The 56,869-nt window shown below is 38.1% G+C and carries 64 protein-coding genes and 2 pseudogenes; 51 read left to right on the plus strand and 15 right to left on the minus strand.

The features are described 5' to 3' along the window. From TZ94_RS07365 to TZ94_RS07470, 23 genes are all read left to right on the plus strand, one after another. Positions 1-642, plus strand: a 642-nt coding sequence (locus TZ94_RS07365; protein WP_045615593.1) for an LPXTG cell wall anchor domain-containing protein, incomplete at its 5' end; no start/stop codon positions are given. A gap of 152 nt (positions 643-794) precedes the next feature. Then, on the plus strand, positions 795-971 hold the full coding sequence (gene rpsU / locus TZ94_RS07370) for a 30S ribosomal protein S21 (RefSeq protein ID WP_000048054.1): 177 nt from the start codon (positions 795-797) through the stop codon (positions 969-971). 207 nt (positions 972-1,178) lie between these two features. Continuing rightward, complete coding sequence (locus TZ94_RS10040; RefSeq protein WP_241767285.1) at positions 1,179-1,598, plus strand: hypothetical protein; 420 nt, start codon at positions 1,179-1,181, stop codon at positions 1,596-1,598. 204 nt (positions 1,599-1,802) lie between these two features. Continuing rightward, positions 1,803-1,997, plus strand: a complete 195-nt coding sequence (locus TZ94_RS10045) for a hypothetical protein (RefSeq protein WP_241767286.1) — start codon at positions 1,803-1,805, stop codon at positions 1,995-1,997. A 135-nt stretch (positions 1,998-2,132) separates the two neighbouring features. Further along, on the plus strand, positions 2,133-3,068 hold the full coding sequence (gene hprK / locus TZ94_RS07380; RefSeq protein ID WP_045615594.1) for an HPr(Ser) kinase/phosphatase: 936 nt from the start codon (positions 2,133-2,135) through the stop codon (positions 3,066-3,068). Beyond that, positions 3,061-3,849 carry a prolipoprotein diacylglyceryl transferase gene (gene lgt, locus TZ94_RS07385; protein ID WP_045615597.1) on the plus strand — a complete coding sequence of 263 codons (789 nt, stop codon included), beginning with the start codon at positions 3,061-3,063 and terminating at the stop codon, positions 3,847-3,849. The genes hprK and lgt overlap by 8 nt, the downstream gene beginning before the upstream one ends. A 1-nt stretch (position 3,850) precedes the next feature. Beyond that, positions 3,851-4,234 (plus strand): DUF948 domain-containing protein, encoded by a 384-nt coding sequence (locus tag TZ94_RS07390; RefSeq protein ID WP_045615599.1) that lies wholly within the window; start codon positions 3,851-3,853, stop codon positions 4,232-4,234. A gap of 14 nt (positions 4,235-4,248) precedes the next feature. After that, the gene (locus TZ94_RS07395; RefSeq protein WP_045615601.1) at positions 4,249-4,644 is read left to right on the plus strand and encodes a YtxH domain-containing protein; all 396 of its coding nucleotides are present in this window, start codon (positions 4,249-4,251) and stop codon (positions 4,642-4,644) included. Between the two features lie 85 nt (positions 4,645-4,729). Continuing rightward, positions 4,730-5,860: a radical SAM family heme chaperone HemW gene (gene hemW / locus TZ94_RS07400; RefSeq protein WP_045615604.1), complete on the plus strand. Its 1,131-nt coding sequence runs from the start codon at positions 4,730-4,732 to the stop codon at positions 5,858-5,860. 4 nt (positions 5,861-5,864) lie between these two features. Next, complete coding sequence (locus TZ94_RS07405) at positions 5,865-6,602, plus strand: acyl-[acyl-carrier-protein] thioesterase (RefSeq protein WP_045615606.1); 738 nt, start codon at positions 5,865-5,867, stop codon at positions 6,600-6,602. A gap of 10 nt (positions 6,603-6,612) precedes the next feature. Continuing rightward, entirely contained in the window at positions 6,613-7,386 is a 774-nt protein-coding gene (locus TZ94_RS07410; protein WP_045615608.1) for a TIGR01457 family HAD-type hydrolase, read from the plus strand. Continuing rightward, on the plus strand, positions 7,376-7,999 hold the full coding sequence (locus TZ94_RS07415; RefSeq protein WP_045615610.1) for a TIGR01906 family membrane protein: 624 nt from the start codon (positions 7,376-7,378) through the stop codon (positions 7,997-7,999). The genes TZ94_RS07410 and TZ94_RS07415 overlap by 11 nt, the downstream gene beginning before the upstream one ends. Positions 8,000-8,145: 146 nt before the next feature. Beyond that, positions 8,146-8,547: a Spx/MgsR family RNA polymerase-binding regulatory protein gene (locus TZ94_RS07420; RefSeq protein ID WP_016466013.1), complete on the plus strand. Its 402-nt coding sequence runs from the start codon at positions 8,146-8,148 to the stop codon at positions 8,545-8,547. Then, a complete protein-coding gene (locus TZ94_RS07425) occupies positions 8,548-8,826 on the plus strand; it encodes a UPF0223 family protein (RefSeq protein WP_045615617.1) in 279 nt (92 codons plus the stop codon). It abuts the gene before it with no gap. Further along, positions 8,816-9,583, plus strand: a complete 768-nt coding sequence (locus TZ94_RS07430) for an inositol monophosphatase family protein (protein WP_045615619.1) — start codon at positions 8,816-8,818, stop codon at positions 9,581-9,583. The genes TZ94_RS07425 and TZ94_RS07430 overlap by 11 nt, the downstream gene beginning before the upstream one ends. Before the next feature lie 6 nt (positions 9,584-9,589). After that, complete coding sequence (locus TZ94_RS07435) at positions 9,590-10,903, plus strand: RsmF rRNA methyltransferase first C-terminal domain-containing protein (protein ID WP_045615621.1); 1,314 nt, start codon at positions 9,590-9,592, stop codon at positions 10,901-10,903. Between the two features lie 110 nt (positions 10,904-11,013). Continuing rightward, the gene (locus TZ94_RS07440) at positions 11,014-11,889 is read left to right on the plus strand and encodes a phosphate ABC transporter substrate-binding protein PstS (RefSeq protein WP_045615623.1); all 876 of its coding nucleotides are present in this window, start codon (positions 11,014-11,016) and stop codon (positions 11,887-11,889) included. A gap of 2 nt (positions 11,890-11,891) precedes the next feature. Then, positions 11,892-12,809 carry a phosphate ABC transporter permease subunit PstC gene (gene pstC, locus TZ94_RS07445; RefSeq protein ID WP_045615626.1) on the plus strand — a complete coding sequence of 306 codons (918 nt, stop codon included), beginning with the start codon at positions 11,892-11,894 and terminating at the stop codon, positions 12,807-12,809. Then, complete coding sequence (gene pstA, locus TZ94_RS07450; RefSeq protein ID WP_006150807.1) at positions 12,799-13,683, plus strand: phosphate ABC transporter permease PstA; 885 nt, start codon at positions 12,799-12,801, stop codon at positions 13,681-13,683. The genes pstC and pstA overlap by 11 nt, the downstream gene beginning before the upstream one ends. A gap of 10 nt (positions 13,684-13,693) precedes the next feature. Continuing rightward, positions 13,694-14,497, plus strand: coding sequence for a phosphate ABC transporter ATP-binding protein PstB (gene pstB, locus TZ94_RS07455; RefSeq protein WP_000049858.1), 804 nt, complete (start codon positions 13,694-13,696; stop codon positions 14,495-14,497). Positions 14,498-14,509: 12 nt separating this feature from the next. Beyond that, positions 14,510-15,268: a phosphate ABC transporter ATP-binding protein PstB gene (gene pstB / locus TZ94_RS07460; protein WP_016466007.1), complete on the plus strand. Its 759-nt coding sequence runs from the start codon at positions 14,510-14,512 to the stop codon at positions 15,266-15,268. A 10-nt stretch (positions 15,269-15,278) separates the two neighbouring features. Continuing rightward, a complete protein-coding gene (gene phoU / locus TZ94_RS07465; protein WP_006150750.1) occupies positions 15,279-15,932 on the plus strand; it encodes a phosphate signaling complex protein PhoU in 654 nt (217 codons plus the stop codon). Between the two features lie 156 nt (positions 15,933-16,088). Next, a complete protein-coding gene (locus TZ94_RS07470) occupies positions 16,089-16,904 on the plus strand; it encodes an ABC transporter substrate-binding protein (protein WP_045615629.1) in 816 nt (271 codons plus the stop codon). 19 nt (positions 16,905-16,923) lie between these two features. Here TZ94_RS07470 and TZ94_RS07475 read toward each other — a convergent pair whose 3' ends face one another. Next, positions 16,924-18,198: a PLP-dependent aminotransferase family protein gene (locus TZ94_RS07475; protein WP_045615631.1), complete on the minus strand. Its 1,275-nt coding sequence runs from the start codon at positions 18,196-18,198 to the stop codon at positions 16,924-16,926. 285 nt (positions 18,199-18,483) lie between these two features. Here TZ94_RS07475 and budA point away from each other — a divergent pair, with 285 nt between their 5' ends. The 16 genes and pseudogenes from budA (at position 18,484) to TZ94_RS07555 (ending at position 33,863) form a co-directional block, all read left to right on the plus strand. Next, complete coding sequence (gene budA / locus TZ94_RS07480) at positions 18,484-19,212, plus strand: acetolactate decarboxylase (RefSeq protein ID WP_045615633.1); 729 nt, start codon at positions 18,484-18,486, stop codon at positions 19,210-19,212. 12 nt (positions 19,213-19,224) lie between these two features. Then, positions 19,225-19,977 (plus strand): YhfC family intramembrane metalloprotease, encoded by a 753-nt coding sequence (locus TZ94_RS07485; protein ID WP_045615635.1) that lies wholly within the window; start codon positions 19,225-19,227, stop codon positions 19,975-19,977. A 115-nt stretch (positions 19,978-20,092) separates the two neighbouring features. Continuing rightward, a complete protein-coding gene (murB, locus tag TZ94_RS07490) occupies positions 20,093-20,998 on the plus strand; it encodes a UDP-N-acetylmuramate dehydrogenase (protein ID WP_045615637.1) in 906 nt (301 codons plus the stop codon). Between the two features lie 138 nt (positions 20,999-21,136). Continuing rightward, the gene (locus tag TZ94_RS07495) at positions 21,137-22,294 is read left to right on the plus strand and encodes an ABC transporter ATP-binding protein (protein ID WP_045615639.1); all 1,158 of its coding nucleotides are present in this window, start codon (positions 21,137-21,139) and stop codon (positions 22,292-22,294) included. Beyond that, positions 22,275-23,081 carry an ABC transporter permease gene (locus tag TZ94_RS07500; protein WP_045615641.1) on the plus strand — a complete coding sequence of 269 codons (807 nt, stop codon included), beginning with the start codon at positions 22,275-22,277 and terminating at the stop codon, positions 23,079-23,081. The genes TZ94_RS07495 and TZ94_RS07500 overlap by 20 nt, the downstream gene beginning before the upstream one ends. Continuing rightward, entirely contained in the window at positions 23,078-23,851 is a 774-nt protein-coding gene (locus TZ94_RS07505) for an ABC transporter permease (RefSeq protein WP_045615642.1), read from the plus strand. The genes TZ94_RS07500 and TZ94_RS07505 overlap by 4 nt, the downstream gene beginning before the upstream one ends. Beyond that, positions 23,848-24,918: an ABC transporter substrate-binding protein gene (locus TZ94_RS07510; RefSeq protein WP_045615644.1), complete on the plus strand. Its 1,071-nt coding sequence runs from the start codon at positions 23,848-23,850 to the stop codon at positions 24,916-24,918. Before TZ94_RS07505 ends, TZ94_RS07510 begins: the two co-directional genes overlap by 4 nt. 148 nt (positions 24,919-25,066) lie before the next feature. Then, a pseudogene (locus tag TZ94_RS10050) lies at positions 25,067-25,317 on the plus strand (hypothetical protein). Positions 25,318-25,475: 158 nt separating this feature from the next. Next, entirely contained in the window at positions 25,476-26,381 is a 906-nt protein-coding gene (locus TZ94_RS07520; RefSeq protein ID WP_045615646.1) for a GIY-YIG nuclease family protein, read from the plus strand. A gap of 749 nt (positions 26,382-27,130) precedes the next feature. After that, a pseudogene (locus TZ94_RS10055) lies at positions 27,131-27,586 on the plus strand (PASTA domain-containing protein); the annotation flags it as partial. Between the two features lie 272 nt (positions 27,587-27,858). Then, positions 27,859-28,344: an LURP-one-related/scramblase family protein gene (locus tag TZ94_RS07530; RefSeq protein ID WP_045615650.1), complete on the plus strand. Its 486-nt coding sequence runs from the start codon at positions 27,859-27,861 to the stop codon at positions 28,342-28,344. Between the two features lie 15 nt (positions 28,345-28,359). Further along, on the plus strand, positions 28,360-30,978 hold the full coding sequence (gene alaS / locus TZ94_RS07535; RefSeq protein WP_045615652.1) for an alanine--tRNA ligase: 2,619 nt from the start codon (positions 28,360-28,362) through the stop codon (positions 30,976-30,978). A gap of 194 nt (positions 30,979-31,172) precedes the next feature. Continuing rightward, the gene (locus TZ94_RS07540; RefSeq protein ID WP_045615654.1) at positions 31,173-32,216 is read left to right on the plus strand and encodes an SPFH domain-containing protein; all 1,044 of its coding nucleotides are present in this window, start codon (positions 31,173-31,175) and stop codon (positions 32,214-32,216) included. A 265-nt stretch (positions 32,217-32,481) separates the two neighbouring features. Beyond that, positions 32,482-32,769 carry a hypothetical protein gene (locus TZ94_RS07545; protein WP_045615656.1) on the plus strand — a complete coding sequence of 96 codons (288 nt, stop codon included), beginning with the start codon at positions 32,482-32,484 and terminating at the stop codon, positions 32,767-32,769. Then, positions 32,766-33,407: a hypothetical protein gene (locus TZ94_RS07550; protein WP_045615657.1), complete on the plus strand. Its 642-nt coding sequence runs from the start codon at positions 32,766-32,768 to the stop codon at positions 33,405-33,407. The genes TZ94_RS07545 and TZ94_RS07550 overlap by 4 nt, the downstream gene beginning before the upstream one ends. Further along, positions 33,408-33,863 (plus strand): hypothetical protein, encoded by a 456-nt coding sequence (locus tag TZ94_RS07555; RefSeq protein ID WP_025170560.1) that lies wholly within the window; start codon positions 33,408-33,410, stop codon positions 33,861-33,863. It begins immediately after the preceding gene. A gap of 93 nt (positions 33,864-33,956) precedes the next feature. Here TZ94_RS07555 and gdhA read toward each other — a convergent pair whose 3' ends face one another. Next, the gene (gdhA, locus tag TZ94_RS07560) at positions 33,957-35,303 is read right to left on the minus strand and encodes an NADP-specific glutamate dehydrogenase (protein WP_045615660.1); all 1,347 of its coding nucleotides are present in this window, start codon (positions 35,301-35,303) and stop codon (positions 33,957-33,959) included. 228 nt (positions 35,304-35,531) lie between these two features. Between gdhA and TZ94_RS07565 the strand changes: the two genes are divergently transcribed. From TZ94_RS07565 to TZ94_RS07590, 6 genes are all read left to right on the plus strand, one after another. Then, positions 35,532-36,467 carry a dihydroorotate oxidase gene (locus TZ94_RS07565; protein WP_045615661.1) on the plus strand — a complete coding sequence of 312 codons (936 nt, stop codon included), beginning with the start codon at positions 35,532-35,534 and terminating at the stop codon, positions 36,465-36,467. Between the two features lie 32 nt (positions 36,468-36,499). Further along, positions 36,500-37,537 carry a DNA polymerase III subunit delta gene (gene holA, locus TZ94_RS07570; protein ID WP_045615664.1) on the plus strand — a complete coding sequence of 346 codons (1,038 nt, stop codon included), beginning with the start codon at positions 36,500-36,502 and terminating at the stop codon, positions 37,535-37,537. 69 nt (positions 37,538-37,606) lie between these two features. Beyond that, on the plus strand, positions 37,607-38,212 hold the full coding sequence (gene sodA / locus TZ94_RS07575) for a superoxide dismutase SodA (RefSeq protein ID WP_000974733.1): 606 nt from the start codon (positions 37,607-37,609) through the stop codon (positions 38,210-38,212). A gap of 151 nt (positions 38,213-38,363) precedes the next feature. Then, positions 38,364-39,272 carry a LysR family transcriptional regulator gene (locus tag TZ94_RS07580; protein WP_045615669.1) on the plus strand — a complete coding sequence of 303 codons (909 nt, stop codon included), beginning with the start codon at positions 38,364-38,366 and terminating at the stop codon, positions 39,270-39,272. After that, complete coding sequence (gene lspA / locus TZ94_RS07585; RefSeq protein WP_045615671.1) at positions 39,269-39,730, plus strand: signal peptidase II; 462 nt, start codon at positions 39,269-39,271, stop codon at positions 39,728-39,730. The genes TZ94_RS07580 and lspA overlap by 4 nt, the downstream gene beginning before the upstream one ends. Next, the gene (locus tag TZ94_RS07590; protein ID WP_045615674.1) at positions 39,720-40,610 is read left to right on the plus strand and encodes an RluA family pseudouridine synthase; all 891 of its coding nucleotides are present in this window, start codon (positions 39,720-39,722) and stop codon (positions 40,608-40,610) included. The genes lspA and TZ94_RS07590 overlap by 11 nt, the downstream gene beginning before the upstream one ends. Positions 40,611-40,639: 29 nt before the next feature. Here the strand turns inward: TZ94_RS07590 and ffh are convergent, their stop codons facing one another. From ffh to TZ94_RS07605, 3 genes are read right to left on the minus strand one after another with little or no spacing between them, the layout of a single operon-like run. Then, complete coding sequence (gene ffh / locus TZ94_RS07595) at positions 40,640-42,205, minus strand: signal recognition particle protein (protein WP_045615676.1); 1,566 nt, start codon at positions 42,203-42,205, stop codon at positions 40,640-40,642. A 17-nt stretch (positions 42,206-42,222) separates the two neighbouring features. Then, positions 42,223-42,438, minus strand: a complete 216-nt coding sequence (locus TZ94_RS10060) for a hypothetical protein (RefSeq protein ID WP_045615677.1) — start codon at positions 42,436-42,438, stop codon at positions 42,223-42,225. Positions 42,439-42,440: 2 nt separating this feature from the next. Further along, positions 42,441-42,773 (minus strand): putative DNA-binding protein, encoded by a 333-nt coding sequence (locus TZ94_RS07605; protein ID WP_045615678.1) that lies wholly within the window; start codon positions 42,771-42,773, stop codon positions 42,441-42,443. A gap of 153 nt (positions 42,774-42,926) precedes the next feature. Here TZ94_RS07605 and rnc point away from each other — a divergent pair, with 153 nt between their 5' ends. The 6 genes from rnc to ftsY all read left to right on the plus strand — a co-directional run bounded on the left by rnc (position 42,927) and on the right by ftsY (position 51,029). Next, complete coding sequence (gene rnc, locus TZ94_RS07610) at positions 42,927-43,625, plus strand: ribonuclease III (protein ID WP_016465984.1); 699 nt, start codon at positions 42,927-42,929, stop codon at positions 43,623-43,625. Beyond that, positions 43,616-47,155, plus strand: coding sequence for a chromosome segregation protein SMC (gene smc, locus TZ94_RS07615; protein ID WP_045615679.1), 3,540 nt, complete (start codon positions 43,616-43,618; stop codon positions 47,153-47,155). The genes rnc and smc overlap by 10 nt, the downstream gene beginning before the upstream one ends. A gap of 89 nt (positions 47,156-47,244) precedes the next feature. Next, a complete protein-coding gene (locus TZ94_RS07620) occupies positions 47,245-47,904 on the plus strand; it encodes a trimeric intracellular cation channel family protein (RefSeq protein ID WP_045615680.1) in 660 nt (219 codons plus the stop codon). A gap of 114 nt (positions 47,905-48,018) precedes the next feature. After that, on the plus strand, positions 48,019-48,810 hold the full coding sequence (locus TZ94_RS07625; RefSeq protein WP_045615681.1) for a Cof-type HAD-IIB family hydrolase: 792 nt from the start codon (positions 48,019-48,021) through the stop codon (positions 48,808-48,810). After that, positions 48,810-49,628, plus strand: a complete 819-nt coding sequence (locus tag TZ94_RS07630) for a Cof-type HAD-IIB family hydrolase (protein WP_045615682.1) — start codon at positions 48,810-48,812, stop codon at positions 49,626-49,628. Before TZ94_RS07625 ends, TZ94_RS07630 begins: the two co-directional genes overlap by 1 nt. A gap of 3 nt (positions 49,629-49,631) precedes the next feature. Then, entirely contained in the window at positions 49,632-51,029 is a 1,398-nt protein-coding gene (ftsY, locus tag TZ94_RS07635) for a signal recognition particle-docking protein FtsY (RefSeq protein WP_045615683.1), read from the plus strand. A gap of 397 nt (positions 51,030-51,426) precedes the next feature. Here the strand turns inward: ftsY and TZ94_RS07640 are convergent, their stop codons facing one another. The 10 genes from TZ94_RS07640 to TZ94_RS07685 all read right to left on the minus strand — a co-directional run bounded on the left by TZ94_RS07640 (position 51,427) and on the right by TZ94_RS07685 (position 56,775). After that, positions 51,427-51,927 carry an SMI1/KNR4 family protein gene (locus TZ94_RS07640; RefSeq protein ID WP_045615685.1) on the minus strand — a complete coding sequence of 167 codons (501 nt, stop codon included), beginning with the start codon at positions 51,925-51,927 and terminating at the stop codon, positions 51,427-51,429. 407 nt (positions 51,928-52,334) lie between these two features. Then, entirely contained in the window at positions 52,335-52,598 is a 264-nt protein-coding gene (locus tag TZ94_RS09550) for an RHS repeat-associated core domain-containing protein (RefSeq protein WP_071788262.1), read from the minus strand. 101 nt (positions 52,599-52,699) lie between these two features. Then, positions 52,700-53,149: a hypothetical protein gene (locus TZ94_RS07650; protein WP_045615690.1), complete on the minus strand. Its 450-nt coding sequence runs from the start codon at positions 53,147-53,149 to the stop codon at positions 52,700-52,702. 208 nt (positions 53,150-53,357) lie between these two features. Beyond that, positions 53,358-53,681 (minus strand): hypothetical protein, encoded by a 324-nt coding sequence (locus tag TZ94_RS07655; RefSeq protein ID WP_045615692.1) that lies wholly within the window; start codon positions 53,679-53,681, stop codon positions 53,358-53,360. Between the two features lie 244 nt (positions 53,682-53,925). Continuing rightward, entirely contained in the window at positions 53,926-54,234 is a 309-nt protein-coding gene (locus TZ94_RS07660) for a barstar family protein (RefSeq protein WP_045615694.1), read from the minus strand. A 24-nt stretch (positions 54,235-54,258) separates the two neighbouring features. After that, the gene (locus tag TZ94_RS07665) at positions 54,259-54,708 is read right to left on the minus strand and encodes a hypothetical protein (RefSeq protein WP_045615696.1); all 450 of its coding nucleotides are present in this window, start codon (positions 54,706-54,708) and stop codon (positions 54,259-54,261) included. A gap of 277 nt (positions 54,709-54,985) precedes the next feature. Continuing rightward, positions 54,986-55,411 carry a hypothetical protein gene (locus tag TZ94_RS07670; protein WP_045615698.1) on the minus strand — a complete coding sequence of 142 codons (426 nt, stop codon included), beginning with the start codon at positions 55,409-55,411 and terminating at the stop codon, positions 54,986-54,988. Positions 55,412-55,511: 100 nt separating this feature from the next. Beyond that, positions 55,512-56,012, minus strand: coding sequence for an SMI1/KNR4 family protein (locus tag TZ94_RS07675; RefSeq protein WP_045615700.1), 501 nt, complete (start codon positions 56,010-56,012; stop codon positions 55,512-55,514). Between the two features lie 59 nt (positions 56,013-56,071). Beyond that, complete coding sequence (locus TZ94_RS07680) at positions 56,072-56,431, minus strand: hypothetical protein (RefSeq protein ID WP_198921334.1); 360 nt, start codon at positions 56,429-56,431, stop codon at positions 56,072-56,074. Then, entirely contained in the window at positions 56,425-56,775 is a 351-nt protein-coding gene (locus tag TZ94_RS07685; RefSeq protein ID WP_045615701.1) for an Imm10 family immunity protein, read from the minus strand. Before TZ94_RS07685 ends, TZ94_RS07680 begins: the two co-directional genes overlap by 7 nt. Positions 56,776-56,869: the final 94 nt, after the last annotated feature.

Below are 56,869 nucleotides of genomic sequence, written 5' to 3' on the forward strand. Positions count from 1 at the left end.
ACAGAAGCTCCTACAACAACAGAAGCTCCTACAACGACAGAAGCTCCTACAACAACAGAAGCTCCTACAACAACAGAAGCTCCTACAACAACAGAAGCTCCTACAACGACAGAAGCTCCTACAACAACAGAAGCTCCTACAACAACAGAAGCTCCTACAACAACAGAAGCTCCTACAACGACAGAAGCTCCTACAACAACAGAAGCTCCTACAACAACAGAAGCTCCTACAACAACAGAAGCTCCTACGACAACAGAAGCTCCTACAACAACAGAAGCTCCTACAACAACAGAAGCTCCTACAACAACTGTAGCTCCTTCAGAAGATACAACAACTACTACAGAGGAACCAACTACACCACCATACCCATATGTTCCAAATAACGGAAACGGTGGTGGTAACGGTAGCACTACAACAACTACAACAACTACAACAACTACTACTACTGAAGAACCAGGTCGTCCAGGAAACGGAGATGGAGATGGTAGAACAACTACAACTCCAGAACCAGGTCGTTCAACTACAACAGAAGAAGGACCAACTCTTCCATTTACTGGTGAAGCTACAAGCCTAGTACTTGTATTGGCAGGTGTGGTAATCTTGTCAGGTACTGTAGTAATGAAACGTAAATTTTCTAAATAATCATGCTTAGAAAATCTATAATTTCTTGAAGAGGACTATATGGTCCTCTTTCTTTATGAATCAAAATTAATAGGTTACACTATTTTTTCTTGACAATTTTCACCAATTCATGTAGAATAGAATGGATCTTGAACTTGAAGGGAGTGAAAAAAATGTCTAAAACAGTAGTACGTAAGAATGAATCTCTTGACGATGCTCTTCGTCGTTTCAAACGTGCGGTTACTAAAGCTGGTACTCTTCAAGAAACACGCAAACGTGAATTCTATGAAAAACCTTCTGTAAAACGTAAACGTAAATCAGAAGCAGCTCGTAAACGTAAAAAATTTTAATTAATAAGAAAGGCTAGACTTGTCTAGTCTTTTTTAGTACAGTAGATAGAGGAAAGTGGTTCTTATGAGAGAGTATGTAAAAGAATATCAAAAGATGCGTGAAAATCATTTTAGAAATTGGGGCTATTATTCTGATCCGATAAATTTGCGAGAATTCGAAAAGTCGAACAAAAAATATTTGAGAAGTATTTGAAAAATTCGAAAGTAATGTCCGATGATATTTTAAGAATAAAGTTGTACAGTAGTCTATTATTAGATGATATCAAGTGTTTTGCATATTATACAGCATTCTCATATAGAGACTATAATCAGTTAAATAATGCTCTGTGGCAAACAGGAAGAGAAGAACTAATAAGAGGTGGTTTGCTTGCAAGTGGAGCAATCTATACTGCTGGAATTTTGAGGGGCTTATTTACCTCTTTTGCATGTAACGATTTTTCAGTCATTCCATCATTTGTCCCCAAAGATTTACCCTTGTTGAAAGGGACTTATTATCCAGAAAATGTGATTAATATTTTATACGCTCTTTATTATCAAGATGAAGAAAGATTATTCGACTCTCTCTTGCTAGCACAACAGTTTTTAGTGAAGAAAAAACGATCTGGTATGAATGAATTTTCTGTTTGATATTTTATAAGTTTGGCAAGAAAAGATGCAGTTGCATTAAGTGAGTCCTTACAAAATTTATGCCTAGTTTATCAGAGACGATGGTACCTTTATGAAAAGATTGATAAGTGATTTGCGGATGAGGTTCATGGTCTTTACCGATTGTTAAGATTTTTTGATTATGGATTGTTTGAAGCAATCAGAATATCATCTCATAAGAGTTTTTTGAAAGACTTTGAAGAATGGCAAATTCAAAATCAGTTTCCACAAGGCCGACAGTTCTATGTATATCCTGAAGATTTGGCTGACGCCAATAGAATACTAACAAATGAACTCCCAAAAATCTGTATAGAAAAATCAGGGACGGACTTGGTGATAGATTTTGATAGATTTGCGGAAGATTTGGCTCAACTAATTTAACAAAGTACTAGAAGACATACTTATTTAAGCTTTTTATAATTAATTTAAAAGTAATACCTCAAAAACTGTTAAAAACATAAACTTCCACCTACAATCTGATATAATAGTAAGAGAACTCTATTGAAGGAGAAATATATGTCGGTTATAGTTAAAGAAATGATTGATAAGCTCAGATTAGATATTGTCTATGGTGAGCCAGAATTACTTGAAAAAGAAATCAATACGGGCGATATTTGTCGACCAGGTCTCGAAATGACAGGCTATTTTGATTACTATACCCCAGAGCGGATTCAACTATTGGGGATGAAAGAGTGGTCTTATCTGATTAGCATGTCCTCTCACAACCGCTACCAGGTATTGAAGAAATTGTTCCAACCAGAAACACCTGCTGTTATTGTTGCGCGTGGCTTAGTAGTTCCAGAAGAAATGCTAAAGGCTGCTAGAGAATGTAAAATCGCGATTTTAACAAGCCGTACAGCAACCAGTCGTCTATCTGGTGAATTATCAAGTTACCTGGATTCTCGCTTGGCTGAACGTGCAAGTGTGCACGGTGTCTTGATGGATATCTATGGTATGGGTGTTCTGATTCAAGGTGATAGTGGTATCGGTAAAAGTGAAACCGGACTTGAGTTGGTCAAACGTGGTCACCGTTTAGTTGCAGATGATCGCGTGGATATCTATGCTAAAGATGAGATGACACTTTGGGGTGAGCCTGCAGAAATCTTGAAGCATTTGTTAGAAATTCGTGGCGTTGGTATTATTGATATCATGAGCCTTTATGGGGCTAGTGCAGTTAAGGATTCTTCACAAGTTCAGTTAGCGGTTTATCTAGAAAATTACGATACGGATAAGGTCTTTGACCGTTTAGGAAATAACGCTGAAGAATTAGAAATCTCAGGTGTCTCTATTCCGCGTATTCGAATTCCGGTAAAGACAGGACGCAATATTTCTGTCGTTATTGAGGCAGCTGCCATGAATTATCGTTCAAAGGAAATGGGCTTTGATGCGACACGTCTTTTTGAAGAACGATTGACAAAACTAATTGAAAGGAACGAGATGAAAAATGATTGATCCTGTTGCTTTTCAAATTGGTCCATTAGGGATTCGATGGTACGCACTCTGCATCGTTTCAGGTCTTATTTTAGCAGTCTATCTTGCATGTAAAGAAGCACCAAAAAAGAACATCTTATCCGATGATATTTTGGACTTTATTTTAATTGCTTTTCCTTTGGCTATTATTGGTGCTCGACTTTATTATGTCATTTTTAAATTTGACTACTATAGTCAGCACATGGGAGAGATTTTTGCCATCTGGAATGGTGGTCTTGCCATATACGGCGGTTTAATCACCGGAGCAATTGTACTCTATTTCTTTGCTGATCGTAGATTAATCAATACCTGGGACTTTTTGGATATTGCTGCTCCAAGCGTTATGATTGCTCAGAGCCTTGGACGTTGGGGTAATTTCTTTAACCAGGAAGCCTACGGAGCAGCTGTTGAAAATCTTGATTACCTACCTGGTTTTATTAAGAATCAGATGTATATCGATGGCTCATATCGACAACCAACCTTTCTTTATGAATCTATCTGGAATCTCATTGGATTTGCGTTGATTATTATTTTTAGACGTCGATTAAAGAGTATTCGTCGTGGTTATATCACTGCTTTCTATCTAATTTGGTACGGTTTTGGACGCATGATAATCGAAGGTATGCGTACAGATAGTCTCATGTTCTTTGGACTTCGAGTATCTCAGTGGTTGTCTGTTCTATTAATTGGAATTGGTATTTATATTATTTATTACCAAAATCGGAAAAAAACACCATTTTATAATGTAAAAAAGGAGAATTAAAATGTTAGAAGTTGCTTATATCATTGTGGCAATTGCCTTGGTTGTATTCTTAGTTTATTTGATTATTACCCTTCAAAAAGTTGGTCGTGTAATCGATGAAACTGAAACTACTGTTAAAACCTTAACTTCAGATGTAAATGTTACTCTACATCACACAAACGAACTACTTGCAAAGGTCAATGTTCTTGCTGATGACATCAATGTCAAAGTTGCAACCATTGATCCTCTTTTTACAGCAGTTGCAGACCTTTCTGTTTCTGTTTCAGACCTAAATGAGCAAGCTCGTGTCTTGAGTAAAAAAGCTTCATCTGCAGGTTCAAAAACTTTAAAGACTAGTGCTGGCTTGTCTGCCATTCGTGTTGCAAGTAAATTTTTTAAAAAATAAAAAGGAGATAACTCATGGGTAAATTATCATCAATCCTTTTAGGAACTGTTTCAGGTGTTGCAGTTGCTTTATTCCTAACAAGTGAAAAAGGGAAACGTGTGACTAGTCAGGCACAAGACTTTATTGAAGATTTGAAAGAAGATCCTGAATACGCTAAAGAACAAGTCTGCGAAAAGCTGACTGATGTCAAAGATCAAACCAAAGAATTTGTTCTTAAAACAAAGGAACAAATCGAATCTGGGGAAATTACTCTCGATACCGTCCTCGATAAAGCAAAATATCACGCTCAACAAGCTACTGAAGCTTCGAAAGAAACCTTGAACAGTCTCAAAGAACAACTGGAAGAAAAAGTAGTTGTTGAAGACCAAGAAGATGGTCAAGAAATTGTCATCGATATTCAAGAAGACTAAAATAGAAACACCATTCCTGATTTTCAAATAAATCAGGAATGGTGATTTTTTTCTTGAGTGCACTCTTTGTGGTATAATAAATACTATGCAGAAGAAACCGACATCCGCTTATGTACACATTCCATTTTGTACACAAATCTGTTATTATTGTGACTTTTCAAAAGTTTTTATCAAGAATCAACCGGTGGATAGCTATCTAGAGCATCTACTGCAAGAATTTCATTCTTATGATATTCAAAAATTATGTACACTCTATATTGGAGGAGGAACACCGACAGCCTTGTCTGCGCCACAGTTAGAGCGGCTTCTGGATGGATTAACTAAAAACTTAGATTTGTCAGTCTTAGAAGAATTGACCATTGAGGCCAATCCTGGTGATTTGGATGCTGATAAGATTGCTGTGTTGAAAAATTCAGCAGTCAATCGTGTTTCACTAGGTGTACAGACCTTTGATGACAAAATGTTGAAAAAAATAGGGCGTAGTCATTTGGAGAAGGATATTTATGAAAATATCGACCGCCTCAAATTGGCTGGTTTTGATAATATCTCTATTGACTTGATCTACGCCCTTCCTGGGCAAACCATGGACCAGGTTAAGGACAATGTTGCTAAGGCAATTGCCCTTGATATTCCTCATATGAGCCTCTACAGCTTAATTTTAGAAAATCATACGGTCTTTATGAATCGTATGAGACGAGGGAAATTACCTCTTCCTAAGGAAGAATTAGAAGCTGAGATGTTTGAGTATATCATTTCAGAGCTAGAAAAAGCTGGCTTCGAGCATTATGAGATTTCTAATTTTTCTCAACCAGGATTTGAAAGTCGTCACAATCTTATGTACTGGGACAATGCCGAGTATTATGGTATTGGTGCAGGTGCATCTGGCTATGTAGATGGTGTTCGCTATAAAAATCATGGGCCTATTCGCCATTATTTAAAGGCGGTAGAAGAGGGGAATGCTCGTTTTAACGAAGAACACCTGAGTCAAAGGGAGCAAATGGAAGAAGAGATGTTTCTTGGTCTTCGCAAGAAGTCCGGAGTTTCCATTGCACGCTTTGAAGAAAAATTCGAACGGTCTTTCCAAGAACTTTATGGGGATATCGTCAAAGACTTGATTCAACAAGGTCTCATGCAGATTGATGGCGATCGTGTTCGGATGACTAAGAGAGGTCTCTTCTTAGGTGATACAGTAGCAGAACGATTTATATTGGAGTAAAATTATGGGCTTAACTTATCAAATGAAGATGAAAATTCCTTTTGATATGGCTGACATGAATGGTCATATCAAACTACCAGACGTTATCTTGTTGTCATTACAGGTATCAGGGATGCAGTCAATTGATCTGGGAGTGAGCGACAAGGATGTTTTAGAACAGTATAATCTAGTCTGGATTATCACAGATTATGATATCGATGTGGTACGCTTACCTCAATTTGCTGAGGAAATCACAATTGAAACGGAAGCCTTGACTTACAATCGTCTATTTTGTTACCGCCGCTTTACCATTTACGATGAAGCTGGTCAAGAAATTATTCACATGGTAGCTACCTTTGTCCTTATGGATCGTGAGAGTCGTAAGGTTCACCCTGTAGAACCAGAAATTGTCGCACCTTATCAATCTGAGTTTTCTAAGAAATTGGTCCGTGGACCAAAATACACAGAGTTACAAGACGCGATTAGCAAGGACTACCACGTTCGTTTTTATGACTTGGATATGAATGGTCACGTCAATAACAGTAAATATCTGGACTGGGTTTTTGAAGTTATGGGAGCAGATTTTCTGACCAATCATATTCCTAAAAAAATTAACCTCAAATATGTCAAGGAAGTTCGACCAGGTGGCATGATCACTTCTAGTTATGAATTGAATGGTCTGGAAAGCAATCACCAAGTCTCAAGTGATGGTGATATCAATGCTCAAGCAAAGATAACTTGGCAAGAAATTAATAAAGATTAGAAAGAAAGATATGACTTATAAAGGCTATTTAATTGATTTAGACGGAACAATCTATAAGGGGAAAGATAGGATCCCAGCTGGTGAAGCATTTGTTCACGAGTTACAAAAGAGAGAGATTCCCTATCTTTTTGTAACAAACAACACTACTCGTACACCTGAAAGTGTCCAAGAGATGTTGGCAAATCAGTTTAATATTGATACGCCTGTATCGACAATCTATACTGCAACCTTAGCGACCATTGATTACATGAATGACCTGGGGCTTGAAAAGACCGTTTATGTGATTGGAGAAGCAGGGCTCAAGGAAGCTATTCAAGCAGCTGGTTATGTTGAAGATAAAGAAAATCCAGCCTATGTGGTTGTAGGTTTGGACTGGCAAGTTGACTATGAAAAATTTGCTACTGCAACCCTAGCTATCCATAAAGGTGCTCATTTTATCGGCACCAATCCAGATTTAAATATTCCAACAGAACGTGGACTTTTACCTGGTGCTGGTTCACTGATTACTCTTCTTGAAGCAGCAACCCGCGTAAAACCAGTTTATATTGGAAAACCTAATGCGATTATTATGGACAAAGCTGTTGAACACCTAGGGCTTGAGCGCCAAGAAATTGTCATGGTGGGGGATAATTACCTGACAGATATTCGAGCTGGTATTGACAATGGAATTCCTAGTCTTTTGGTAACGACAGGATTTACAAAACCTGAAGAAGTAGCAGACCTACCAATCGCTCCAACCCATGTTCTCTCAAGTCTAGCGGAGTGGAATTTCGATGAAAACTAAGTTAACTTTTGGAGGAAGTCTCCTTTTCCTCCTTTCGCTTTCTATTTTATTGACCATTTATCTAGCTTGGTTGGTTTACCCTCTGGAAATTTCTTGGTTACACCTAACCAGTCGTGTTCCTTTCCAACCTCAGACAATCCAGCATAACTTTAATGTTTTGATGGATTATTTGACCAATCCATTGAATCAAGCATTGAAAATGCCAGATTTTCCTTCTTCTGCTTCAGGCATCCATCATTTTGCAGTTGTCAAGGGGCTCTTTCACCTAGCCCAAGGAGTAGCGATAGTTACCCTACCGATTTTCTATCTTTTTTGGAAGGAAGTCATTCAGAAAGGTTTTCTGTCTCTATATCGCAGAGGCCTCTTGATTATGCTGTCTCTACCTCTGGTTCTTGCTTTAGTTGGTATTTTCATTGGATTTGAACAATTCTTTACTTTATTTCATCAAATCCTTTTTGTGGGAGATGATACTTGGCTTTTTGATCCAGCAAAAGATCCAGTCATTCTCATCCTACCAGAGGACTTTTTTCTTCATGCCTTTCTTTTATTTTTCTGCTTGTATGAATTGATTTTTGGATTTATGTACCTTAAAAGTCGAAAAATAGGCAATTAAAAGAATAAATGCATAAAAATGTTTTAAAAGAATGTGCGAAAAACCTATTTTTCTTGAAAAAATAGGTTTTTTTACGGAAATAACTAGTCAAGCGCTTTAATTTTTTGTATAATAGAGTGAGAAAAGTATGCAAAGAAGAGAATAGCATGATTACACTATTTTTATCACCGAGTTGTACATCATGTCGTAAGGCAAAGGCTTGGCTAGATAATCATAAGGTGCCTTTCCAAGAGCACAATATTATGACCAGTCCTTTATCAAGAAAAGAGTTGCAACACATTCTTTCCTTGACCGAAAACGGTACCGATGACATCATTTCAACTCGTTCAAAAATTTTCCAAAAATTAAATATCGATGTGGAAAGTATCTCGGTGACGGAGTTGCTTAGTTTAATTGAGCAGTACCCTAGTCTTTTGCGTCGTCCTATTATCATTGATGATAAACGTATGCAGATTGGCTTTAATGAAGATGAAATTCGTGCGTTTCTTCCTCGTAGTTATCGTAAGCAAGAATTGAAAGAAGCTACATTGAGAGCTGGTATTAATTAGATGAATAAACAGTATAGTTACCCACTAGATTTGTCGTGGAGCACTGAAGAACTTGCTTCAGTGCTTTCTTTTTTTAATGATGTTGAAGCTGCCTATGAAACTAAGGTAGAAGCAAAAAGACTTTTAGATTCCTACAAGGTATTCAAGTCAGTCGTTCCAAGTAAGAGTGAAGAAAAACGTTTGGGACGTGAATTTGAATCAGTGAGTGGATACTCTTTCTACCGTGCGGTCCAATTGGCAAAAGAAAAAGGAGAAGGGAAGATTTCACTTGGAAAATAAATTTACATTTGCTAAAGAAATTGTTAGGGAAGCTGGGGAATATATTCTCGAGCATATGAAAGAGGATCTCCATGTTGAGAGAAAGTCTTCACCTACAGATTTGGTAACTAAATTAGATAAAGAAGTTCAAGCCTTACTCATTGAGAAAATTCGTTCTCGCTATCCAGATGATCTATTTTGTGCAGAAGAAGGTTGCATGCGTGCAGCAGTAGGACAAGGTTCTGTATGGATTATTGATCCTATTGATGGAACCAACAACTTCGTAGCACAAGGTGAAGATTTTGCTGTTATGCTGGCCTATTTTGAGGATGGTGCTGGGAAATTTGGGATTATCTATGATGTTATGAAAGGTGACTGCTACCATGGTGGAGGAGACTTTTCGCCTTGTCGCAATGATGAACCTTTACCAGCATTTAAAAAGAAACCTTTGAGAGAATTTTTGGTGGCTGGTAATTCTGGTATGCTAGAAACCAACGAATGGGGCTTAGCAGAGTTGGGAAATGCTGCACTTGGTACACGAGTGTATGGCAGTGCTGCTATTAGTTTTGCAAAGGTGCTATCAGGTCGACTACTAACGTATATCACTTATCTTCAACCCTGGGATTATGCAGCAGCAAGTATCCTAGGTGAAAGTTTAGGTTATAAGGTTCTTACGATTGCTGGTGAGGAAGTCGATTTTCATACACGGCAGGCTGTTATGATGGTACCAGTCGAGATGCAAGATGAGATTCAATCCTATATCTACGAAAGGAAATAAACTTACATGCAATTTCCAGAAGGATTTGTAAAAAAATACGAAACTATATTGGGAGATGAGGCAAGAGCTTTTCTTGCCTCTTTTGATGATGAGGCTGTTTCTGCCTTTCGTATCAATCCCTTAAAAGAAAGTCAAGTTTCTTTTTCAGACGCTATTCCAAATACACCTTGGGGCTACTATGGTAAGGTTTCTGGAAAGTCTCCAGAGCATGTAACTGGTCTGGTCTATTCACAAGAACCTGCCGCACAAATGGTGGCGCAAGTAGCTCAGCCAAGTCCTGGCATGAAGGTCTTGGATTTGGCAGCAGCACCCGGTGGTAAATCGACACAATTGGCAGCTTATCTCGCAGGTGAGGGGCTCCTCGTTTCCAATGAAATTTCAAGTAAGCGAGCAAAAATACTGGTTGAAAATATGGAACGTTTTGGTGCGACAAATGTAGTTGTAACCAATGAATCTGCCGATCGTTTGGCTAAAGTATTTAAGGGATATTTTGACCTAATTGTTCTAGATGTACCATGTTCAGGTGAGGGGATGTTCCGAAAACAGCCAGATGCCATGGATTACTGGAGTGTCGATTATCCTAGTCAGTGCGCTAGTCTGCAACGTGAGATTTTAGAAGATGCGGTTACCATGTTAGCTGAAGGTGGTCGTTTGGTTTATTCTACCTGTACATGGGCTCCAGAAGAAAATGAAGAAATCATCAACTGGTTACTGGAAAACTATGATTTTGAATTGATTCCAGTTGAACAGATCAATGGGATGGTACCTGGGATTGACTTGCCTGAGACAGCTAGAATGTACCCACATCACTTTAAGGGAGAAGGACAATTTGTTGCCCATCTTCAGTTTAAGGGACAAAACAAGTCAGGGAAGTTCAAGCCTACTAAGACTAATCTCAGTCGCGAACAGTTGAGTTTATGGCAAGATTTTGAAAAAAAACACCTAAAGATTAATTTGCCAGGTATTTTACAGACTTTTGGAGACCAACTGTATCTCTTACCAGAAGTCTTACCAGATTTGGGTAAGCTTAAGATTGCTCGAAACGGACTCCATCTTGGAACCTTTAAGAAAAAGCGCTTTGAACCAAGCTTTGCACTTGGATTAGCTTTAAAACCAAGCCAAGTCAAACAATCAATTGAAATTCATCAAGAAGACTTCGTTAAATACGTGGCCGGTGAGACAGTTCAATTGTCTGAAACTCTGCCAAATGGTTGGTACCAAGTTTTGGTTGGTGGGAATGGTCTGGGCTTTGCTAAAGTGACAGGAAATACTCTAAAAAATTATTTCCCCAAGGGCTTGAGGTTTAAGGTAAAAAACTAGTCAAAATCAGTATTCTATGTTATAGTGGAAGTATGGATTTTTCGTTAAAAACATTAGAAAATAAGGGCGAAAATCCGGGTTATTCATCATTATTTTCAAGGAGACAAATAGTGAAAAAATTTAAAAAACTCACCATCTCTCTTGCAACTCTTTTACTTGCTGGTTCGCTAGCAGGGTGTGCAAGTTGGATTGACCGTGGGGAGTCTATGACGGCTGTCGGTTCAACTGCACTTCAACCTTTAGTCGAAGCGGCAGCAGATGAGTTTGCGTCAGCTCACATCGGTAAAACAGTCAATGTTCAAGGTGGTGGATCTGGTACAGGTCTATCTCAAGTCCAGTCTGGAGCGGTAGACGTCGGGAACTCGGATGTATTTGCCGAGGAAAAAGACGGAATCGATGCATCTGCCTTAGTTGACCACAAGGTAGCTGTTGCGGGGATAGCTGTTATCATCAACAAAGAAGTAGATGTTGATAATCTAACGACAGACCAGCTACGACAAATCTTTACAGGAGAAATTACCAACTGGAAAGAAGTTGGTGGGAAAGATCTAGCTATTTCAATTATCAACCGTGCGGCGAGTTCAGGTTCTCGTGCGACCTTTGACAGTGTAATTATGAATGGTCAGTCAGCGGTGCAAAGTCAGGAACAAGATTCAAACGGTATGGTCAAATCAATCGTTTCTCAAACACCTGGGGCTATTTCCTACCTAGCATTTGCATATGTTGATGATTCAGTTGGGACTCTCAAACTTAACGGCTATGAACCAACTTCAGAGAATGTAACTACTAATAATTGGCCTTTGTGGTCTTATGAACACATGTATACACTTGGTGAACCAAATGAATTGGTTGCCGAATTCTTAAACTTTGTCCTTTCAGACGAAGTTCAGAACGGAATCGTTAAGGGAATGGGCTATATTTCTGTCAAGGAAATGAAGGTTGAAAAAGATGCTGCAGGTACTGTGACAGCGATAGAAGGGAGTTAATAATGAATCAAGAAGAATTATCTAAAAAATTGCTCTCTCCTTCAAAGAACTCTCGTCTTGAGAAATTAGGGAAAGGTCTAACTTTTTCCTGCCTCTCTTTGATTGTTATCATTGTGGCTATGATTTTAATCTTTGTAGCCCAAAAAGGTTTGTCAACCTTCTTTGTTAATGGTGTGAATATCTTTGATTTTCTATTTGGTGCAACTTGGAATCCATCAGGTAAACAATTTGGTGCACTTCCAATGATCCTAGGTTCCTTTATTGTCACCATCCTATCAGCTTTGATTGCAACACCATTTGCCATTGGAGCAGCAGTCTTTATGACAGAAGTATCACCAAAAGGAGCAAAGATTTTGCAACCGGCTATCGAACTTCTAGTTGGGATTCCTTCAGTAGTTTATGGATTTATCGGTTTGCAGGTCGTCGTACCTTTTGTACGTACTGTCTTTGGTGGAACAGGTTTTGGTATTTTATCAGGGATTTTCGTTCTCTTTGTCATGATTTTACCGACTGTTACCTTTATGACAACGGATAGTCTACGTGCTGTTCCTCGACACTACCGTGAGGCTAGTTTAGCGATGGGTGCAACTCGTTGGCAAACCATTTGGCGTGTGACCTTGAAGGCTGCTCGTTCAGGTATTTTCACAGCAGTAGTCTTCGGAATGGCGCGTGCTTTCGGTGAAGCCCTTGCGATTCAAATGGTTGTTGGTAACTCAGCAGTTGTTCCAACTTCATTGACAACGCCAGCAGCGACTTTAACATCTGTATTGACTATGGGAATTGGAAATACAGTTATGGGAACTGTTGATAATAATGTTCTTTGGTCACTAGCCTTAGTATTGCTCTTGATGAGCTTGGCCTTCAACAGTGTGATTAAATTGATTACGAAAGAAAGAGGAAAGAAAAACTATGCACGCTAAGAAATTAGATAAACTTGCAACAGCTGTCCTCTATACCATCGCAGGAATCATCGTGACAATTCTAGCTTCTTTGATTCTTTATATTCTAGTTCGAGGCTTGCCTCATGTTTCATGGTCATTTTTGACAGGAAAATCATCTTCTTATCAAGCAGGTGGTGGTATTGGAATTCAGCTTTATAATTCCTTCTTCCTTTTGGTCATCACCTTATTCATTTCTGTACCATTATCCATGGGGGCTGGAATTTATTTGGCTGAGTATGCTAAAAAAGGCCGTGTTACCAATTTCGTTCGTACCTGTATTGAGATCTTGTCTTCTCTACCATCTGTTGTTGTAGGTCTCTTTGGTTACCTTATCTTTGTAGTCCAGTTTGAGTATGGTTTTTCAATTATTTCTGGTGCCCTGGCTTTAACTGTTTTTAACCTTCCACAGATGACACGTAATGTTGAAGACAGTTTGAAGCACGTTCACCATACACAACGTGAAGCTGGTTTAGCACTTGGACTTTCTCGTTGGGAAACAGTCCTTCATGTCGTCATTCCTGAAGCTCTACCTGGAATCGTTACAGGTGTAGTACTTGCATCAGGTCGTATTTTTGGTGAAGCTGCAGCTCTTATCTACACAGCAGGACAATCAGCACCAGCACTTGACTGGTCTAACTGGAATGTCCTAAGTGTATCTAGTCCTATCTCTATCTTCCGTCAAGCAGAAACCTTGGCTGTTCATATCTGGAAAGTCAACAGTGAAGGAACTATTCCTGATGGAACTCTTGTTTCAGCAGGTTCAGCTGCGGTGCTCCTCATCTTTATCTTAATCTTTAACTTTGGAGCTCGTAAACTCGGAAGCTATCTACACAAGAAATTAACCGCTGCCTAAAGGAGAAGCCATGTCGAAATATAATTGGGATGAAAGGCATATCATTACTTTTCCAGAAGAAAAAGTGGCCCTCTCTACGAAGGATTTACATGTTTACTACGGTAAAAACGAATCCATCAAGGGCGTGGATATGCAATTCGAAAAAAATAAAATTACGGCCTTGATTGGTCCATCAGGGTCTGGGAAATCAACTTACCTACGCAGTCTCAATCGTATGAATGATACCATTGATATTGCTAAGGTGACAGGACAGATTCTCTATCAAGGAATTGACGTTAACCGTCCTGAAATTAATGTTTATGAAATGCGTAAACACATCGGAATGGTGTTCCAACGTCCAAATCCATTTGCTAAATCAATCTATCGCAACATCACCTTTGCACATGAACGTGCAGGTGTTAAGGACAAGAAAGTCCTAGATGAAATTGTTGAAACCTCACTTCGCCAGGCTGCCCTCTGGGATCAGGTTAAAGACGACCTTCATAAGTCAGCCTTGACGCTTTCAGGTGGTCAGCAGCAACGTCTCTGTATCGCGCGTGCTATTTCTGTAAAACCAGACATTCTCTTGATGGATGAGCCGGCGTCAGCCTTGGATCCGATTGCGACAGCTCAGCTTGAGGAAACTATGCTGGAGTTGAAGAAGGACTTTACCATCATTATCGTGACCCACAGTATGCAACAGGCTGCTCGTGCAAGTGACTACACTGGATTTTTCTACTTGGGTGATTTAATCGAGTATGATAAAACTGCTAATATTTTCCAAAATGCTAAGCTACAGTCAACTAACGACTATGTAACTGGACACTTTGGTTAGAAAGGAAACAGTATGACAGAACCGATTTTGCAGGTTTCAGACCTGTCTGTTTATTACAATAAAAAGAAGGCTTTGAATAGTGTTTCCTTATCATTCCAACCTAAGGAAATTACCGCCCTTATCGGTCCGTCTGGATCTGGGAAGTCAACACTTCTAAAGGCTATTAACCGAATGGGTGACCTTAATCCTGAAGTGACGACAACGGGATCAGTGGTCTATAATGGTCATAATATCTATAGCCCTCGTACCGATACAGTTGAATTGCGTAAGGAAATTGGAATGGTATTCCAACAACCTAATCCTTTCCCCATGTCTATCTACGAAAATGTTGTTTATGGACTAAGAATTAATGGAGAGAAAGACAAGCAAGTCTTGGACGAAGCTGTGGAGAAAGCTTTACAGCGTGCTTCAATCTGGGATGAGGTCAAGGATCGCTTGCATGATTCAGCTATTGGTCTATCAGGTGGACAACAACAACGTGTCTGTGTAGCTCGTGTATTGGCGACTAGTCCAAAGATTATCCTCTTGGATGAGCCGACCTCAGCCTTAGACCCTATCTCGGCTGGAAAAATCGAAGAAACCCTTTATAGTCTCAAGGACAAGTACACCATGCTTTTGGTTACTCGTTCCATGCAGCAAGCATCTCGAATCTCTGATAAAACAGGCTTTTTCCTTAATGGAGATTTGATTGAATTTAACGATACCAAGGAAATGTTCCTCTACCCACAACATAAGGAAACAGAAGATTACATTTCAGGTAAATTTGGATAAGGAGAAAAAGATGTTACGATCTCAATTTGAAGAAGATTTAGAGAAATTGCACAACCAATTTTACGCGATGGGACAAGAAGTTCTTTCCCAAATCAATCGTACTGTACGTGCTTTTGTCACCCATGACCGTGACTTGGCAAAAGAAGTCATCGAAGAAGACGCAGAAGTCAATGAATACGAAGTGAAACTTGAAAAGAAATCATTTGAAATCATTGCCCTTCAACAGCCTGTTTCACAAGACTTGCGTACAGTTTTGACAGTCCTAAAAGCTGTATCAGACTTAGAACGTATGGGTGACCATGCAGTATCCATTGCTGAAGCAACCATTCGTATGAAGGGGGAACAACGTATTCCAGCAGTTGAGGAAGAAATTAAAAACATGGGACGTGATGTGAAAGCCTTCGTGGAAACAACTCTCGAACTTTACCTCAACGGATCAGTTGATAAGGCATACGAAGTTGCAACCATGGATGAAAAAATTAACCATTATTTCGAAAATATTCGTGATTTGGCAACTGAAGAAATTAGAAAGAATCCAGATGCTATTGTCACAGGTCGTGATTACTTCCAAGTGATTTCATACTTGGAGCGCATCGGTGACTATGCAAAAAATATCTGTGAATGGGTTGTTTACTTTGAAACAGGTAAGATTGTCGAATTGTAAAATTGATTAATTATACACAAAAGGAGCTAAATAATGAATAAAAGCTCCTTTTTTGATAAAGAAAATGAAAAAAATAAATAAATATTAAATTTATACTTGACAAAAAATTTTTATAGAGTTATAATTATACAAAATTAACAGAGAGGTTGTTTATTTATGAAATTTAAAAAATGGATATTTGTTTTATGTAGTTTTCTTGCAAGTTTCTTTTTAGTAGCTTGCCAATCGTCTAGCTCAAGCTCACAGTCTGCAGTAGACGCTATCAAACAAAAAGGGAAATTGGTGGTCGCAACTAGTCCAGACTATGCTCCATTTGAGTTCCAAGCACTTGTAGATGGTAAGAACCAAGTTGTTGGTGCAGATATTGATATGGCACAAGCAATCGCTGATGAACTTGGTGTGAAACTAGAAGTTTCAAGCATGAGTTTTGACAACGTTTTGACTAGTCTTCAGACAGGAAAAGCAGATTTGGCCATTGCGGGTATCAGTGCCACTGAAGAAAGAAAAGAAGTTTTTGATTTTTCAATTCCTTACTATGAGAACAAAATTAGCTTCCTTATTAGAAAATCAGACCTTGAAAAATACAAGGATTTAGATTCTCTAGCAAGTGCTAATATTGCAGCTCAAAAAGGAACTGTTCCTGAATCAATGGTCAAAGAACAACTTCCTAAAGCGCAGTTGACTTCATTGACAAATATGGGGGAGGCAGTCAATGAACTTCAATCAGGTAAGGTCGATGCTGTTCACATGGATGAGCCAGTAGCTCTAAGCTATTCTGGTAAAAATTCTGATTTGGCAGTGGCTACAGTAAGCTTGACTATGAAAGAAGGCGAAGCAAATGCTGTTGCTATCAAGAAAGGCAACTCAGATTTGAAAGAAGTAGTTGATAAGGTCATTCAAAAATTGAAAGATGACGGAACTTATCAAACATATCTTGAAAAAGCTGCTAAGCTAACAGAAGTAGAACAATAAAAAATAACAGAGTTGGATTTTAGTCCAGCTCTGTTTTTAAGTAGTTTAATGTTGTTTCAAGAATTTCTAGAGGAACCTTAGCAAATTGATAAGGACAAGTCCCTATGTAGGATGATTCGAAAAAGTCGAGATTTAAAGGACTGTGTTTGAGACTTGCAATCTTAGGATAGTCTCTAAGATCAAGTAAGACTCCATCATGGAGAGGATAGATAGGCAAGGAAATGGGATAGTTATTTAAGAGTTGTTGGATGTGTTCCTGACTTTTTTCCTGAAGTGCTAATCTTGCTAGTCTGTTTTTCTCAAAGAGTTGACTATCGATATAAAGAGATAAGGCTTTTTGCATGATAAGGTTGTTATCATAGTCCAGAATATTTTTATAAGTTACAAAAGCATCCTTGATAGCATTTGGAAGAAGAAGTGCAGTTATCCGGAGGGCAGGAAATAGACTCGTAGAAAAAGATTTGATATAAATGACCAAATCATGCTGGTCCAGATAATGAAAGGTTTGTCCCATTTTAGGATCCAAGTCACCTAGATAGTCATCTTCAACGATATAGATTTGATATTTTGCTGCCAAATCAAGGATAGCAAGTTTTTCCTCATCAGAATAAGAATGGCCCAGAGGATAGTGGAAACGTGGAATGGTATAGAAGAACTTAATCTTTCCGCTTTTAAACTGTTCCTCAAGTTCTTTCAGGTCAATGCCATCCACCCGTCGTTCAATGGTCTGATAGGGAAGATTTTGAGCCAACAGTAGTTGATTCATTCGATGATAGGTTGGCTGTTCAACTAGTATTTCCTGAGCTCGCCCTGGAAAATCAATCTGCGAAAGAATAAACAGTGCTTGCTGGGTTCCAGACGTCATGACTAACTGGTCTGCTTTACTATAAATCGCTTGATCAAAAAGTAATGTCTGAACAGATTTTCGTAATTCTTCTAAGCCCTCTTGGTTTTCATAGTAGTTGTAGAGATAATTTTCTCGTCCAATCAAGCTTTCATTGACGCAAAGCCGAAAATCATCATAGGCAGCCACATGTTCATCGTTAACGGAGATAATGAGGTCTTCGTGACTGTTTTGTTGTTCCAATACATAATAACCACTTTGAGGTTTGGAGTAGATGTATTTCTCGTATCGAAGTTCCATGAGTGCACGCTGAATGGTGTCTTTACTACAGTGGAAATCTTGACTGAGTCTTCGAATAGATGGCAGGCGACTTCCTGTCGCAAATCTACCTGATTCTATCTCATTTTTTAGATAGTGAACGACTTGTTCGTACTTGCTTTCTTGCTTCATCCCAAACCTCTCTTGATTCTGTTACATTGTACCTTTTTTTTAGACGTTTGGCAATGTTATACTCTTCGAAAATCTCTTCAAACCGCATCAACGTCACCTTGCCGTATGTGTAGTATACTGACTACGTCAGTTCCATCTACAACCTCAAAGCAGTGCTTTAAGCAACCTGCGGCTAGTTTCCTTGTTTGCTCTTTGATTTACATTGAGTATTAAAAGGCTGTCTAGCATTCAAATCTAGGAAGAAATGTGATATACTTAGTAAGTAAATTTTCAAAGAAGAGTGAGATGATGAAGGTGCAAGAACCAGTTAAATTATTCCAATACAATACTCTGGGAGCCTTGATGGCAGGACTTTACGGTGGGACTATGACCGTTGGTGAATTGCTTGAACATGGAGATTTAGGGATAGGAACCCTAGATTCTATCGACGGGGAATTGATTGTCTTAGATGGAAAGGCTTATCAAGCTAAGGGGTCAGGTGAAAAACCTGAGATTGTAGAAGTTTCACCAGATGCACTGATCCCTTATGCGGCAGTTGTACCCCACCAGGCAGAAGTTATTTTCCGCCAACGTTTTGAAATGACTGATAAGGAACTAGAAAAACGTATTGAATCCTACTATGATGGAGAAAACCTTTTCCGTTCGATTAAGATTCATGGTGACTTTAAACATATGCATGTTCGCATGATACCAAAATCGACAAGCGAAACGAAGTTTGCTGAGGTTGCGACTCATCAGCCTGAATATAGTTGCGAAAATATCTCTGGGACTATCGTTGGATTCTGGACACCTGAAATTTTCCATGGTGTCAGTGTCGCAGGCTATCATTTGCATTTTATTTCAGATGACCTAACCTTTGGTGGTCACGTTATGGACTTTGTCATCAAGGAGGGAATCGTAGAGGTTGGAGCTGTCGATCAGTTGGATCAACGTTTTCCTGTCCAGGACCGTCAGTATCTCTTTGCTAAGTTTAATGTTGATGAGATGAAAAAAGATATTGATCAGGCAGAATAGAGGGAGTCAAATATGAAAATTCATGTAATAATTACTATGATAGCTTTAGTTGTATTTCTTATAGCAGCCATTTGGTATGCAAAAAAGAAATACAAGATTAACCTTTCAGTTTTAGGTCTTGGGGCAGTGGCATTCTTTGTTTCTTCTCAAGTCTTGGAGAAAATCGTTCACCTTTTGGTGCTTCATCCACAAAAAGATGGAACCATTTCGCTTATGCAGGAGCAACCTTTTTTATATGTCCTTTATGGAATTGCTATGGCAGCTCTCTTTGAAGAAACAGCTCGCCTTGTCTTCTTTAAATGGTTGGAGAAGAAGAGAAACTTAGAAGATTCGGATGCCCTCGCCTATGGACTTGGTCATGGTGGCTTGGAGTTGCTCTACCTCGGAATGGGAAGTTTGATTAGTCTTTTGATCCTCCTTTCATTATTAGAGTCTCCAAATCCCGATGTAGCAAATCTCCTTCCCAAAACTACACTCGAAACAGTCCAATCTCTATCTGGATGGCAGGTTTATTTACTCGGTGTTGAGCGTGTGCTTGCTCTTGTTATGCAAATTGGTCTCTCTTTCTGGGTTTATCAAGCAGTCCGTCAAAAGAATTGGATTTACCTAGTAGCTGCTTATGGTTTGCACGCCTTATTCGATCTAGCTCCTAGTCTTTCACAGGTTGGTTGGATTTCAAATCCGCTTCTTGTCGAAGGATTGTTAGCAGTGGAAGTTGTTTTATTTGTATACTTTACAAAGTCAATTTTTTATAAAAAACAATAAACTAAAAGAGGCCTAGCCTCTTTTTAATTTGTATGAATAAAAAAGCTTTTCAAATCATCGAAAAAAATCGCTAAAAATGGTATAATGGAATGAATTTTATAAAAGGATAAGAAGAATGACTGTATTAGATAAATTAAAAGAAACCTTAGAAGGAATTGACATTCGATTCGATGAGCCATTGAAAACTTATACCTATACAAAAGTTGGAGGGAAGGCAGATTACTTAGTTTTTCCTCGTAATCGCTACGAGATGGCTCGTGTCGTTAAATTTGCCAATCAAGAAAATATCCCATGGATGGTTCTTGGAAATGCAAGTAATATTATCGTTCGTGAAGGTGGAGTTCGTGGTTTTGTAATCATGTGTGACAAATTGAATAATGTTACAGTTGATGGTTATACGATTGAGGCAGAAGCTGGAGCTAACTTGATTGAAACTACTCGAATCGCTCTGCGTCATAGTTTGACGGGCTTTGAGTTTGCTTGTGGAATTCCAGGAAGCGTCGGTGGTGCTGTCTTTATGAACGCTGGTGCCTATGGTGGTGAGATTGCTCATATCTTGCAATCGTGTCAGGTTTTAACAAAAGATGGTGAAATCGAGACTTTATCTGTCAAAGACTTAGCCTTTGGTTATCGTCATTCAGCCATTCAAGAATCTGGAGCAATCGTCTTATCAGCTAAATTCGCACTATCTCCAGGAAATTATGAGACTATCAAACAAGAAATGGAACGCTTGACTCATTTACGAGAACTTAAACAACCGTTGGAATATCCATCTTGTGGTTCAGTCTTTAAACGTCCGGTTGGGCATTTTGCAGGTCAATTGATTTCAGAAGCTGGTTTGAAGGGCTACCGTATCGGTGGTGTCGAAGTCTCAGAAAAGCATGCAGGCTTTATGATAAATGTAGCTGATGGATCTGCTAGAGATTACGAAGATTTAATTGAGTCTGTCATTGAAAAAGTTAAAGAACATTCAGGCGTTACCCTCGAGAGAGAAGTTCGTATTCTGGGTGAGCACGAATAACATTATTTTTACACATCATTCAAAGATTGGGATTTTATCGCTAGATAAGATTTAGGCCATTTTTTGTCCTAAGCTTCTTTCTAGCATTCAAAAAGGTCCCAATCTGTTAATTTACGAAGAAAAAGGAATTTAGAGGAATTGAAAAAACCAATTATCGAATTCAAAAACGTTTCTAAAGTTTTTGAAGATAGCAACACTAAGGTTCTCAAGGATATTAACTTTGAGTTGGAAGAAGGGAAGTTCTACACACTTCTCGGTGCCTCAGGATCTGGTAAATCAACCATCCTCAATATCATCGCAGGTTTGCTGGATGCAACGACTGGTGATATTTTGTTGGACGGCGTGCGAATCAATGATATCCCGACCAATAAGCGCGATGTTCATACAGTCTTTCAGTCTTATGCCTTGTTCCCACATATGAATGTCTTTGAAAATGTTGCCTTTCCATTGCGTTTGCGTAAGGTCGATAAGAAAGAAATCGAACGACGTGTGCTAGAAGTACTTAAGATGGTACAGTTGGAAGGTTTTGAAAAACGTTCTATTCGTAAGCTTTCTGGAGGACAACGTCAACGTGTAGCGATTGCGCGTGCGATTATCAACCAACCACGTGTGGTCCTCTTGGATGAGCCTTTGTCAGCTCTTGACCTGAAGTTGCGAACCGACATGCAGTACGAATTGCGTGAATTGCAACAACGATTGGGTATTACCTTTGTTTTTGTTACCCACGATCAGGAAGAAGCCCTGGCTATGAGTGACTGGATTTTCGTTATGAATGATGGTGAAATTGTTCAGTCAGGTACACCAGTGGACATCTACGATGAGCCAATCAACCACTTTGTTGCCACCTTCATTGGTGAATCAAACATCTTGCCAGGAACCATGATTGAGGACTACTTGGTGGAGTTTAACGGCAAACGCTTTGAAGCGGTCGACGGTGGTATGAAGCCAAACGAACCAGTCGAAGTCGTCATTCGTCCAGAAGACTTGCGCATTACTCTTCCAGAAGAAGGGAAGCTCCAAGTGAAGGTTGATACCCAACTTTTCCGTGGGGTTCACTATGAGATTATTGCCTATGATGAACTCGGCAATGAATGGATGATTCACTCAACACGTAAGGCCATTGTTGGTGAGGAAATCGGTCTTGACTTTGAACCAGAAGATATCCACATCATGCGTCTCAATGAAACAGAAGAAGAGTTCGATGCTCGTATCGAAGAGTACGTAGAAATCGAAGAACACGAAGCAGGTTTGATTAACGCTATTGAGGAGGAAAGAGATGAAGAAAACAACCTCTAAACTCTTTGTAGTGCCCTATATGCTTTGGATTGCACTCTTTGTATTGGCACCCTTGGTCTTGATTTTTGGACAATCCTTTTTCAACATCGAAGGCCAGTTCAGTTTAGAAAACTATAAATCCTACTTTGCGTCACAAAACTTGACCTATCTCAAAATGAGTTTTAACTCAGTGCTCTATGCAGGAATTGTAACTTTAGTGGCGCTACTTATCAGCTACCCAACAGCCCTCTTTTTGACTCGTCTCAAACACCGTCAACTATGGCTTATGCTGATCATTTTGCCAACCTGGATCAACTTGCTCCTTAAGGCCTATGCCTTTATCGGTATTTTTGGGCAAAATGGCTCTATCAACCAATTCCTCGAATTTATCGGAATCGGTTCGCAGCAGTTGCTATTTACCGATTTCTCATTTATCTTTGTAGCAAGCTACATCGAGCTTCCATTTATGATTTTGCCCATCTTCAATGTCTTGGATGATATGGATAACAATCTCATCAATGCTAGCTATGACCTCGGTGCAACCAAGTGGGAAACCTTCCGTCATGTCATCTTCCCTCTGTCTATGAACGGGGTGCGAAGTGGTGTCCAATCTGTCTTTATCCCAAGTCTGAGCCTCTTCATGTTGACTCGTTTGATTGGGGGGAACCGAGTGATTACCTTGGGGACTGCCATCGAGCAGAACTTCCTGACTAACGACAACTATGGTATGGGGTCAACTATCGGTGTTGTTCTTATCCTGACTATGTTTATCACTATGTGGGTGACTAAGGAAAGGAGAGAACGATGAAAAAATTTGCAAATCTTTACCTAGCCTTTGTCTTTATCGTCCTCTATTTGCCAATCTTTTACTTGATTGGTTACTCCTTTAATGCCGGGGATGATATGAATAGCTTTACAGGCTTTAGTTTGTCTCACTTTGAAACCATGTTTGGCGATGGAAGGCTCATGCTCATCTTGGTTCAGACCTTTTTGCTAGCCTTCCTATCAGCCTTAATTGCGACTGTCATTGGGACTTTTGGTGCTATTTACATCTATCAATCACGTAAAAGATACCAAGAAGCATTTCTATCACTCAATAACATTTTGATGGTTGCTCCAGACGTTATGATTGGTGCTAGTTTCTTGATTCTCTTTACACAACTCAAGTTTTCTCTTGGCTTTCTGACTGTTCTGTCTAGTCACGTGGCCTTCTCCATTCCAATCGTAGTGCTCATGGTTTTGCCACGATTGAAAGAGATGAATGGGGATATGATTCATGCGGCCTATGACCTTGGAGCTAGTCAGTTCCAAATGTTCAAGGAAATTATGCTTCCTTACCTAACACCGTCTATCATTGCAGGTTATTTCATGGCTTTCACCTATTCATTAGATGACTTTGCCGTGACCTTCTTTGTAACGGGGAATGGTTTTTCAACCCTCTCAGTCGAGATCTACTCTCGAGCTCGTAAGGGAATTTCGCTTGAAATCAATGCTCTTTCTGCCTTGGTCTTTCTTTTTAGTATTATCCTGGTTGTCGGCTATTACTTTATTTCACGTGAGAAGGAGGAAAAAGCATGAAACGACTCTATTCATTTTTAGCAGGCATTCTTGCGATTATCCTCGTCTTATGGGGAATTTCTTATCATCTTGATAGTAAAATTAATAGTCGGGATAGTCAAAAATTGGTTATCTACAACTGGGGAGACTATATCGATCCAGAACTTCTGGAGAAATTTACAGAAGAAACAGGAATCCAAGTCCAGTATGAAACCTTTGACTCCAACGAAGCCATGTACACGAAAATCAAGCAGGGTGGGACAACCTATGATATTGCCATCCCGAGTGAGTACATGATTAACAAGATGAAGGATGAAGACCTCCTGGTTCCACTGGATTATAGTAAGATTGAGGGAATTGAGAATATCGGTCCAGAGTTTCTCAATCAGTCATTTGACCCAAACAACAAGTACTCTATCCCATACTTCTGGGGAACTTTGGGAATTGTCTACAATGAAACCATGGTAGAAGAAGCACCTGAACATTGGGATGACCTCTGGAAGCCAGAGTACAAGGATTCTATCATGCTCTTTGATGGGGCGCGTGAAGTACTTGGTTTAGGTCTTAACTCATTAGGCTATAGCCTTAACTCAAAAGATCCAGAGCAACTGTCACAAACGGTCGATAAACTTTATGAGCTGACACCTAATATCAAGGCAATTGTAGCCGATGAGATGAAGGGCTACATGATTCAGAACAATGCTGCTATCGGTGTGACTTTCTCAGGGGAAGCTAGCCAGATGTTGGAAAAGAATCCTAACCTCAAATACGTTGTACCTACAGAAGCAAGTAACCTCTGGTTTGATAATATGGTGATACCAAAGACAGTTAAGAACCAGGATGCAGCTTATGCCTTTATCAACTTCATGTTGAAGCCTGAAAATGCTCTGAAAAATGCTGAGTATGTCGGCTATTCAACACCAAACAATGCTGCTAAGGAAATGCTCCCAGAGGAGACAAAAGAGGATAAGTCCTTCTATCCAGACGCAGATACTATGAAACACCTAGAAGTTTATGAAAAATTTGACCATAAATGGACAGGAATCTACAGCGACCTCTTCCTACAGTTTAAGATGTACCGGAAGTAGGAGTAAATATAAAAAAACGAATCAGTTAGCTGGTTCGTTTTTTGAATAGAAAGTAATTTGTATAGTTGTTTATTTTTACTATCCTATTTGCTTATTTTATAGCCTCGTAGTATACTAAGTTTATACGAATAGAAAGCGGTAACAAATCATTAAAATGTCTACTTTTTTCAAAAAAGTTACTGGCCAACCTTTTTGATTGTTAACGAAACAATTATACTATTCCATTTAAAGGATGGTTTGGATCGGCAATATCTAACAACGGATTCCATACATTTGGTGATAGGTTACTTTATATTTGCAAATATTTTCATAGCTATCTTTAGCAATTCGAAAACTTGGAATAAAAGTTGGGATAAAAAGAAAAACGGCAGTAAGAAAAAATATATCCTGAAAAAGTAATCTGAGATTGTAGGGAGTGTTTTTTTATAGAATATAATTTCCAGAAATTTTTGAAAAAAATTAATACCTTGACTGCTATTAAGGTCTTCTTTATAATAATAATATATGAGAGCGAAATTATGCAGATACTCTCTATAAAAATTAAAGGGAAATGCAATATGGATAATAAGATATATTTGAAGGATATTTTCAGATTTAATGAGCTATTATCGCAATTAGAGTACAAAGGTTGTCGTATTAAGTTGAGATTTAATAAGAATTGGGATGATTACAGTTTTGTTGAAGATTATATCAGTGGATCTGAAGATTTTTTGCCTTGGATTTTAAGTAATGGTTCAGATAAAAAAAGTCGAAATCGTAGAAATGAAATTCAGTTTCAATTTATAGAAGTAGAATACCATAAATGGCTTTTTGTTGGTGCCTATCTTATAAAAGAAAAGAATAGTCAGATAAAGAAAGTGGCCTATGGGAACCATCATGTCAAGTTTGCTTTAGCTGAACGATTAATAGAGTATGATAAGTTTATAGAAAAAGTTTTGGTCAATTATACCAACACAGGCCAATCATGGTTTTATGTCAATCCTAAAATAATTGAATCAGTTGTAGTAGAATCTGTAAGCAGTATCTCCTATTTTAATCAAACCTCTCAATTTCCAGGTTATGAAAATATCTCATTTTCTTATCAAGAATTAAAGAAAAATTGGACAAATAGTTCTTGGAGACAATATCTTTCAGCTGTTTATGGTGTCTATGTTATTACTGATGCTAAGACAGGAAAGCTCTATGTTGGCTCTGCTTATGGAGATAATGGAGTTTATGGAAGATGGTCTACATACTTAAGTGAAGGATATGATAAATCCGAAATGGAAGAGAATCGTTATCCAAATAAAAGATTGTATGAAATAGTCGAAAAATATGGAATAAGTTATATTAAAAAGTATTTCCAATATAGTTTATTAGAGATTTTTCCAAAGAATGAAGTTGGAAAACAAAAAGCACTCCAACGTGAACGATATTGGAAGAAAGTATTAAAATCTAAAGAACATGGTTATAATGCAAATTAGGAGGGTCTATGAATAATTGGAATGATTGGGAAAAAGCTCGTCGAGAAGAAGAATTGAATCAAGAGCTAAAAAGACAGAATAACTTGTTGGAACAGCAGAGATGGGAACAGAAAGTTTCTAACCAAAAGCAACAGGAAGCACTAGATGAACAAAATCGTCTTGCTCGAGAACAACAAGAAACATTAAAAGAGTTAGAACGACAGAGGCAATGGGAAGAGGAATCTAGACATCAGAGAGAATTAGAACTACGTATAGAGCAACAGTATAAAGATAATATATTTGGTTTAAAAAAAATGTGGGCTAAAGCTGAATCAGAAGACGAGAGAGGTAGAATTCAGATACTTCTAGCAGAAGCAGAAGCTGAGTATGATGAGTATACACTTGAGAAAGAAAGAGAAAAAGAAAGAGAACGTTTGGCTGCGGAGCAATTTCGGTTAAAACAACAGGCAGAAAGAGAACAGAATGAATTATTAGAGCGTCGTAGACAAAAAATAAGTAGAATAAAGTGGTTTTTCGGAATAGCTATAAGCTTACTTTTATTAGCGATAATTGGAACTTTTCTCATAGGTATGACCAAGTCTAAATCATCTTATACTCATAACAGTAATAATCATTCAACTCAACCAACTACTTCAGAAACCTCGACTAGTTCAACAACCAAAAGTTCACCTAGTACTAGTAAATCTCAAGATAAACAAACTTCAACAACGTCTCCCACTACTAGACCACAGGCTACAAGAGTATATATTGGAAACTTTATTGGCCGAAAATCAATAGATGTGGTTGCTGAGCTCAAGGAGAAAAAAGTTCCTGAAAATCTCATTAAGATTGTAGAAGAAGAATCAAGTGAAACAGAGGCAGGTCTTGTTATGAAACAAAGTCTGCCAGAAGGAACCACTTATGATCTTAGTAAGGCGACGGAAATTACTTTGACCGTTGCCAAGAAGGTAACAAGCGTTCCTATGCCAAGTTATATTGGATCAAGCCTTGAATTTACCAAGAATAACTTGATTCATATAGTAGGTGTAAAAGAGGCTAATATTGAAGTGGTAGAAGTCTCCACAGCTCCAGAAGGAACTGCTGAAGAGACTGTAGTTAGCCAAAGTCCAAAACCAGGTGAAGGTGTAGATTTGAACAATACACGAATTAAAATTTCAATATATAAGCCCAAAACTACTCAAACATCACAAGGCCGCTCTAGGTAAATTAAGAGATTTAAAGCTAAATTTATGATTCATGGCATTTACCTTGACCCCAAGATAAAAAAACAGTATAATAGGAATGTTGAGAATTGATTTTCTCTCCATCTTAGTTCAGAGAATTGGCGGTGCTGCGAGCCATCTAAGATAGAAAATCATGCTACTCGATTGTAACAATTGCATAAGAATCAAAGAATGACAAGTTCATTGAATGAAGGTGGTACCGCGGTTTTTCGCCCTTCGTGATATGGATTTGTCTTTTATTTTTGGAGGTGCTTATGAAAACATTTCTTGTCAAACAAAAGTTTCGTCTAGGTGGCGAACGATTTGATATCAAAGATGAAATGGGCAATGTTGCCTATCAGGTTGAGGGTTCATTTTTAAAGATTCCAAAGACCTTTACCATCTATGATGCAGTTGGTGAACAGGTCAGTGGAATTAGTAAAGAAATTCTTACCTTCATGCCACGTTTTGAGATTCAATTAAGTAATGGAGATAGTTTCTATATTCGGAAGAAGCTGACTTTCTTTAGAGATAAGTATGAATTTGATAATCTCGGTCTTCGTATCGAAGGCAATATATGGGATTTGAATTTTAGACTCCTAGATGATCGTGATCAAGTGATTGCTGAGATTACCAAGGAACTTTTTCATTTAACCTCTACCTATACTGTAACAGTCTACGACGAATCTTATGCAGACCTAGTCATTTCCCTCTGTGTCGCTATCGACTATGTGGAAATGCTAGAAAGCCAATCTAATTAGTAAAAAGGAGACATTATGAAACAATTATCTAGTGCACAAGTCCGCCAAATGTGGCTTGATTTCTGGGCTACAAAAGGCCACTCAGTAGAACCATCTGTTAGCTTGGTTCCAGTAAACGACCCAACACTTTTGTGGATCAACTCAGGGGTTGCCACTCTTAAGAAATACTTTGATGGAACCATCATTCCTGAAAACCCACGTATTACCAATGCTCAAAAGGCTATCCGTACCAATGATATTGAAAACGTAGGGAAGACTGCTCGTCACCATACTATGTTTGAAATGTTGGGGAACTTCTCAATCGGGGATTACTTCCGTGACGAAGCCATTACGTGGGCTTATGAGCTTTTGACAAGTCCTGAATGGTTTGACTTCCCTAAAGACAAACTTTACATGACTTACTATCCAGATGACACAGATTCATACAACCGCTGGATCGAAGTGGGAGTAGATCCAAGTCATTTGATCCCAATCGAAGACAACTTCTGGGAAATCGGTGCGGGGCCTTCTGGACCAGATACAGAAATCTTCTTTGACCGTGGTGAAGCCTTTGACCCAGAAAATATCGGTCTTCGTCTGCTTGCAGAAGATATCGAAAACGACCGTTACATCGAAATCTGGAACATTGTATTGTCACAATTTAATGCTGATCCAGCTGTACCTCGTAGTGAGTACAAGGAGTTGCCTCACAAGAACATTGATACGGGTGCTGGTTTAGAGCGTTTGGTGGCGGTTATCCAAGGGGCTAAGACAAACTTTGAAACAGACCTCTTCATGCCAATTATCCGTGAAGTTGAGAAATTGTCTGGTAAGGTTTACGACCAAGATGGCGACAACATGAGCTTCAAGGTCATTGCAGACCACATCCGTTCTCTTTCATTCGCTATTGGGGACGGTGCTCTTCCTGGAAATGAAGGTCGTGGTTATGTCCTTCGTCGTCTTCTCCGTCGTGCCTCTATGCATGGTCAAAAATTGGGCATCAACGAGCCTTTCCTTTATAAACTCGTTCCAACTGTTGGAAAAATCATGGAAAGCTACTACCCAGAAGTGCTTGAAAAACGTGACTTTATCGAAAAAATCGTCAAGAGCGAAGAAGAGTCATTTGCTCGTACCCTTCACTCAGGTCAACACTTTGCAGAAACAATCGTAGCAGACTTGAAAGAAAAAGGTCAAACGGTTATCGCTGGTCAAGACGTCTTCAAATTGTACGATACATACGGATTCCCAGTAGAATTGACAGAAGAAATCGCTGAAGAAGCTGGTATGACGGTTGACCGTGAAGGTTTTGAAGCAGCCATGAAGGAACAACAAGAACGTGCGCGTGCATCTGCTGTTAAAGGCGGATCTATGGGTATGCAAAATGAAACCCTTCAAAACATCACTGTTGAGAGTGTCTTCAACTACAATGCTAGTCAATTGCCTTCTAAGTTGGTGGCTATCGTAGCGGACAACGCGGAAGTAGAAGCTGTATCTGAAGGAACAGCGTCACTGATCTTTGCAGAAACACCATTCTACGCTGAAATGGGTGGACAAGTTGCGGACCACGGTCAAATCATGGATGCTGCAGGAAATGTCGTAGCGACTGTAACAGACGTTCAAAAAGCACCAAACGGACAAGCATTGCACACCGTTGAAGTTCTTGCTCCTCTTGCTTTGAACCAAGAATACATCTTGGCAATTGATACGAATCGTCGTCTTCGTGTCATGAAGAACCACACAGCCACTCACTTGCTCCATGCAGCCCTTCACAATATCCTTGGTCACCACGCCACTCAGGCGGGATCTCTGAATGAGGTAGAATTCCTTCGCTTTGACTTCACTCACTTCCAAGCGGTAACGCCTGAAGAATTGCGCGCTATTGAACAACAAGTCAATGAGAAGATTTGGGAAGCCATTGCAGTGGAAACTGTTGAGACTGATATTGATACAGCTAAAGAAATGGGAGCTATGGCCCTCTTTGGTGAGAAATATGGTAAGGAAGTCCGTGTTGTCACTATCGGGAACTACTCAGTGGAACTCTGTGGTGGTACCCACGTAGGTAACACTTCTGAAATTGGCCTCTTCAAGATTGTCAAAGAAGAAGGGATTGGATCAGGAACTCGTCGTATCTTGGCTGTGACCGGTAAGGAAGCCTTTGAAGCTTATCGTGAACAAGAAGACGCTCTGAAATCAGTCGCAGCAACCTTGAAAGCACCTCAACTCAAGGAAGTACCTCACAAGGTGGAAGGTCTTCAAGAACAACTTCGTCAATTGCAAAAAGAAAATGCAGAATTGAAGGAAAAAGCAGCAGCAGCGGCAGCAGGCGATGTCTTCAAGAAAGTTCAAGAAGCAAACGGCCACCGTTACATTGCCAGCCAAGTATCTGTATCAGATGCAGGTGCCCTTCGTACCTTTGCGGATAACTGGAAACAAAAAGACTACTCTGATGTGCTTGTTCTTGTCGCAGCCATCGGTGATAAAGTGAATGTCCTTGTAGCCAGCAAGACAAAAGATGTGCATGCAGGTAATGTGATCAAAGAATTGGCTCCAATCGTTGATGGACGTGGTGGTGGTAAACCAGACATGGCCATGGCAGGAGGAAGCAACCAAGCGAAAATCCAAGAATTATTGGATGTAGTAGCAGGTAAATTGTAATCAAAAAATACCTATCCATTTGGATAGGTATTTTTCTATATTAAGCTCATTTTAATTCACAATTTGCTTGATATAACCTTTAATAATTTGAGTTGCCTTTTTAATAGCGAGATTATATAATATAAATATAATTTTAAGTAAGAAAATAAGATTTGACTGATTATAATTTTTGAAAACTATAAAAAGGAGAAACCATGGCTTTAAAAATGTTTGATGTTATTCGATACGAAGGAGAAGATACTAGAAATATACTTGCTTGGAGACATCCTAAAACGGATATTAAATCTGGTTCAACATTTATTGTTAACCCTAGCCAATGTGCAATATTATTTTCAAATGGGAGAGAATTAGCTAGATTTAATGCAGGAAAGCATAAGATTGAAATCTCTGATACACAGTTATTGGATGAATTTAAATCCTTTGTCAGCGGTGGTGTTTTACAGAATTCATCAAATCTATGGTTCGTAAATTTGTATGATTTACAACCCATTGGTTGGGGAACTCCTTCAGCTATTTTAGTACGAGATCCAGAGACTGATATTCCTGTCGAATTGAAATTACATGGAAATTTTGTTCCTCGAATTGTAAACTTGGGAGCTTTTATATTGGAATTTATGCCAAGTCAGCCTGATCTTATTACAGTAGATATTTTTCAAAAACGTTTTAGGCAAGCTACCATTGGACTAATTAGTTCAGCTATTTCAAAAGTTGTCTATAGTAATCAGATTGCTGTTATTGATATTGAAATGCACAGCAATGAAATTGGGCTAGAACTATCTAAGATTTTAGAGGATCACTTTGATAAGTATGGTATTCGTATTGAAGAATTTAATATTGAGTCTCTAAAAGTTAATCAAGAATGTCAGGGATATAAAGATATTTTCAAATTCCATAAACAAATTGTAGATGCTAAAATTAAGACCGCAAGTCGAGATATTGAAGGATATACCTATCAGGAGGAGCGAAAATTTGATATTCTAGAAGAAGCAGCGAAAAACGAAAATTCTAATGGAAAACTAATGGGAGTAGGTATGGAAGTCGCTATGGGGCTTGGAATAGGAGCTAAACTTAACAACCTTGTAGGAAATATCGAAGGAGTTAATCAAGCTAATGGTAGTTACGAGCAGAATCAATCCGATTCAAGTGAAGAGGTTGTTTTAGCTAAGTTCTGTAGTCAATGTGGGACTGAATTTTCTGAAGAAGCTAAGTTTTGTTCTAATTGTGGTCAACCTAGATAGAGTTTAAATTTTAAAATAAAATGTGGTATGAAATATACATATGTCTTAAAAATCTTTATAATATTTTGATTCCATCATGTTTCTAATCCCAATCATTAGCTTATTTTGGGAGTTCTGTTTGTTTCAGAGTTCCCATTTTTTATACTGATACATATGTATTCTTTGTTTGAACATTAAATTTATGGAATTGTATCAATGTAGAAGGAAAATTATAAAAACTAGACAGTTAAACAGTTAGGAAATTTATTATAGGAGGATATTGAGAATGTATCAAGTATTTCGTTTCTTAAGTTTAATATTTATGGGTTTGACAAGTGGAATCTTTTTTATTTCTTTATGGGCTGTTACTTTATTTCTCGAACATGGTGAACCAATTTCTTCAATACTAATTCCTGTTACATTCTCATTATCAGGTTTCTTTCTATCTGCATTTACATATTATAGTTTTGGTGTTTTAGAAAATATAAAAATTAAAGTCAAAGCCTTGGATGCGATATATGGTGGGAAAGCACTATATAGTGATTATCTAGCAACTAAAGGAGAAAATCAGTGAAGAATTATTTTAAAAATAATTGGAAAGGTATCCCTCGTTGGTTTTTTTCCAATATCTTCATACTAGGATTTTTAATACTATCACTAGCTATCTTTGCTCTCGAAGATGAACCAACTAATGTTATTTTAAAAAATCTTGATTTTATACTCTTGGGGAAGGCTATCGGGATTCCTATTATTATAAGTTTAGTGTTTTTAGCATTCCAAAATTTTTCTTATGTCGTTATTGCCTTAATTATTTTATTTTTATTCCGAGAAACAATTAAAGATTCCTGCTCCTTGAAAAAGTTGAAACAGAAGCATCTACTTCAAATGCTTGTTTTAATTAGTTTTTCTTCACTTTTTGAACTAGAAAAATCCAGGGAATGGACTATTCGATTTTTATTTCTTTTAATCCCTTGGTATATGCTTAATTTGATTGTGATTTTGATCCTAACTTACCGAGAATCAAAGAGAGAAGAGGAAGTTAAGAAACAAAGACAGATTCAAGCACTATTCTCCTTATTTGAGAAGCATAAGATTCATAAAAATACCTATCCTGTTATTTGTCCTTCATGTAGTGGGGGGAATTTGCTTGACTTAGGTCAGGGTAAATCATGTGATTATTGTGGTGCATGGTTATCTAGAAAGGAAGTATAAATGAGACGCTATCGTTTAATGATATCAAAATTTGTTTATCCGCTAGTATCTTTCATTTGTATTGTTTCGGGATTGAAATTTTATCAGTCCATAGATAAGGAAATAAGATGGTTATTAGGAAAGAAAGAAGGATTGCTTCACGATTTCTACTTTATGTGGCTTTTGATAGTTACAATTTTATTCATATTATTTTTCTTATTTATTGTCATATCATTTATTTTATTTTTAATACAACCAAGGATGAAACAATATAATAAAAGTTTGATGACAGTTCTTGAATTTGAAGAACTTGAAGAAGATGTTATAGAAACAAAGGGAAAAGTATTACAAGATCAATTATCTTATAGATTATCAGCAAAACGGGCCTACTGTCCTAATTGTCATACATCAACAGATGGAGTAATTGGAACTAACTTAACTTGTGAAAACTGTGGTGAAACATTTATCGTTTCTTAATAAGAGTTTGATATATTTTATTTGAACTGATTTTTATATGATAAAAAGCAACAACTTAATAAGTTGTTGCTTTTTTGAGAATGATCTTTATTTTTAAACAATCCCTTGAGCAATCATAGCGTTTGCTACATTTTCAAAGGCTGCAATGTTTGCACCTGCAAGGTAGTCAGTACCAAGACCGTAAGTTTCTGCAGTTGTTTTAGCTGTGTTGAAGATGTTAGTCATGATATCTTTCAAACGACCGTCAACTTCTTCACGTGTCCATGAAAGGCGAAGGCTGTTTTGGCTCATTTCGAGAGCAGATACAGCTACACCACCAGCATTGGCAGCTTTGGCAGGTCCGTAAAGGATTCCATTTTCCTTGTAGACTTTGATAGCTTCAAGGTCGCTAGGCATGTTAGCTCCTTCAGATACACAGATAACTCCTTGAGAAACTAAGCGTTTAGCAGCTTCACCGTTGATTTCATTTTGAGTCGCACATGGAAGAGCGATATCGTAGTTACCAGTGTAAGTCCATACAGAACCTTCGTGGTATGTAGCAGTTGGTTTTTCTGCAGCATACTCTGTCAAACGAGCACGGCGTTTTTCTTTAACGTCTGTAAGAAGGTCGAAGTCGATACCATTTTCATCGATAACATAACCGTTTGAGTCAGAGACTGAGATAACAGTTGCACCAAGTTCAGTTGCTTTTTGAAGAGCGTATTGAGCTACGTTACCAGAACCTGAAATAACAACTTTCTTACCTGCAAAGCTGTTGCCGTTTGCTTTAAGCATTTCTTCAGTGTAGTAAACCAATCCATAACCAGTTGCTTCTGGACGAATCAAGCTACCACCAAATCCAAGAGGTTTACCAGTCAAGACACCAGCATCAAATTGGTTGAGACGTTTGTATTGTCCGTAAAGGTAACCAATCTCACGTCCACCTACACCGATATCACCAGCAGGTACGTCAAGAGATGGTCCGATGTATTTTTGCAATTCAGTCATGAAGCTTTGGCAGAAGCGCATCACTTCAGCATCAGTTTTGCCTTTAGGATCAAAGTCTGATCCACCTTTACCTCCACCGATAGGAAGTCCAGTCAAAACGTTTTTAAAGATTTGTTCGAATCCAAGGAATTTCAAGATTCCTTGGTTAACAGTTGGGTGGAAACGAAGTCCGCCTTTATATGGTCCAACAGCTGAGTTGAATTGAACACGGTAACCACGGTTAACTTGAACTTTTCCATCACGGTCAACCCAAGGAACACGGAAAGAAATTACGCGCTCTGGCTCAGTGATACGTGCCAAGATATTTTCTTCAATATACTCAGGGTGTTTTTCAAAGACAGGCTCCAAAGTGCTGAAGAATTCTTCAACCGCCTGGAGAAATTCAGCCTCATGCCCGTTACGAGCTTTTACAGTTTCAAACACGCTTTGGATATATTCTTTAGCAGATGTCATATCGTTCTCCTTTTTGTTGTCATATTTTATTACATGAGACATTATAGCAGAAAAATTTTTCACTGTAAAGGAAAAAACACAAATTTTCTAAAAATTCTTTCAATTTAGCAACAGCTCTATTTTTCAACAAAAAAAGCCAACATTTTTATGAGGTTAGTTTTATTAAAAGAGTCCTATCAAAGTATGGTATAATAATGGAGATATAAAGGAATCTGGAGGAATGGAATCATGGTATCAACTAAAACACAAATTGCTGGTTTTGAATTTGATAATTGCTTGATGAATGCGGCAGGAGTTGCTTGTATGACCATTGAGGAATTGGAAGGTGTTAAAAACTCAGTAGCAGGAACCTTTGTCACTAAAACAGCAACCTTGGAATTTCGTCAGGGAAATCCTGAACCACGTTATCAAGATGTTCCACTAGGTTCTATTAACTCGATGGGACTCCCAAATAATGGTTTAGACTATTACTTAAACTATCTATTGGAATTACAAGAAAAAGAACCAAACCGTACCTTCTTTTTATCATTAGTTGGAATGTCTCCAGAGGAGACTCACACTATTTTGAAAAAGGTGCAAGAGAGTGATTTTCGTGGTCTAACTGAACTCAATCTCTCATGTCCAAATGTTCCTGGTAAACCACAGATTGCCTATGACTTTGAAACTACAGATCGTATCTTATCAGAAGTCTTTGAGTATTTTACAAAACCTCTAGGAATTAAGCTTCCACCTTATTTTGATATTGTACATTTTGATCAAGCAGCAGCTATTTTTAACAAATATCCACTTAAGTTTGTCAATTGTGTCAACTCTATCGGAAATGGTCTTTATATTCAAGATGAGTCAGTCGTGATTCGTCCAAAGAACGGCTTTGGTGGAATCGGTGGAGAATACATCAAACCTACTGCCCTTGCAAATGTCCATGCTTTCTATCAACGCTTAAATCCAGAAATCCAAATCATTGGAACTGGTGGGGTGCTTACAGGACGTGATGCTTTTGAACATATTTTATGTGGTGCTAGCATGGTGCAGGTAGGAACTACTCTTCATAAAGAAGGTGTAGGTGCTTTTGAACGTATTACTAAGGAACTCAAAGAAATTATGGCGGAAAAAGGTTATGAAAGTCTGGATGATTTCCGTGGTAAATTGAATTATATTGATTAAATAAAAGAGAAACTAAAAAGAAAGGAGAAATGATGCTAGCAATAGAAGAAAGCCAAAAGCTATCTTTATCAAATTTACCTAGTTTGACCTTGTTTACAGGCGCTGATCAAGGACAGTATGAAGTCATGAAAACTCAGGTGCTAAAGCAAATCGGCTACGATTCTGCTGATTTGAACTTTGCTTATTTTGATATGAAAGAAGTAGACTACAAAAGCTTGGAACTAGAGCTGGTCAGTCTTCCTTTCTTTGCGGATGAAAAAATTGTTATTTTAGATCATTTTCTCGATATAACGACAGCTAAAAAACGCTATCTATCTGATGATGAACTTAAATCTTTTGAAGACTATCTGGAAAATCCTTTACCTTCTAGTAAACTAGTCATTTTTGCTGAAGGGAAGTTGGATAGTAAGAGACGTTTGGTCAAATTGCTCAAGCGCGATGCGAAGGTTTTTGAAGCCATCGAGCCAAAAGAGCAAGAAATACGAGCTTATTTTCAAAAGTGGGCTCAAGAATTAGGACTGACTTTTGCTGGAAAGTCCTTTGAACAGTTGCTTATCAAGTCTGGTTTTCAGTTCAGTGAAATTCAGAAAAATCTACTCTTCTTACAGGCCTACAAGGATAATGGTGATATTACAGAAGAAGACATTGTTGAAGCCATACCAAAGACTTTGCAGGATAATATCTTTGATTTAACCCAATTGATTTTGGGGAAGAAAATTGATCAGGCACGTGATTTAGTCAAAGATTTGACCTTGCAGGGAGAAGATGAGATTAAACTGATTGCCATAATGCTGGGGCAGTTCAGACTCTACACACAGGTTAAAATTTTGCAAGAGTCTGGTCAGACAGAATCTCAGATGGTCAGCAGTTTAGGTCACTATCTTGGTCGCAATCCTAATCCTTACCAAATCAAATTTGCCCTTCGTGACACACGAGGATTATCCTTGAAATTCTTACAGGATTCCATTCGTTATCTCATCCAGGCGGATTACCAAATTAAGACAGGAGTTTACGAGAAAAGCTACCTATTTGAGAAGGCTTTATTGCAGATTGCTAGCCAGTCGAATTGAGCAAATAACTTGAAAAAATAGGTTGTTTGCGTTATCATTTTTATATAAAAAGAAAAAGAGGTATTACAGATGGCTATTATCTTACCAGATCTTCCATACGCTTACGATGCATTGGAACCATACATTGATGCTGAAACAATGCACTTGCACCATGACAAACACCACCAAACATACGTAAACAACGCAAATGCAGCTCTTGAAAAACACCCTGAAATTGGGGAAGACCTTGAAGCTTTGCTTGCTGACGTAGAGTCTATCCCAGCTGATATCCGCCAAGCACTTATCAACAACGGTGGTGGACACTTGAACCACGCTCTTTTCTGGGAATTGATGACTCCTGAAAAAACAGCTCCATCAGCTGAACTTGCAGCAGCAATCGATGCAACATTTGGTTCATTTGAAGAATTCCAAGCAGCCTTCACTGCAGCAGCAACTACTCGTTTCGGTTCAGGATGGGCTTGGTTGGTAGTCAACAAAGAAGGTAAGCTTGAAGTGACTTCAACTGCAAACCAAGACACACCAATCTCAGAAGGTAAGAAACCAATCTTGGGCTTGGACGTTTGGGAACATGCTTACTACGTAAAATACCGCAACGTTCGTCCTGACTACATCAAAGCTTTCTTCTCAGTAATCAACTGGAATAAAGTAGACGAGCTTTACGCAGCAGCTAAATAATATTGAACATAACACCTTTTGGTTAGAAATTTATCTAATATGAAAGGTGTTTTTTGTTTGCTTGGATTAGAAGTGACTGTCTCATGATTTTCCTTTGTTGGATAGGCTTGATTTATGGTATAATGATAAGATAGAAATCGAAGGAGAAATCATGAATATTCAACAATTACGCTACGTTGTGGCTATTGCTAATAGTGGCACTTTTCGTGAAGCAGCTGAGAAGATGTACGTTAGCCAACCCAGTCTATCTATTTCTGTAAGAGACCTGGAAAAAGAGCTCGGCTTCAAGATTTTTCGTAGAACTAGTTCTGGAACTTTCCTTACTCGTCGCGGTATGGAATTTTATGAAAAGGCACAAGAGTTAGTTAAAGGATTTGATGTTTTCCAGAACCAGTATGCCAATCCTGAAGAGGAAAAGGATGAGTTTTCAATAGCCAGCCAGCACTATGATTTCTTGCCACCAACCATTACAGCTTTTTCGCAACAATACCCTGAATATAAGAATTTCCGTATTTTTGAATCTACAACTGTTCAGATTTTGGATGAAGTAGCCCAAGGACATAGTGAGATTGGGATTATTTACCTCAATAATCAAAACCAAAAGGGAATCATGCAACGGGTTGAAAAGTTAGGTCTTGAAGTAATTGAGTTGATTCCTTTCCAAACGCATATCTATCTACGTGAAGGACATCCCTTAGCCAAGAAAAAAGAGTTGGTTATGGAGGATTTGGCAGATTTACCAACAGTTCGATTCACACAAGAGAAGGATGAATATCTCTATTACTCAGAAAACTTTGTGGATACAAGTGCCAGCTCTCAGATGTTTAACGTAACAGACCGAGCTACTTTAAATGGAATTCTTGAAAGAACAAATGCTTATGCGACTGGTTCGGGATTCTTAGATAGCGATAGTGTGAATGGAATCACCGTTATTCCACTAAATGATAATCTCAATAATCGCATGGTTTATGTGAAACGTGAAGAAGTAGACTTGAGCCAAGCGGGAACCTTATTTGTAGAAGCTATGCAAGAGTATTTTGATCAGAAGAGGAAAGCATGAAAAAAAGAGGACTAGTAGTATGGATTATAGGATCCTTAATCCTATTCGACCAATTGGTAAAGTCTTATGTTGTTAAGACTATTGCTCTTGGTGAAATCAAGTCATGGATCCCAAATCTAGTTAGTTTAACCTATCTGCAAAATAGAGGAGCTGCCTTTTCGATGCTCCAAGATCAACAGTGGTTTTTTGCAGTGATTACCCTGGTAGTCATGGTTGGAGCCATCTGGTATCTTCATAAGCATATAGAGGATTCCTTCTGGACAGTCTTTGGATTGGTCTTGATTATTGCAGGTGGCCTTGGGAACTTTATCGATCGCATCAGTCAAGGATTTGTCGTGGATATGTTCCACTTAGACTTTATCAATTTCGCGATTTTCAATGTAGCCGATAGTTATCTGACTGTAGGAGTAGTTGTGTTATTGTTTGCAATGCTAAAAGAGGAAATGAATGGAAATTAAAATTGAAACAGGCGGTATACGTTTAGATAAGGCTTTGTCTGATTTGACAGAACTGTCCCGTAGTCTCGCCAATGAACAAATCAAGTCTGGTCAGGTATTGGTCAATGGACAGGTAAAAAAAGCTAAGTACTCGGTTCAAGAAGGGGATGTTATCACTTATCAAGTTCCAGAACCAGAAGTTTTAGAGTATGTGGCTGAAGATATTCCCTTAGAGATCATTTATCAAGATGAGGATGTAGCAGTGGTTAACAAGCCTCAAGGGATGGTTGTTCATCCAAGTGCTGGTCATACCAGTGGTACCTTGGTTAATGCCCTCATGTACCATATCAAGGACCTATCAGGCATCAATGGTGTATTGCGTCCAGGGATTGTCCATCGTATTGATAAGGATACTTCAGGTCTCTTGATGATTGCTAAAAATGATGAAGCGCATATGGCACTGGCTCAAGAATTGAAGGATAAGAAGTCTCTTCGAAAGTATTGGGCTATTGTTCACGGTAATCTTCCAAATGATCGTGGAGTCATTGAAGCGCCAATCGGACGTAGTGAAAAAGACCGCAAGAAACAAGCTGTGACTGCAAAAGGGAAACCAGCAGTGACACGTTTCCAAGTTTTGGAACGCTTTGGTGATTATACATTGCTGGAATTACAACTGGAAACAGGACGTACTCACCAAATTCGTGTCCATATGGCTTACATCGGTCATCCTGTTGCTGGAGATGAGGTTTACGGCCCTCGTAAAACCTTGAAAGGTAATGGGCAATTTCTACATGCCAAAACTCTAGGTTTTACCCATCCTAGAACTGGTGAAACTATGGAATTTACTTCCGATATCCCAGCTATCTTTAAAGATACTTTGAAAAAACTTCGAAATAACTAAACAAAAAAAGGACTCAACTGAGTCCTTTTTTATTTGCGTTTTTTCTTAGCTTTTTTCATTTTGTTGGCCATGCGTTTCATGGATTGCTTCATGGCAAATTCACCGATTTTACCTTTGAGGCCTCCACCGAGCATCTGGCTCATATCAGGCATACCAGCTCCTCCGAGAGCGGACATATCAGGCATGCCACCTTGTCCCATCATTCCTTCAAGGGCGGACATATCCATGCCTCCAGGCATATTCTTAGGAAGGTTGTTAGGGTTGATGCCCATTTGTTTCATCATTTTATTCATGTCACCAGACATGACACCTTGCATGAGTTGTTTGGCTTGATTAAAGTCTTTAATGAACTTATTGACTTCGATAAAAGTATTACCAGAACCAGCAGCGATACGACGACGGCGACTTGGAGTAAGCAAGTCTGGGTTTTCACGTTCTTCAGGAGTCATAGAAGAGACGATGGCACGTTTGCGAGCAATTTGTTTTTCATCCACCTTCATATTTTGAAGGGCAGGATTGTTGGCCATACCTGGAATCATCTTGAGCAAATCTTCCATTGGTCCCATATTTTGCACCTGATCCAACTGATCGATGAAATCGTTGAAATCAAAGGTGTTTTCTCGCATCTTTTCAGCCATTTCAATGGCTTTTTGCTCATCGTATTCTTGGGAAGCTTTCTCAATCAGAGTCAGCATATCTCCCATACCGAGAATACGGCTGGCCATACGATCTGGGTGGAAGGTTTCAATGTCAGTAATCTTTTCACCAGTACCAGTGAACTTGATTGGTTTACCAGTAATGTGACGAACAGAAAGGGCCGCACCACCACGAGTATCACCGTCAATCTTTGTAAGGATAACACCAGTAACTTCTAATTGATCGTTAAATTCACGTGCAACGTTGGCAGCTTCTTGACCAATCATGGCATCGATGACCAAGAGAATCTCATTTGGTTGTGCTAGAGCTTTAACATCACGGAGCTCATTCATGAGAAGTTCGTCGATTTGCAAACGACCAGCCGTATCGATCAAAACATAGTCGTTATGGTTGGCTTTAGCTTGCTCCAAACCTTGGCGAACGATCTCCACTGCAGGAACTTCAGTTCCAAGAGCAAAGACAGGAACATCAATTTGTTGTCCCAGTGTTTTGAGCTGGTCGATGGCCGCAGGACGATAGATGTCGGCTGCAATCATCAAAGGACGAGCATCCTCTTCCTTTTTAAGTTTGTTAGCAAGTTTTCCAGCGAAGGTTGTTTTACCAGCCCCTTGCAAACCGACCATCATGATAATAGTTGGGATTTTTGGAGACTTGATAATCTCAGCTGTATCAGAACCAAGAACTTCCGTCAACTCTTCATTAACAATCTTGATGATTTGTTGAGCTGGATTTAGGGTATCAATGACTTCATGCCCAATGGCACGTTCACGAACCTTCTTGATAAAGTCCTTGACAACAGGTAAAGCAACGTCGGCTTCTAAAAGTGCCAGACGAATTTCCTTGGTTGCTTCTTGGATATCGCTCTCGGTGATTTTTCCTTTTTTACGAAGGTTTTTAAAGACGTTCTGCAAACGTTCTGTTAAATTTTCAAATGCCATGTTTTTCTCCTATTTTTTCAATTCAGTGAAAATCGTCCGAAATGTTGCAAACACTCTAGTTCTTCGGGTGTGACTTCTTTCATGATTTCATTTGGATATCCCCAACAGCTAAAACCTATTTGCATAGCTTTGGAGATATCATTGGGCGAGATAATCTGTAGTCGACTAGGAAATGGTTCCTCAGCTGCTAATAGTTTGCAAGGTATTCCTTGATAAATAACTAGACTGTCCATGATTACTCCCGATTGTCAATACTTGTTAAAATTTCAATTTGCTCTTGGAGAAAAGCATCTTCTGGATAGCGCTCAATGATCTGATCAAAAATTTGACTGCGGACAATGTAGTCAGAGTACATATGAAGCTTCATCTCATAGTCTTCCAGTATCTTTTCTGTTCGTTTGATATTGTCATAAACAGCCTGGCGACTAACGCCGAACTCTTCAGCGATTTCAGCCAAACTATAGTCGTCAGCATAATAGAGCTCGATATAGTTCATCTGCTTATCAGTCAAAAGGGCTGCATAAAATTCAAACAGAGCATTCATTCGATTGGTTTTTTCAATTTCCATAAGATTTATTATACCAAAAAATAGGCTAGACTGCTAGTAATGGATTGATTTTAGAAGCAAGTGAGAAAAAGTCGTTTTAAGGGTTATTTTCTGACTATGAATTCTTTTTTTGGTATAATGGAGTGTATTATAATGTTTTAGAAAGAGGTTCTTATGAAAGAATTAGAAACCGTGTTAGAGCAACGTTTTGAGCTTGTTTTTTCAGATAAACAATTACTTGAAACAGCTTTTACTCACACTAGTTATGCAAACGAGCACCGCCTCTTAAAAATTTCACACAATGAACGCTTGGAATTTTTAGGAGACGCTGTTCTGCAATTATTGATTTCAGAATACCTGTACAAGAAATATCCTAAAAAACCAGAAGGTGATTTATCTAAACTTCGTGCCATGATTGTTCGCGAGGAGAGTTTAGCTGGTTTTGCGCGTGATTGCCAGTTTGATCAGTTTATCAAGCTAGGCAAAGGAGAAGAAAAATCAGGTGGTCGCAATCGTGATACCATCTTGGGAGATGCCTTCGAAGCCTTTTTGGGTGCTCTTCTTTTAGACAAGGATCTAGCTAGAGTGAAGGATTTTATCTATCAAGTCATGATACCAAAAGTAGAAGCCGGCGATTTTGAAATGATTAAAGACTACAAGACTCACTTGCAAGAATTACTCCAAGTCAATGGTGATGTCGATATTCGTTATCAAGTGATATCAGAGATTGGACCTGCCCATGATAAGATGTTCCAAGTGGAAGTCCTTGTTGAAGGGAAAAGTCTTGGAACTGGTCAAGGACGCTCAAAAAAATTAGCAGAGCAGGAAGCCGCAAAAAATGCAGTTGAGGAAGGGCTGGATTCATGTATTTAAAGGAAATTGAGATTCAGGGGTTTAAGTCCTTTGCTGACAAAACCAAGGTTGTTTTTGACCAGGGGGTTACAGCAGTTGTAGGACCTAATGGTTCTGGAAAATCAAACATCACGGAAAGTCTGCGTTGGGCACTAGGTGAATCTAGTGTGAAAAGCTTGCGTGGTGGGAAGATGCCTGATGTTATCTTTGCAGGAACAGAAAGTAGAAAACCTTTAAACTATGCTTCTGTGGTTGTTACCCTAGATAACCAGGACGGCTTTATCAAAGATGCAGGTCAGGAAATTAAGGTAGAGCGTCACATCTATCGTACAGGAGATAGCGAGTACAAGATTGACGGCAAAAAAGTTCGTCTTCGTGATATACATGATCTTTTCTTAGATACTGGTCTTGGGCGCGATTCCTTCTCTATTATTTCCCAAGGGAAGGTTGAAGAAATTTTTAATTCTAAACCTGAAGAACGTCGGGCTATTTTTGAAGAAGCTGCCGGAGTCTTGAAGTATAAGACTCGTCGCAAAGAGACGGAAAGCAAGCTCCAACAAACACAAGACAATCTAGACCGTTTGGAAGATATCATCTATGAGCTTGATAATCAAATCAAGCCCTTAGGAAAACAAGCAGCAACAGCTCGTAAATTTATAGAATTAGATAGTCAACGTAAAGCTATCTACTTGGACGTTTTGGTTGCACAAATTCAAGCAAGTAAAGCTGAATTGGATCTAACAGAAGAAGAATTAAACCAAGTTCAAGAACTTTTGACGAGCTACTATCAGAAACGTGAAGAGTTAGAAGAAGAAAATCAAACACTAAAAAAGAAACGTCATGATTTGCAAGCTGAAATGTCAAAAGACCAGTCCACACTGATGGATTTGACTGGTCTAATCAGTGAATTAGAGCGTAAGTTAGCCTTGTCAAAACTGGAAACAGAGCAAGTCGCTCTCAATCAACAAGAAGCTCAAGCACGATTGGCTAGTTTGGACGAAAAGAGAAATGCTCTCATTCAGGAGAAGGAAGAAAAAGAAGCAAATCTCAGTCAGTTAGAAGAAAATTTAGCGGTCAATACTAAGGAACTCAATCGTTTAGAAGCAGAATTATTAGCTTTTTCTGATGATCCAGATCAAATGATTGAGCAATTGCGTGAACGTTTCGTGGTATTCTTACAGGAAGAAGCGGATGTCTCTAACCAATTGACACGTATTGAAAATGACCTTGAAAATAGTCGCCAACAGACTCAAAAGCAAGAAGAACAATTAGAATCCTTGAAGGAACAATTGGCTTCTGCCAAGTCCAAGGCTAGTGAACAAGAGCTTGCCCTTAAATCAGCTAAAGAAGAAGTACAAAGCTTACTTGCTGAATACCAGACCAATGCCAAGCAAGAAGAAGAACAAAAGCAGGCTTATCAAAGTCAGCAAAATCAACTCTTTGACCGTTTGGATAGTCTGAAAAACAAACAGGCCAAGGCGCAAAGTTTGGAAAATATTCTTAAAAACCATAGCAATTTTTATGCAGGTGTCAAGAGTGTTCTCCAAGAAAAAAATCGCTTAGGTGGTATTATTGGAGCAGTTAGTGAACATTTAACCTTTGATGTTCGTTATCAGACAGCCCTTGAGATTGCTCTCGGTGCAAGTAGCCAACACATCATCGTTGAAGATGAACAGGCAGCGACTAAAGCTATCGATTTCCTTAAGCGAAATCGAGCCGGTCGTGCGACTTTCCTACCTTTGACAACCATTAAGGCTCGTAACATTTCAGGTCAAAACCAAGATGTGATTGCTTCAAGTCCAGGTTTTCTTGGTATGGCAGATGAACTGGTTACCTTTGATGCCAAGCTTGAAGCTATCTTTAAAAATCTGCTAGCTACCACAGCTATCTTTGATACAGTTGAGCATGCGCGTGATGCTGCTCGTAAGGTACGCTATCAAGTTCGTATGGTAACGCTAGACGGTACAGAACTACGAACAGGTGGTTCTTATGCTGGTGGTGCCAATCGTCAAAATAACAGCATTTTCATCAAGCCTGAATTGGAGCAGTTGCAAAAAGAGATTGCTAAAGAAGAAAAACTTCTTCGCCAAGAGGAAGAAAATCTGAAGTCAGTTCAAGAAGCCTTGAATGAACTTAGTCAAACTTTGGAGACCATTAAGTCCCAGGGAGAGCAAGCTCGTATCCGGGAACAAGGCTTGTACTTAGCTTATCAACAAACTAGCCAGCAGGTCGAAGAACTTGAGACACTCTTGAAACTTCAGGAGCAAGAATTAAACAACCTTAGAGGTGGAGATTGGCAAGTTGAAAAGGAAAAATGTCAAGAACGTCTCGCAATTATTGCAACTGAAAAGCAAAAGCTGGAATCTGAAATCGAAGAAATCAAGTCCAATAAAAATGCTATTCAGGAACGCTACCAAAACTTGCAGGAAAAAATTTCCCAAGAACGTCTGCTTAAAACAGAAATGCTTGGACAGAAGCGTTATGAAGTTGCCGATATTGAACGGATTAACAATGAACTTGAGAACCTCAATAACGAGCAAGAAGAGATTGAACGTCTTTTGCAAGAAAAAGTAGACAACCTTGAAAAAGTTGATACAGAACTTTTGGCCAAGCAGGAAGCAGAAGCCAAGAGTCAGAAGGGAGAAATTCAACAAGGATTGATTCGTAAGCAGTTTGAACTGGATGACATTGAAGGCCAATTGGATGATATTGCCAGTCATTTAGAACAAGCTCGTCAGCAAAATGAAGAATGGATTCGTAAGCAAACACGTGCGGAAGCGACTAAAGAGAAGATTACAGATCGTCTTCGTTATCTTCAAGGCCAGCTGACAGAGGAATATCAGATTAGCTATACGGAAGCTATAGAGCAAGCCAATCCGTTAGAAGATTTGGCAATCGCTGAACAAAAGGTTAAGGATTTGGAAAAATCCATTCGTTCACTTGGTCCGGTCAATTTGGATGCCATTGAACAGTTTGACGAAGTACACGAACGCTTGGAATTCTTGAATACTCAACGAGATGACATCCTTTCTGCTAAGAGTTTACTTCTTGAAACCATTACAGAGATGAACGATGAAGTGAAAGAACGCTTTAAGTCAACCTTCGAAGCTATTCGTGAGTCCTTTAAGGTGACTTTCAAGCAGATGTTTGGTGGTGGTCAAGCAGATCTAATTCTGACAGAGGGAGATCTATTGACAGCAGGTGTCGAAATCTCTGTTCAACCTCCAGGCAAGAAAATCCAATCACTCAACCTCATGAGTGGTGGGGAGAAAGCCTTGTCAGCTCTAGCTCTTCTTTTCTCAATCATCCGTGTTAAGACCATTCCATTTGTAATCCTGGATGAGGTTGAAGCCGCACTTGACGAGGCTAACGTTAAACGCTTTGGGGATTATCTTAACAGATTTGACAAGGATAGTCAGTTTATCGTCGTTACACACCGTAAAGGTACAATGGCAGCAGCAGACTCTATCTATGGGGTGACCATGCAAGAATCTGGTGTATCAAAGATTGTCTCTGTAAAACTAAAAGATTTAGAGAATATGGATGCTTAGTTTGTTTTCAATATGTAATTTCAAGCTAGAGCATGTAGAATGACCTTCAAGAAGTCGGAAAGGTTACAAAAATAAATTGAGGAGCTTATATGGATTTTGATCTATTCCTAATGATCTGTAATTATATTGGAACTATAGCCTTTGCTGCTTCAGGAGCTATCAAAGGATTTGGTAAACGTTTAGATATTTTTGGAATCAGTTTATTGGCAATTGTAACTGCAGTAGGCGGAGGAATCCTAAGAGATTCCATTATTAGTCGATTTCCTGCGTCGTTAGCAGATCCTAGACCGATTTATGTCTCTATTCTTGTAGCTGTTATTATGTATGCCTTTGTGACTTCAAAACAAGCCAACGCTAGTCAAGAAAAAAAATCCTATAAGTGGCTGAGAGAAGCCTATCTCATCTTTGATTCGATTGGGCTGATTATCTTTTCCTTGATTGGAGCGACAGCTTTGGCAGATAGTAAGTTGAATTTGATGTCTGCAGGGATTTTGGCTTGTTTAACAGGTGCTGGTGGAGGAATTATCCGAGACCTCTTGATCAATGAGGTCCCTAGTGTTTTAAAAGAAGACATCTATGCACTTCTATCTTTCGTGATTGGAGTCGTATACTACTGGCTAGCCTTTGTCCTTCATTTTCCAAGAATTACTGCCTTTATCATTCTCTCTATTGTTGGTTTTGTGATTCGACTTTGTATCATCAAATTCCGTCTCTCTTTGCCAAATATGGATAAGAGAACCTTGAACTGATGAATAAGCGAGACTTATTTTATATAGGCGTCTAATCTCGTATGGATTAGGCGCTATTTGCTTTTTCTATGGTATAATAGAAGATAGATTTACAACTGGAGAATATGAGTATTTATGATTAAACTAGTCGCAACGGATATGGACGGGACTTTTCTAGATGAAGCGGGCCAATTTGATATGGAGCGCTTAAAAGCTCTTCTCTCATCATACAAAGAGAGAGGTATCTATTTTGCTGTCGCATCGGGACGTGGTCTTTTGTCGCTTGAAAAGCATTTTGCGGATGTTAAAGAAGAGATTATTTTTATCGCCGAAAATGGTAGTCTGGTTCGTTTTCATGGACAAGACCTCTATGAAGCGACCATGCCTAGAGATTTTTACCTATCCACTTTTGAAAGATTAAAAACGTCACCTTATTTTGATGAGAAGAAGATGCTCTTGACTGGTAAGAAAGCTTGCTATGTCTTAGATTCGGTGGACGAAACCTATCTCATGTTTAGCCACCATTACAATGAGAATATCCAAAAGGTAGCCAAACTCGAAGATATTAAGGATGAGATTTTCAAATTCACAACCAACTTTACAGAAGAGACAGTAGAAGCTGGAGAAGCTTGGGTCAATGAACATGTTCCTGGCGTTAAGGCAATGACTACAGGTTTTGAGTCCATTGACATTGTTCTAGACCATGTTGACAAGGGAGTTGCTATTGTTGAATTAGCCAAAAAATTAAATCTGGAAATGGACCAAGTGATGGCCTTTGGTGACAATCTCAACGACCTTCACATGATGAAGCTAGTGGGTCATCCAGTCGCGCCTGAAAATGCTCGTCCAGAGATTTTGGAACTTGCCGAAACAGTTATCGGTCACCACAAAGACCAATCAGTTATCGCTTATATGGAGGAATTGTAATGGCAGATATTAAATTAATCGCATTGGACTTGGATGGAACTTTGCTGACGACAGACAAAAAATTGACAGAACGTACCAAGGCAACTTTGAAAGCTGCGCGTGAAAAAGGAGTTAAGGTAGTCCTAACAACTGGGCGTCCCCTAAAAGCTATGGATTTCTTCCTCAAAGAACTTGGAACAGATGGTCATGATGACGAATATACTATCACCTTTAATGGTGGATTAGTTCAGAAAAATACAGGTGAAATCCTTGATAAGACAGTATTTTCAATTGATGATGTGAGTCGTATTTACGAAGAAACTGAAAAACTAAATATTCCATTAGATGCTATTTCTGAAGGCATCGTTTATCAGATTCAATCAGACCAAGAAAGTTTATACGCTCAGTTTAACCCAGCTTTAACCTTTATTCCAACTGCTTTTGAAGATTTGTCTAGTCAGATTACTTACAATAAATGTGTCACTGCCTTTCCTCAAGAACCCTTGGATGCAGCTATTCAGAAGATTTCTCCTGAATTGTTTGACAAATATGAAATTTTTAAATCACGTGAACTCTTGCTAGAATGGTCACCAAAGAATGTTCATAAAGCGACAGGACTAGCTAAGTTAATTGAGCATTTAGGAATTGACCAAAGTCAAGTGATGGCTTGTGGAGATGAAGCTAATGATCTTTCGATGATTGAATGGGCAGGTCTTGGTGTAGCCATGCAAAATGCTGTGCCTGAGGTCAAAGCAGTTGCAAACGTGGTAACGCCTATGACCAATGACGAGGAAGCAGTCGCCTGGGCAATTGAAAAATATGTACTGAAGGAGAATTAAAGTATGGGATTATTTGACCGTTTATTTGGAAAAATAGAAGAACCAAAAATTGAAGATGTCGTCAAAGAAGCATTAGAAAACATTGATTTATCAGATGATAACGAGCAAAACGATGCATTGGAATCTGAAAATGCTGTAGTGACTGAACCAGAAGAGGTTACCTTACCAGAAGAACCTCAGGAAGAAACAAATGAAGACTCACCTGAAGTAGAGGTTGTAGAAGAAGCTATCATTGAACCTCTTGATGAAGTTGAAATTCCTCAAGAAGAAGCAATTCAAGTTGAAGAAACTAAAGAAAGAGTTCAAGAGGTAGCAGCGTTTGTTGCAGAAGTACCTGAGTCACCAGTCGAAGAAGTACCTTCAAGTGATAGCGACGAGGAAGAAGTTGTTCAACCTCAATCAAACGAAACAGAGCCGGAAATCACTGAGGAAGTGGAAGAAGATCTAGTAATCGAAGAAATTCCTCCAGTTCAAGAGACTGTACAGGAAAAATATGACCGTAGTCTCAAGAAAACTCGTACGGGATTTGGTGCTCGTTTGAATGCCTTCTTTGCTAATTTTCGCTCTGTTGATGAAGAATTCTTTGAAGAACTAGAAGAACTCTTAATCATGAGTGACGTTGGTGTGCAGGTAGCTTCAAATCTTACTGAAGAATTGCGTTATGAGGCTAAACTTGAAAATGCCAAGAAACCAGAAGCTCTTCGTCGTGTTATCATCGAAAAATTGGTGGAGCTTTACGAAAAAGATGGGCAATACAATGAAAGTATTAACTTCCAAGATGGTCTGACTGTCATGCTCTTTGTAGGTGTTAATGGTGTCGGAAAGACAACATCAATCGGTAAATTGGCACATCGCTACAAACAAGCTGGGAAGAAAGTTATGCTGGTTGCTGCGGATACCTTCCGTGCTGGTGCGGTAGCTCAGCTAGCAGAATGGGGTCGTCGTGTCGGTGTGCCTGTTGTAACGGGTCCAGAAAAAGCTGATCCAGCCAGTGTGGTCTTTGATGGAATGGAACGTGCAGTAGCAGAAGGTATTGATATTCTCATGATTGATACAGCTGGTCGTCTGCAAAACAAAGATAACTTGATGGCAGAGTTGGAAAAGATTGGTCGTATCATTAAACGTGTTGTACCAGAAGCACCACATGAAACTTTCCTAGCTCTGGATGCCTCAACAGGTCAAAATGCTCTTGTACAAGCAAAAGAGTTTTCAAAAATCACTCCATTGACAGGTATTGTATTGACCAAGATCGATGGAACTGCCCGAGGTGGTGTCGTTCTTGCTATCCGTGAAGAGCTGAATATCCCTGTTAAGTTGATTGGATTTGGTGAAAAAATCGATGATATCGGTGAGTTCAATTCTGAAAACTTTATGAAGGGGCTTTTAGAAGGTTTGCTATAAAAGAAAATCCTGCAAGAATTCTTGCAGGATTATTTTTGATTATTCTAGTCGACCATCCTCACGATAGGAGATATCTGGTTAGCGGCTTTGTCGTAGGCATAGTGGCGGTTGAACAGATCGTCTGAAAACAGTAACCGAGTGCGTACTACACACCCCCTATGTCAGGACTGAAGGTTTTACAGCTTGCTGGTTGTGTTCAATCATGATGTGGTTCCGGTAGGCGACACCACGCAGATGTTTGCCGTTGCGGTCGTAAACAATAGTGAGAAGTTGAATTGTTAAAGAAGGGGAAAGACCGTCTGAGAAGGCTTAGGATAGTGTTTTCAGACGGCATGGTGTTATTTTTGTTAGATTTGCTAAATAATAAATATTTTTAAAATTGGTTATTCAAAATTTTTTAAATTTCCTCTAGTTTTTCTTTCATCAAGTTTTCTAGCCAGTCTTCAAATTTTTCAAATTCAGTATCCTCTTCCCACTCTTCAGGAGGAATATCAGGAAAAAAAACACCAAAATTTTCATTTTCTTTTGTAAGAAGGAAACCAGCTTGATCGCCAGTTCTTGGAATGGAAATAGTAATTAAGATATTAGGGAATAAATTACAATCAGTTCCTTCAAAAACTTGTTGTGACCAATCATAAAGCTCTTTAGGAGCTAAAAAATCGAATCCAGGTAGTAACTCATCTTGAAACAAAGTACAAGATCCTACTGTTAGAAGAAATTCTCTATATATTCTAGGGAATGTGACTTTAAAATTTTTTTCAAAATCATTTATCTCATCTAAAGAAACATCATATCTTTTTTTAAAAATAAAATTTGATTTTCCATAATTAATTAAGTTTCCATTACTAGATTTGATTAAATCTTGTATATCTACAAGAATTTTTTTGAAATTATCCATAAATTAATATCCTTCATTCAATTTTTATATCTATTATCTAGGAACAATATAGTTAATTATTCCTGTTGAGGGTGCTATATGGCAAATGTGTTCGTAGGGCAGACCCAGTACCGTGTATAGTTCCAGTATGAGGGTGTTTCACAGGAGTTGGACTCCACCATGTATTTGAACCACCATTTTTAAGTGGAATTATATGATGAGGAGTGGCTCCTGCAGGCCATGTATGCCCTGTTCCAAGTTCCCACTTTCGTATTAAGCTTTTTTGTCTTCGAGAAAAGTTTCTACGCATCATGCGATTTTGTTGGACGCTTCTTTGTTTTGCACTAGGTAGTTTATCCTTAATCAAACATTTTTGTCTTTGACTAACAGGAATCAGTGACCACTTATCAACATCATCCATAATATCATCATACTGGAATAATTCTTCTAAGCTTCTTATTCCGTTTTCTCTTCAAACCTAATGGACCAAACCAAGCATTTGTATTAGAAGCAAAACTATACAAATTGCTCCCACCTAATAGTAAGATAGGATCCTGGTTCACAAACCGACCCGCTTCAGGCTCGTAGTATCTGAAGAAGTTGTAATGCAGCCCCGTCTCACGGTCGGCATACTGGTTCTGCAGGCGGAAGGGGTGGTATGCGCTATCCGTTACCTTGGTTTCCTCTTTCAGACGACCTTACTGGAACATTGGGTATCAACTCACCCTAGGACGACTATTTGAATTCCTGTTTAATCAAAATTAATTAATTAATATTAAATGTATAATTAAATTTATTGATCAAATGCGGTTGGATCAAAAACAGAGATATATTTTATATTCATTTTGAGAGCTTCTTCGAACGGAGGGTCATCTTCAGAAACTTCCAGTGCAATTCCTTCAATAATTTTTGAAAAAAAAGCTTCTTCACATTCATCGTAATAGAAACCTAAATTAGAATTTAAGATATCATTAATGGGCATTCCTATTTTAATAGTTCTGAATTTGCCTTGATATCCTTCTAATGCAGAAATTTTATAAATTTCTCCTGAAGTAATATCTACGTTAATTTCAATTGGAATATCAGTAAATATATATCTGCATGAATAAACATTAGTTTGAAAAAATTTTAATTTTCCATTTAACATATTTTTATTAATGATACTGGAGTAATTTTTTATATTGTCTTTTAATCTGATTCCCCCTAAACTCTTCGCGGGGATAATTTCATCATAAATATTCATTATTAACCTTTCGTATTATTCTGAAGGAAATCTTTGTGTTTCACCTTTACCAGAAGATATTTTCCAATAAGGTGCTCCCTGGGTGGTATTGAATGTAACGAATAGTAAATTTATTACCTCGTGAATTTAATTCTCTTAATGTAAATCTTTTATTGCCTCCACGAGTTTTACGCATTACGACTTGCTGTATAGTTTTTTCATTTGAGGATCAAATTTGTTGTGAACCATCAAAGTTTGTATCTAACCCATCTATATATTTCTCAAAATCAAGGTGATATAGTTTTTTTAAATTTCTAATCCAGATGACAAATTCAAAGAAAATATTGATGTTTTCATCCGTTATTTCAAATATCCCATTGTCTTGATGGGAGTCTTGGATAGCTGAAATAATTCTTTTAAATATTTCTTCATTTTTTATAATTTCCTCAATAGGTAACGTTTGTAATCTATCGATAAAAAATAATTCATCCTCAATACTTAAAATAGAGGGTAAGTTTTCCAATTTTTCATTTAGTTTGAAAATAGAATTCATATGATTTCCTCGTTAGTATGGCGAATTTTTTAAAGGCATGTGAGCTCCATTAGGCTCCGATTTAAATAGTCCCTGTCGTACTGCGCATCGCTCCAGTCGGTTTCGGACAGGCCGTTTTGTTCGTTCTCTTCCTTGCTCGGTACCCTCCATTGGTGTTAGGGGATAAGTCGGCCGTTTTCGTTATGGTCGAAGCAGGTAAGAATGGGAAAGGTCGTCTGAAAATCATTTCATACAACCATGTAAGTTAAAAGTTTATTGTAACTATTTTTTCATGATTATTTTCTTCCCAGTATTGTTTGTAGAAAGATAATGCATCATGTATTAAATGATATAACTCACTATTTCTATCCTTTAGTTTATTAATATTATTAAAATTCAAAATAATTTCTTTCTCTTGAATCCAACTTAAATCTCTCATGCATTCGTCTAAAGCATCTAGATTTGATCCAAAATAGCTCGGAAAATTAAGTTCTTGATTTAATATATTTAAAAAATTTTGTTTTGTTTTTAATTTTAATAAATTTATATCTATGATTTTTTTATTGGTATTCATAATGCAACCTCTCTATGCTTCCTGCTAAATAGGTTCAAATATTTGCAGAATTGGTACGATTTTTCCATTTTCCAAGGTAGTAGAATCCGTTATAAAGAAACATCGTGAAAAATTTTTGTCAAAAATATAAGAATACTCATAGAAACATAGAGAATCTAGATCTTCTAAATCACTTGAAATTTGTGTGCTTGGTGCTAAAAATACAGGAGTTGTTTGATCTTTATAATTATAGTGTCGAAGTATATATAGTTCATCTATAGGAAATAAATCACATATTTTAATTGGTGTGCATAGTTTGCCTTCTCCTAGATGAAAAGGCCTTTTAAATATAAAGTAGGTTTTATCTTTTAGATTTCCATTTACCATTATTTTCTTTTTTCTAATGTTGCCTTTAAAAAAAGTATATATTAAACGTCGTACAATTCTTTTAGATTGTTTTTCATCCAAAAGATTTTCATAACAAAATTCTTTCATAAATTAATCCTCCTTCCTTCTGAAGAGCTGTTATTGCATCTTTCCACCCTTGCGTTCCTGGGCGGAGAATCGGCAGGTCAGTTGAACGTTATACAGCCTGTTCCGTGATTCGATTGAATGGGTTCAATTTTCAGACGACCTCTATGTTAACTGCCAATGAGATTGTTAAATAGCAAATAGTTCAGACGACTTCAAAGAAGGTTTTGAGGCCGTCTGAAAACAGAAACCGCGTGCTTCCCTACGTCGGGATTTGAGGTTTCATGCGGGCTACGGCTTGCTATTTATCATATATTTCCAAATTTTCTAATTCACCTTCATAAGTTATTTGAGCAGATATTTCCATATCAGGAAGAAACGAACCAGAATAGTATATAAATACTAAATCATCAAAATATGCTGTAGTATTGACAATTTTTAAATCATTTGCTAATTCTTTATTATCTAATTCTATTGGTTCATGATCACTTTGCTCATAACAAGCTTGATTAATCTCTATTGAAATGTCTCTTATTAAATCATCAATGTTTATTCGTTTAAAAAAGCTCTCTACCCTATCAAGAATTGGATAAATTTGGCTTTCTCTTTGTATATCTCCTGATTCATCATCAATAAAAATGGGTATATCATACAGTTGCATATCACTAGGCGATAAAGATATTAAAGCAGTAGCTTTACCGTCATTAATTTTTAAATTTTTAATCATGGATTAAATCCTTCCTAGGGTTGAAATTTAGAAACTACTTACGTGCGCTCCAAACATACTCTCCGTTGTGATAGAGAGTTACATAAGGGCTACAACCTACTCATTCATTTTCATAAGCATCACCATAGCTTTGAAAAGAAGAATCTAACCAAAACCATTCTTTTTCATTTGAAACCAATTTTTCCAGTAGTTCTGTAAATGACTTAGCAATAATGGGAGACTCATCAGGTGTAGCATGAGTTTCTATAAAACTATCATAACAAAAACCAAATCTTTTTTTGTTTAAGTCTATACTGATAAATTGACCAAGCTCTTGAGAAGATGCAATCATGAACCAATCATTACTGATATCATCTGCCAACTCCTCCCAAATAACATCATCAGCTGGATATAGAATTTGGTTTGTTGGTTGCAATTCTGAAAGTGAACTGATTCTTATTTCACAAGAAGTATCAATATTGAGAATAGCATATTCATAATTTTCATAAAAGAATTCTAAATCTTTTGGCAAAGGAAAAGCAAATTTTGGTTTTGATACTGCCTTCAAAAATTGATGGCTACCTTTTTGTTCTAATTTTTCAATTAATTCTTTGATTTTCATAAAATACTCCTTAGGACTGAAAGTTTTTGTTTAGGCTACAGCTAGCTTACCTATACAAGTTATATTCTGTTTTTTGCTAAAAAAATATTTTCTAGTGTTTTCCTAAACGAAACCATATCAGTGTCTATATTTATTTCAATATCAATATGTTTCTCGATTTTCAAAGATTTCTGAATATCATCTCCGAAATCGAATGATAAGATATTACCTTTTAAATCATAAGTAACGTTATTACTTTCAATTGAAAACGTTTGTTCATTGAATTCAAGGTATATTTGATCATCTTCATCTTGATTGAAGGTTAGGGTGAAATAATGAAAATTTCCCAAATCAAAGTAGATATATGACAAACCTTCATCATCGGACTCATCAAATGAAATTTCTACTGGGTTCCACATAGATTTGTTTTTAATTAGCATATTACAACCTCGCAATCGGATTCTCCAAAAATATACTCAATATATTCATTTAATCTTTTATCAGGTTGATAAGTAATAATTAGATTTTCAATACTATTTTGATAAATTTTTTGTTTTTCTTGAAAATAAATAACTAATTTATCAGAATAAATTTCTACCTTTTTGAAGCCACCTATCCCTGAATATTGTTGACTATTAATTTCATAATAATAGTATTCTAAGTCATCAACTTCTCTTTGCAAGATTATGTAATTATCAGGATTAGGTTTTTCACTATCTGCAAATGCGATGGTAAGAATACCATCTTCTATCTTGTAATATGTGTTTTTTGAAATGATTTCCATAAATAATTCCTTATCACATTGTTTCTTAACATTTTCCAGGTGGAGGTGTTTGTCGTTTTTTTCAGCTGCGCGAGGTGCTTTACGAGTTCTTTTT

It is taken from the genome of Streptococcus infantis (assembly GCF_000960085.1).
Lineage (GTDB): Bacteria > Bacillota > Bacilli > Lactobacillales > Streptococcaceae > Streptococcus > Streptococcus infantis_C.

What these genes read in the sequence shown, in the direction of transcription:
- TZ94_RS07630 (WP_045615682.1), top strand. Translation starts at nt 48,810, where the DNA reads ATGGCAGATATTAAATTAATCGCATTGGACTTGGATGGAACTTTGCTG.
- TZ94_RS07685 (WP_045615701.1), bottom strand. Translation starts at nt 56,775, where the DNA reads ATGGAAATCATTTCAAAAAACACATATTACAAGATAGAAGATGGTATT.
- smc (WP_045615679.1), top strand. Translation starts at nt 43,616, where the DNA reads ATGTATTTAAAGGAAATTGAGATTCAGGGGTTTAAGTCCTTTGCTGAC.
- TZ94_RS07580 (WP_045615669.1), top strand. Translation starts at nt 38,364, where the DNA reads ATGAATATTCAACAATTACGCTACGTTGTGGCTATTGCTAATAGTGGC.
- TZ94_RS07425 (WP_045615617.1), top strand. Translation starts at nt 8,548, where the DNA reads ATGAATAAACAGTATAGTTACCCACTAGATTTGTCGTGGAGCACTGAA.
- holA (WP_045615664.1), top strand. Translation starts at nt 36,500, where the DNA reads ATGCTAGCAATAGAAGAAAGCCAAAAGCTATCTTTATCAAATTTACCT.
- sodA (WP_000974733.1), top strand. Translation starts at nt 37,607, where the DNA reads ATGGCTATTATCTTACCAGATCTTCCATACGCTTACGATGCATTGGAA.
- TZ94_RS07670 (WP_045615698.1), bottom strand. Translation starts at nt 55,411, where the DNA reads ATGATTAAAAATTTAAAAATTAATGACGGTAAAGCTACTGCTTTAATA.
- TZ94_RS07640 (WP_045615685.1), bottom strand. Translation starts at nt 51,927, where the DNA reads ATGGATAATTTCAAAAAAATTCTTGTAGATATACAAGATTTAATCAAA.
- TZ94_RS07510 (WP_045615644.1), top strand. Translation starts at nt 23,848, where the DNA reads ATGAAACGACTCTATTCATTTTTAGCAGGCATTCTTGCGATTATCCTC.
- TZ94_RS07520 (WP_045615646.1), top strand. Translation starts at nt 25,476, where the DNA reads ATGGATAATAAGATATATTTGAAGGATATTTTCAGATTTAATGAGCTA.
- TZ94_RS07540 (WP_045615654.1), top strand. Translation starts at nt 31,173, where the DNA reads ATGGCTTTAAAAATGTTTGATGTTATTCGATACGAAGGAGAAGATACT.
- TZ94_RS07500 (WP_045615641.1), top strand. Translation starts at nt 22,275, where the DNA reads ATGAAGAAAACAACCTCTAAACTCTTTGTAGTGCCCTATATGCTTTGG.
- TZ94_RS07620 (WP_045615680.1), top strand. Translation starts at nt 47,245, where the DNA reads ATGGATTTTGATCTATTCCTAATGATCTGTAATTATATTGGAACTATA.
- TZ94_RS07390 (WP_045615599.1), top strand. Translation starts at nt 3,851, where the DNA reads ATGTTAGAAGTTGCTTATATCATTGTGGCAATTGCCTTGGTTGTATTC.
- TZ94_RS07410 (WP_045615608.1), top strand. Translation starts at nt 6,613, where the DNA reads ATGACTTATAAAGGCTATTTAATTGATTTAGACGGAACAATCTATAAG.
- TZ94_RS07680 (WP_198921334.1), bottom strand. Translation starts at nt 56,431, where the DNA reads ATGCTAATTAAAAACAAATCTATGTGGAACCCAGTAGAAATTTCATTT.
- TZ94_RS07405 (WP_045615606.1), top strand. Translation starts at nt 5,865, where the DNA reads ATGGGCTTAACTTATCAAATGAAGATGAAAATTCCTTTTGATATGGCT.
- TZ94_RS07555 (WP_025170560.1), top strand. Translation starts at nt 33,408, where the DNA reads ATGAGACGCTATCGTTTAATGATATCAAAATTTGTTTATCCGCTAGTA.
- phoU (WP_006150750.1), top strand. Translation starts at nt 15,279, where the DNA reads ATGTTACGATCTCAATTTGAAGAAGATTTAGAGAAATTGCACAACCAA.
- murB (WP_045615637.1), top strand. Translation starts at nt 20,093, where the DNA reads ATGACTGTATTAGATAAATTAAAAGAAACCTTAGAAGGAATTGACATT.
- TZ94_RS07485 (WP_045615635.1), top strand. Translation starts at nt 19,225, where the DNA reads ATGAAAATTCATGTAATAATTACTATGATAGCTTTAGTTGTATTTCTT.
- TZ94_RS07675 (WP_045615700.1), bottom strand. Translation starts at nt 56,012, where the DNA reads ATGAAAATCAAAGAATTAATTGAAAAATTAGAACAAAAAGGTAGCCAT.
- TZ94_RS10060 (WP_045615677.1), bottom strand. Translation starts at nt 42,438, where the DNA reads ATGGACAGTCTAGTTATTTATCAAGGAATACCTTGCAAACTATTAGCA.
- alaS (WP_045615652.1), top strand. Translation starts at nt 28,360, where the DNA reads ATGAAACAATTATCTAGTGCACAAGTCCGCCAAATGTGGCTTGATTTC.
- TZ94_RS10040 (WP_241767285.1), top strand. Translation starts at nt 1,179, where the DNA reads ATGTCCGATGATATTTTAAGAATAAAGTTGTACAGTAGTCTATTATTA.
- TZ94_RS07655 (WP_045615692.1), bottom strand. Translation starts at nt 53,681, where the DNA reads ATGAATTCTATTTTCAAACTAAATGAAAAATTGGAAAACTTACCCTCT.
- TZ94_RS07420 (WP_016466013.1), top strand. Translation starts at nt 8,146, where the DNA reads ATGATTACACTATTTTTATCACCGAGTTGTACATCATGTCGTAAGGCA.
- pstB (WP_000049858.1), top strand. Translation starts at nt 13,694, where the DNA reads ATGTCGAAATATAATTGGGATGAAAGGCATATCATTACTTTTCCAGAA.
- pstA (WP_006150807.1), top strand. Translation starts at nt 12,799, where the DNA reads ATGCACGCTAAGAAATTAGATAAACTTGCAACAGCTGTCCTCTATACC.
- TZ94_RS07505 (WP_045615642.1), top strand. Translation starts at nt 23,078, where the DNA reads ATGAAAAAATTTGCAAATCTTTACCTAGCCTTTGTCTTTATCGTCCTC.
- rnc (WP_016465984.1), top strand. Translation starts at nt 42,927, where the DNA reads ATGAAAGAATTAGAAACCGTGTTAGAGCAACGTTTTGAGCTTGTTTTT.
- budA (WP_045615633.1), top strand. Translation starts at nt 18,484, where the DNA reads ATGATGAAGGTGCAAGAACCAGTTAAATTATTCCAATACAATACTCTG.
- TZ94_RS07530 (WP_045615650.1), top strand. Translation starts at nt 27,859, where the DNA reads ATGAAAACATTTCTTGTCAAACAAAAGTTTCGTCTAGGTGGCGAACGA.
- TZ94_RS07590 (WP_045615674.1), top strand. Translation starts at nt 39,720, where the DNA reads ATGGAAATTAAAATTGAAACAGGCGGTATACGTTTAGATAAGGCTTTG.
- ftsY (WP_045615683.1), top strand. Translation starts at nt 49,632, where the DNA reads ATGGGATTATTTGACCGTTTATTTGGAAAAATAGAAGAACCAAAAATT.
- hemW (WP_045615604.1), top strand. Translation starts at nt 4,730, where the DNA reads ATGCAGAAGAAACCGACATCCGCTTATGTACACATTCCATTTTGTACA.
- TZ94_RS07625 (WP_045615681.1), top strand. Translation starts at nt 48,019, where the DNA reads ATGATTAAACTAGTCGCAACGGATATGGACGGGACTTTTCTAGATGAA.
- TZ94_RS07415 (WP_045615610.1), top strand. Translation starts at nt 7,376, where the DNA reads ATGAAAACTAAGTTAACTTTTGGAGGAAGTCTCCTTTTCCTCCTTTCG.
- hprK (WP_045615594.1), top strand. Translation starts at nt 2,133, where the DNA reads ATGTCGGTTATAGTTAAAGAAATGATTGATAAGCTCAGATTAGATATT.
- lgt (WP_045615597.1), top strand. Translation starts at nt 3,061, where the DNA reads ATGATTGATCCTGTTGCTTTTCAAATTGGTCCATTAGGGATTCGATGG.
- TZ94_RS07565 (WP_045615661.1), top strand. Translation starts at nt 35,532, where the DNA reads ATGGTATCAACTAAAACACAAATTGCTGGTTTTGAATTTGATAATTGC.
- TZ94_RS07650 (WP_045615690.1), bottom strand. Translation starts at nt 53,149, where the DNA reads ATGAATATTTATGATGAAATTATCCCCGCGAAGAGTTTAGGGGGAATC.
- pstC (WP_045615626.1), top strand. Translation starts at nt 11,892, where the DNA reads ATGAATCAAGAAGAATTATCTAAAAAATTGCTCTCTCCTTCAAAGAAC.
- lspA (WP_045615671.1), top strand. Translation starts at nt 39,269, where the DNA reads ATGAAAAAAAGAGGACTAGTAGTATGGATTATAGGATCCTTAATCCTA.
- rpsU (WP_000048054.1), top strand. Translation starts at nt 795, where the DNA reads ATGTCTAAAACAGTAGTACGTAAGAATGAATCTCTTGACGATGCTCTT.
- TZ94_RS07545 (WP_045615656.1), top strand. Translation starts at nt 32,482, where the DNA reads ATGTATCAAGTATTTCGTTTCTTAAGTTTAATATTTATGGGTTTGACA.
- TZ94_RS07435 (WP_045615621.1), top strand. Translation starts at nt 9,590, where the DNA reads ATGCAATTTCCAGAAGGATTTGTAAAAAAATACGAAACTATATTGGGA.
- TZ94_RS07395 (WP_045615601.1), top strand. Translation starts at nt 4,249, where the DNA reads ATGGGTAAATTATCATCAATCCTTTTAGGAACTGTTTCAGGTGTTGCA.
- gdhA (WP_045615660.1), bottom strand. Translation starts at nt 35,303, where the DNA reads ATGACATCTGCTAAAGAATATATCCAAAGCGTGTTTGAAACTGTAAAA.
- TZ94_RS07470 (WP_045615629.1), top strand. Translation starts at nt 16,089, where the DNA reads ATGAAATTTAAAAAATGGATATTTGTTTTATGTAGTTTTCTTGCAAGT.
- TZ94_RS07605 (WP_045615678.1), bottom strand. Translation starts at nt 42,773, where the DNA reads ATGGAAATTGAAAAAACCAATCGAATGAATGCTCTGTTTGAATTTTAT.
- ffh (WP_045615676.1), bottom strand. Translation starts at nt 42,205, where the DNA reads ATGGCATTTGAAAATTTAACAGAACGTTTGCAGAACGTCTTTAAAAAC.
- pstB (WP_016466007.1), top strand. Translation starts at nt 14,510, where the DNA reads ATGACAGAACCGATTTTGCAGGTTTCAGACCTGTCTGTTTATTACAAT.
- TZ94_RS07660 (WP_045615694.1), bottom strand. Translation starts at nt 54,234, where the DNA reads ATGAATACCAATAAAAAAATCATAGATATAAATTTATTAAAATTAAAA.
- TZ94_RS07475 (WP_045615631.1), bottom strand. Translation starts at nt 18,198, where the DNA reads ATGAAGCAAGAAAGCAAGTACGAACAAGTCGTTCACTATCTAAAAAAT.
- TZ94_RS07665 (WP_045615696.1), bottom strand. Translation starts at nt 54,708, where the DNA reads ATGAAAGAATTTTGTTATGAAAATCTTTTGGATGAAAAACAATCTAAA.